Source organism: Pseudomonas lalucatii, from assembly GCF_018398425.1.
Lineage (GTDB): Bacteria > Pseudomonadota > Gammaproteobacteria > Pseudomonadales > Pseudomonadaceae > Aquipseudomonas > Aquipseudomonas lalucatii.
The window spans coordinates 1000299-1056224 of sequence record NZ_JADPMV010000002.1 but is presented as its reverse complement, the minus strand read 5'-3'; the positions used below and the strand labels follow the sequence as shown (position 1 = coordinate 1056224).

General features: G+C 68.1%; 54 protein-coding genes (1 of these 54 cut by a window edge). 30 read left to right on the top strand and 24 right to left on the bottom strand.

Annotated elements, in window-relative coordinates; all coding sequences use genetic code 11:
- Nucleotides 1-210: 210 nt before the first annotated feature.
- The 7 genes from I0D00_RS18365 to I0D00_RS18335 all read left to right on the top strand — a co-directional run bounded on the left by I0D00_RS18365 (nt 211) and on the right by I0D00_RS18335 (nt 9477).
- Entirely contained in the window at nt 211-1374 is a 1164-nt protein-coding gene (locus I0D00_RS18365) for a type III PLP-dependent enzyme (protein ID WP_213641253.1), read from the top strand.
- Between the two features lie 180 nt (nt 1375-1554).
- On the top strand, nt 1555-3786 hold the full coding sequence (locus I0D00_RS18360; protein ID WP_213641252.1) for a TonB-dependent receptor: 2232 nt from the start codon (nt 1555-1557) through the stop codon (nt 3784-3786).
- Between the two features lie 65 nt (nt 3787-3851).
- Nucleotides 3852-4535 carry a Fe2+-dependent dioxygenase gene (locus I0D00_RS18355; protein ID WP_213641251.1) on the top strand — a complete coding sequence of 228 codons (684 nt, stop codon included), beginning with the start codon at nt 3852-3854 and terminating at the stop codon, nt 4533-4535.
- Between the two features lie 150 nt (nt 4536-4685).
- Complete coding sequence (locus tag I0D00_RS18350) at nt 4686-7058, top strand: PepSY domain-containing protein (RefSeq protein WP_213641250.1); 2373 nt, start codon at nt 4686-4688, stop codon at nt 7056-7058.
- Between the two features lie 81 nt (nt 7059-7139).
- Nucleotides 7140-7886, top strand: a complete 747-nt coding sequence (locus tag I0D00_RS18345; RefSeq protein ID WP_213641249.1) for a 5-oxoprolinase subunit PxpA — start codon at nt 7140-7142, stop codon at nt 7884-7886.
- Complete coding sequence (pxpB, locus tag I0D00_RS18340; RefSeq protein ID WP_213641248.1) at nt 7883-8560, top strand: 5-oxoprolinase subunit PxpB; 678 nt, start codon at nt 7883-7885, stop codon at nt 8558-8560. Before I0D00_RS18345 ends, pxpB begins: the two co-directional genes overlap by 4 nt.
- Entirely contained in the window at nt 8557-9477 is a 921-nt protein-coding gene (locus I0D00_RS18335) for a 5-oxoprolinase subunit C family protein (protein WP_213641247.1), read from the top strand. The genes pxpB and I0D00_RS18335 overlap by 4 nt, the downstream gene beginning before the upstream one ends.
- A gap of 39 nt (nt 9478-9516) precedes the next feature.
- On the opposite strand, the gene I0D00_RS18330 is transcribed toward I0D00_RS18335, so the two are convergent.
- From I0D00_RS18330 to I0D00_RS18300, 7 genes are all read right to left on the bottom strand, one after another.
- Entirely contained in the window at nt 9517-10506 is a 990-nt protein-coding gene (locus I0D00_RS18330) for a peptide ABC transporter ATP-binding protein (RefSeq protein ID WP_213641246.1), read from the bottom strand.
- Nucleotides 10506-11480, bottom strand: a complete 975-nt coding sequence (locus tag I0D00_RS18325; protein WP_213641245.1) for an ABC transporter ATP-binding protein — start codon at nt 11478-11480, stop codon at nt 10506-10508. Before I0D00_RS18325 ends, I0D00_RS18330 begins: the two co-directional genes overlap by 1 nt.
- A 10-nt stretch (nt 11481-11490) precedes the next feature.
- Nucleotides 11491-12402 (bottom strand): ABC transporter permease subunit, encoded by a 912-nt coding sequence (locus I0D00_RS18320; RefSeq protein WP_213641244.1) that lies wholly within the window; start codon nt 12400-12402, stop codon nt 11491-11493.
- A gap of 13 nt (nt 12403-12415) precedes the next feature.
- Nucleotides 12416-13426: an ABC transporter permease subunit gene (locus I0D00_RS18315; RefSeq protein ID WP_213641243.1), complete on the bottom strand. Its 1011-nt coding sequence runs from the start codon at nt 13424-13426 to the stop codon at nt 12416-12418.
- A 119-nt stretch (nt 13427-13545) separates the two neighbouring features.
- Entirely contained in the window at nt 13546-15153 is a 1608-nt protein-coding gene (locus tag I0D00_RS18310) for an ABC transporter substrate-binding protein (RefSeq protein ID WP_213641242.1), read from the bottom strand.
- 108 nt (nt 15154-15261) lie between these two features.
- Nucleotides 15262-16863: an ABC transporter substrate-binding protein gene (locus tag I0D00_RS18305; protein WP_213641241.1), complete on the bottom strand. Its 1602-nt coding sequence runs from the start codon at nt 16861-16863 to the stop codon at nt 15262-15264.
- 217 nt (nt 16864-17080) lie between these two features.
- The gene (locus I0D00_RS18300; protein WP_213641240.1) at nt 17081-17782 is read right to left on the bottom strand and encodes an SIMPL domain-containing protein; all 702 of its coding nucleotides are present in this window, start codon (nt 17780-17782) and stop codon (nt 17081-17083) included.
- A gap of 223 nt (nt 17783-18005) precedes the next feature.
- On the opposite strand from I0D00_RS18300, the gene I0D00_RS18295 reads away from it, so the two are divergent.
- From I0D00_RS18295 to I0D00_RS18285, 3 genes are all read left to right on the top strand, one after another.
- A complete protein-coding gene (locus I0D00_RS18295) occupies nt 18006-19259 on the top strand; it encodes an ATP-binding protein (RefSeq protein WP_213641239.1) in 1254 nt (417 codons plus the stop codon).
- Between the two features lie 23 nt (nt 19260-19282).
- Nucleotides 19283-19843 carry a response regulator transcription factor gene (locus I0D00_RS18290; protein ID WP_213641238.1) on the top strand — a complete coding sequence of 187 codons (561 nt, stop codon included), beginning with the start codon at nt 19283-19285 and terminating at the stop codon, nt 19841-19843.
- Nucleotides 19844-19951: 108 nt separating this feature from the next.
- Nucleotides 19952-20893: an AEC family transporter gene (locus I0D00_RS18285; protein ID WP_213641237.1), complete on the top strand. Its 942-nt coding sequence runs from the start codon at nt 19952-19954 to the stop codon at nt 20891-20893.
- Nucleotides 20894-20897: 4 nt separating this feature from the next.
- Here the strand turns inward: I0D00_RS18285 and I0D00_RS18280 are convergent, their stop codons facing one another.
- The 5 genes from I0D00_RS18280 to gatC all read right to left on the bottom strand — a co-directional run bounded on the left by I0D00_RS18280 (nt 20898) and on the right by gatC (nt 25766).
- Nucleotides 20898-21986, bottom strand: coding sequence for a calcium/sodium antiporter (locus I0D00_RS18280; protein ID WP_213641236.1), 1089 nt, complete (start codon nt 21984-21986; stop codon nt 20898-20900).
- 101 nt (nt 21987-22087) lie between these two features.
- Nucleotides 22088-22459, bottom strand: a complete 372-nt coding sequence (locus I0D00_RS18275; protein WP_213641235.1) for a septal ring lytic transglycosylase RlpA family protein — start codon at nt 22457-22459, stop codon at nt 22088-22090.
- Nucleotides 22460-22553: 94 nt separating this feature from the next.
- Nucleotides 22554-23999 carry an Asp-tRNA(Asn)/Glu-tRNA(Gln) amidotransferase subunit GatB gene (gene gatB, locus I0D00_RS18270; RefSeq protein WP_213641234.1) on the bottom strand — a complete coding sequence of 482 codons (1446 nt, stop codon included), beginning with the start codon at nt 23997-23999 and terminating at the stop codon, nt 22554-22556.
- An 11-nt stretch (nt 24000-24010) separates the two neighbouring features.
- The gene (gene gatA / locus I0D00_RS18265; RefSeq protein ID WP_213641233.1) at nt 24011-25462 is read right to left on the bottom strand and encodes an Asp-tRNA(Asn)/Glu-tRNA(Gln) amidotransferase subunit GatA; all 1452 of its coding nucleotides are present in this window, start codon (nt 25460-25462) and stop codon (nt 24011-24013) included.
- 16 nt (nt 25463-25478) lie between these two features.
- The gene (gene gatC / locus I0D00_RS18260) at nt 25479-25766 is read right to left on the bottom strand and encodes an Asp-tRNA(Asn)/Glu-tRNA(Gln) amidotransferase subunit GatC (RefSeq protein WP_213641232.1); all 288 of its coding nucleotides are present in this window, start codon (nt 25764-25766) and stop codon (nt 25479-25481) included.
- 227 nt (nt 25767-25993) lie between these two features.
- On the opposite strand from gatC, the gene mreB reads away from it, so the two are divergent.
- The 8 genes from mreB (at nt 25994) to tldD (ending at nt 36903) form a co-directional block, all read left to right on the top strand.
- Entirely contained in the window at nt 25994-27031 is a 1038-nt protein-coding gene (gene mreB, locus I0D00_RS18255) for a rod shape-determining protein (protein ID WP_213641231.1), read from the top strand.
- A gap of 135 nt (nt 27032-27166) precedes the next feature.
- Complete coding sequence (gene mreC / locus I0D00_RS18250; RefSeq protein ID WP_420850834.1) at nt 27167-28069, top strand: rod shape-determining protein MreC; 903 nt, start codon at nt 27167-27169, stop codon at nt 28067-28069.
- Entirely contained in the window at nt 28066-28554 is a 489-nt protein-coding gene (mreD, locus tag I0D00_RS18245; protein WP_213641230.1) for a rod shape-determining protein MreD, read from the top strand. Before mreC ends, mreD begins: the two co-directional genes overlap by 4 nt.
- Nucleotides 28555-28596: 42 nt before the next feature.
- On the top strand, nt 28597-29220 hold the full coding sequence (locus I0D00_RS18240) for a Maf family protein (RefSeq protein ID WP_213641229.1): 624 nt from the start codon (nt 28597-28599) through the stop codon (nt 29218-29220).
- On the top strand, nt 29217-30674 hold the full coding sequence (gene rng / locus I0D00_RS18235; RefSeq protein ID WP_213641228.1) for a ribonuclease G: 1458 nt from the start codon (nt 29217-29219) through the stop codon (nt 30672-30674). Before I0D00_RS18240 ends, rng begins: the two co-directional genes overlap by 4 nt.
- A gap of 31 nt (nt 30675-30705) precedes the next feature.
- Nucleotides 30706-34533 (top strand): YhdP family protein, encoded by a 3828-nt coding sequence (locus tag I0D00_RS18230; protein ID WP_213641227.1) that lies wholly within the window; start codon nt 30706-30708, stop codon nt 34531-34533.
- Nucleotides 34534-34609: 76 nt separating this feature from the next.
- Entirely contained in the window at nt 34610-35458 is an 849-nt protein-coding gene (locus tag I0D00_RS18225) for a carbon-nitrogen hydrolase family protein (protein ID WP_213641226.1), read from the top strand.
- A 2-nt stretch (nt 35459-35460) separates the two neighbouring features.
- Nucleotides 35461-36903 carry a metalloprotease TldD gene (tldD, locus tag I0D00_RS18220; protein ID WP_213641225.1) on the top strand — a complete coding sequence of 481 codons (1443 nt, stop codon included), beginning with the start codon at nt 35461-35463 and terminating at the stop codon, nt 36901-36903.
- 48 nt (nt 36904-36951) lie between these two features.
- On the opposite strand, the gene yjgA is transcribed toward tldD, so the two are convergent.
- Complete coding sequence (gene yjgA, locus I0D00_RS18215; RefSeq protein ID WP_213641224.1) at nt 36952-37470, bottom strand: ribosome biogenesis factor YjgA; 519 nt, start codon at nt 37468-37470, stop codon at nt 36952-36954.
- Nucleotides 37471-37575: 105 nt separating this feature from the next.
- Between yjgA and pmbA the strand changes: the two genes are divergently transcribed.
- Nucleotides 37576-38922 carry a metalloprotease PmbA gene (gene pmbA, locus I0D00_RS18210; RefSeq protein WP_213641223.1) on the top strand — a complete coding sequence of 449 codons (1347 nt, stop codon included), beginning with the start codon at nt 37576-37578 and terminating at the stop codon, nt 38920-38922.
- Nucleotides 38923-38992: 70 nt separating this feature from the next.
- Here the strand turns inward: pmbA and I0D00_RS18205 are convergent, their stop codons facing one another.
- The 10 genes from I0D00_RS18205 to I0D00_RS18160 form a co-directional block, all read right to left on the bottom strand.
- Nucleotides 38993-39265, bottom strand: coding sequence for an HPr family phosphocarrier protein (locus I0D00_RS18205; RefSeq protein WP_213641222.1), 273 nt, complete (start codon nt 39263-39265; stop codon nt 38993-38995).
- A 12-nt stretch (nt 39266-39277) separates the two neighbouring features.
- Complete coding sequence (rapZ, locus tag I0D00_RS18200; protein ID WP_213641221.1) at nt 39278-40135, bottom strand: RNase adapter RapZ; 858 nt, start codon at nt 40133-40135, stop codon at nt 39278-39280.
- A 9-nt stretch (nt 40136-40144) separates the two neighbouring features.
- Nucleotides 40145-40609 (bottom strand): PTS IIA-like nitrogen regulatory protein PtsN, encoded by a 465-nt coding sequence (gene ptsN / locus I0D00_RS18195; protein WP_213641220.1) that lies wholly within the window; start codon nt 40607-40609, stop codon nt 40145-40147.
- A gap of 15 nt (nt 40610-40624) precedes the next feature.
- Complete coding sequence (hpf, locus tag I0D00_RS18190; RefSeq protein ID WP_213641219.1) at nt 40625-40933, bottom strand: ribosome hibernation-promoting factor, HPF/YfiA family; 309 nt, start codon at nt 40931-40933, stop codon at nt 40625-40627.
- Nucleotides 40934-41123: 190 nt separating this feature from the next.
- Nucleotides 41124-42632, bottom strand: a complete 1509-nt coding sequence (locus I0D00_RS18185; RefSeq protein ID WP_213641218.1) for an RNA polymerase factor sigma-54 — start codon at nt 42630-42632, stop codon at nt 41124-41126.
- A gap of 133 nt (nt 42633-42765) precedes the next feature.
- Nucleotides 42766-43491, bottom strand: coding sequence for an LPS export ABC transporter ATP-binding protein (gene lptB / locus I0D00_RS18180; RefSeq protein ID WP_213641217.1), 726 nt, complete (start codon nt 43489-43491; stop codon nt 42766-42768).
- A 2-nt stretch (nt 43492-43493) separates the two neighbouring features.
- Nucleotides 43494-44036, bottom strand: coding sequence for a lipopolysaccharide transport periplasmic protein LptA (gene lptA, locus I0D00_RS18175; RefSeq protein ID WP_213641216.1), 543 nt, complete (start codon nt 44034-44036; stop codon nt 43494-43496).
- The gene (gene lptC / locus I0D00_RS18170) at nt 44023-44592 is read right to left on the bottom strand and encodes an LPS export ABC transporter periplasmic protein LptC (protein WP_213641215.1); all 570 of its coding nucleotides are present in this window, start codon (nt 44590-44592) and stop codon (nt 44023-44025) included. Before lptC ends, lptA begins: the two co-directional genes overlap by 14 nt.
- Before the next feature lie 8 nt (nt 44593-44600).
- Nucleotides 44601-45125 carry a KdsC family phosphatase gene (locus I0D00_RS18165; RefSeq protein ID WP_213641214.1) on the bottom strand — a complete coding sequence of 175 codons (525 nt, stop codon included), beginning with the start codon at nt 45123-45125 and terminating at the stop codon, nt 44601-44603.
- Entirely contained in the window at nt 45125-46099 is a 975-nt protein-coding gene (locus tag I0D00_RS18160) for a KpsF/GutQ family sugar-phosphate isomerase (RefSeq protein WP_213641213.1), read from the bottom strand. Before I0D00_RS18160 ends, I0D00_RS18165 begins: the two co-directional genes overlap by 1 nt.
- A 235-nt stretch (nt 46100-46334) precedes the next feature.
- On the opposite strand from I0D00_RS18160, the gene I0D00_RS18155 reads away from it, so the two are divergent.
- The 10 genes from I0D00_RS18155 (at nt 46335) to hisC (ending at nt 54286) form a co-directional block, all read left to right on the top strand.
- Nucleotides 46335-47144, top strand: coding sequence for an ATP-binding cassette domain-containing protein (locus I0D00_RS18155; protein WP_213641212.1), 810 nt, complete (start codon nt 46335-46337; stop codon nt 47142-47144).
- The gene (gene mlaE / locus I0D00_RS18150) at nt 47144-47941 is read left to right on the top strand and encodes a lipid asymmetry maintenance ABC transporter permease subunit MlaE (RefSeq protein WP_213641211.1); all 798 of its coding nucleotides are present in this window, start codon (nt 47144-47146) and stop codon (nt 47939-47941) included. The genes I0D00_RS18155 and mlaE overlap by 1 nt, the downstream gene beginning before the upstream one ends.
- Nucleotides 47941-48411 carry an outer membrane lipid asymmetry maintenance protein MlaD gene (gene mlaD, locus I0D00_RS18145; RefSeq protein ID WP_213641210.1) on the top strand — a complete coding sequence of 157 codons (471 nt, stop codon included), beginning with the start codon at nt 47941-47943 and terminating at the stop codon, nt 48409-48411. Before mlaE ends, mlaD begins: the two co-directional genes overlap by 1 nt.
- Nucleotides 48412-48425: 14 nt before the next feature.
- The gene (locus I0D00_RS18140; RefSeq protein WP_213641209.1) at nt 48426-49058 is read left to right on the top strand and encodes an MlaC/ttg2D family ABC transporter substrate-binding protein; all 633 of its coding nucleotides are present in this window, start codon (nt 48426-48428) and stop codon (nt 49056-49058) included.
- Nucleotides 49055-49363 carry an STAS domain-containing protein gene (locus I0D00_RS18135; RefSeq protein WP_213641208.1) on the top strand — a complete coding sequence of 103 codons (309 nt, stop codon included), beginning with the start codon at nt 49055-49057 and terminating at the stop codon, nt 49361-49363. The genes I0D00_RS18140 and I0D00_RS18135 overlap by 4 nt, the downstream gene beginning before the upstream one ends.
- Nucleotides 49364-49489: 126 nt before the next feature.
- Nucleotides 49490-49729, top strand: coding sequence for a BolA family protein (locus I0D00_RS18130; protein ID WP_213641207.1), 240 nt, complete (start codon nt 49490-49492; stop codon nt 49727-49729).
- Between the two features lie 15 nt (nt 49730-49744).
- Complete coding sequence (gene murA, locus I0D00_RS18125) at nt 49745-51010, top strand: UDP-N-acetylglucosamine 1-carboxyvinyltransferase (RefSeq protein WP_213641206.1); 1266 nt, start codon at nt 49745-49747, stop codon at nt 51008-51010.
- 78 nt (nt 51011-51088) lie between these two features.
- A complete protein-coding gene (gene hisG, locus I0D00_RS18120; RefSeq protein WP_213641205.1) occupies nt 51089-51724 on the top strand; it encodes an ATP phosphoribosyltransferase in 636 nt (211 codons plus the stop codon).
- A gap of 123 nt (nt 51725-51847) precedes the next feature.
- Nucleotides 51848-53158: a histidinol dehydrogenase gene (gene hisD / locus I0D00_RS18115; RefSeq protein WP_213641204.1), complete on the top strand. Its 1311-nt coding sequence runs from the start codon at nt 51848-51850 to the stop codon at nt 53156-53158.
- Between the two features lie 75 nt (nt 53159-53233).
- Nucleotides 53234-54286 carry a histidinol-phosphate transaminase gene (gene hisC / locus I0D00_RS18110; protein WP_213641203.1) on the top strand — a complete coding sequence of 351 codons (1053 nt, stop codon included), beginning with the start codon at nt 53234-53236 and terminating at the stop codon, nt 54284-54286.
- Between the two features lie 76 nt (nt 54287-54362).
- Here hisC and algW read toward each other — a convergent pair whose 3' ends face one another.
- A complete protein-coding gene (gene algW, locus I0D00_RS18105) occupies nt 54363-55505 on the bottom strand; it encodes a Do family serine endopeptidase AlgW (RefSeq protein WP_213641202.1) in 1143 nt (380 codons plus the stop codon).
- A 110-nt stretch (nt 55506-55615) separates the two neighbouring features.
- Here algW and I0D00_RS18100 point away from each other — a divergent pair, with 110 nt between their 5' ends.
- Nucleotides 55616-55926 carry the 5' end (the start) of a Nif3-like dinuclear metal center hexameric protein gene (locus tag I0D00_RS18100; RefSeq protein WP_213641201.1) on the top strand. Its footprint extends 448 nt past the window's final position, so 311 of the gene's 759 nt are visible here — the first part of the coding sequence; its start codon is at nt 55616-55618; its stop codon lies off the right edge, out of view.

Sequence of the window (55926 nt, the reverse complement as noted above, 5' to 3'; positions counted from 1 at the left end):
TGGTCCTACAGTTCGCGGCCGAACGTCCATGCTGGCAACGATCCATCCGGCTCAAGTACTGACGACGAGAGATCGTGCGCGATACTCGGCGACATGCCTTGGGAAGTAGGCGAACCAAAGTGGGGAAACTGATCAGGCGTTCGCGCTTTGCTATTACTTAGTGAGGCACCCCTTACCACCTTTGCTTGTTTTGCCATTTGGAGCCCCCGCATGCCGATTGAGGTTGAAGACTACTACCCGCGCGAAACCTTCCAGAAGATGAAGGCCTTCGCCGACAAGCAAGAAACCCCCTTCGTGGTGATCGACACGCAGATCATCAGCCAGGCCTACGACGACCTGCGCGCCGGTTTCGAGTTCGCCAAGATCTACTACGCGGTCAAGGCCAACCCGGCGGTGGAGATCATCGAGCTGCTCAAGGACAAGGGCTCGAACTTCGACATCGCCTCGATCTACGAGCTGGACAAGGTCATGGGCTGCGGCGTCGGTCCCGAGCGCATCAGCTACGGCAACACCATCAAGAAAGCCCGCGACGTGCGCTACTTCTACGAGAAGGGCGTGCGCATGTTCGCCACCGACTCCGAAGCGGACCTGCGCAACATCGCCAAGGCGGCGCCGGGCTCGAAGATCTACGTGCGCATCCTCACCGAGGGCTCGACCTCGGCCGACTGGCCGCTGTCGCGCAAGTTCGGCTGCCAGACCGACATGGCCCTGGACCTGCTGATCCTGGCCAAGCAGCTGGGCCTGGTGCCCTACGGCATTTCCTTCCACGTCGGCTCGCAGCAGCGCGACATCGACGTGTGGGACGCGGCCATCGCCAAGGTCAAGGTGATCTTCGAGCGGCTCAAGGAAGAAGACGGCATCGAGCTGAAGATGATCAACATGGGCGGCGGCTTCCCGGCCAACTACATCACCCGCACCAACAGCCTGGAAACCTACGCCGAGGAGATCATCCGCTTCCTCAAGGACGACTTCGGCGACGACCTGCCGGAAATCATCCTCGAGCCGGGCCGTTCGCTGATCTCCAACTCCGGCATCCTGGTCAGCGAAGTGGTGCTGGTGTCGCGCAAGTCGCGTACCGCCGTGGAGCGCTGGGTGTACACCGACGTGGGCAAGTTCAGCGGCCTGATCGAAACCATGGACGAGGCGATCAAGTTCCCGATCTGGACCGAGAAGAAGGGCGAGATGGAAGAGGTGGTGATCGCCGGTCCCACCTGCGACAGCGCCGACATCATGTACGAGCACTACAAGTACGGCCTGCCGCTGAACCTGGCCATCGGCGATCGCCTCTACTGGCTGTCCACCGGCGCCTACACCACCAGCTACAGCGCGGTGGAGTTCAACGGCTTCCCGCCGCTGAAGGCCTTCTACCTCTAGGCCGCCCCGCCCTGCAGCCGCACCAGGACCCGCCCTCAGGCGGGTCTTTGCGTTTGTGGGGCCTGGCTCGGGCTGCGGCCGGCGGCGGCTGAGGAAAAGTTCCGCACTTCGCGAAATAAATCTTGATTGATAATGCTTATCGAATAGAATCGCGTCTCTTTCTATTTGGGAGTGATTCGCATGCGCAAGTGTGGCAAGGGTAAGGGCAGTCTGCCGCAGCGTCGTCTACTGGCTTCGGCCATCGGTCTGGCCATGGCCTCCTGGGCCGGTGCCGGCATGGCCGCGCAGAGCGGCGAGGCGGTCGAGCTCGGCAGCGTGACGGTCAACGGCCAGCAGGAGGACGGTTACAAGGTCGACAAGGCCTCCTCGCCGAAGTACAGCGCGCCGCTGCTCGACACCCCGCAGACCATCACCGTGGTGCCGCGGGCGGTGATCGAGGAACAGAACGCCCTGAGCCTGCGCCAGGTGCTGTCCAACGTCTCCGGCATCACCTTCGCCGCCGGCGAGGGCGGCGGTGGCCTGGGCGACAGCATCAACATCCGCGGCTTCGGCGCCAACAACAGCATCCAGATCGACGGCCTGCGCGACAGCGCCCAGACCACCCGCAACGACAGCTTCAACCTGGAAGCGGTGGAAGTGATCAAGGGCCCCAGCTCGACCTACGGCGGCGCCGGCGCCACCGGCGGGGTGGTCAACCTGGTCAGCAAGACGCCCGAGGCGCGTGCCTTCAACCGCGCCAGCGTCGGCCTGGGCACCGACAACTACCAGCGCCTGACCGCGGACCTCAACCAGCCGCTCGACGAGCTCGAGGGCGCGGCGTTGCGCCTCAACCTGATGGGCCACCAGAACGAGGTGGCCGGGCGCGAGCATATCGACCTCGAGCGCTGGGGTGTCGCCCCTTCCCTGAGCTTCGGCATGGACGGCCCGACCCGCCTGACCCTGAGCTACTTCCGCCAGTCCGACAAGAACCTGCCGGACTACGGCCTGCCGGCGCGCAACGGCGAGGTGCTGGCCGGCGTGGATCGCGACAACTACTACGGCTTCCACAACATCGACACCGAAGAGACCGACGTCGATGCCTTCACGGTCGAGTTCGAGCACGATTTCAACGACCGGCTGAGCTTCAGCAACCTGGCCCGCTACATGGAGACCCAGCGCCTCACCGTGGTGTCGGCCTCGCACATCAACGTCTCCGGCCAGCCGGTCGGCCGCTACGTGCCGGCGGGCCCCCAGGGCCATGGCCGCGACTACGACACCAGCCTGGCGATCAACCAGAGCAACCTGACCTGGCGCTTCAACACCGGCCCCCTGGCCCACACCCTGGTGAGCGGCCTGGAAGTCTCCCGCGAGGACTACGCGCGCACCACCTTCACCCATGGCCTGGACTTCAGCGGGCGCAATTTCGATATCTTCAACCCGCCGGGCTACTACACCGGGCCGACCAACAAGCAGGACACCGCGCGGGTCGAGGCGCAACTCGACGGCGAGGCCGTCTACCTGTTCGACACCATCGCCCTCAACGAGCAGTGGGACCTCAGCGCCGGCCTGCGTTACGACCATGTCGAGGGCGAGGCGAAGAACGCCAGCATCGCCGCGGTGCCGGGCTACGGCAACCAGTACAGCTGGAGCGACGACCTGGAGTCCTCCGACGAGGTGGTCAGCAGCCGTCTCGGCCTGGTCTACAAGCCGGCCGACAATGGCCGCATCTACCTGGCCTGGGGCAACTCGTTCAATCCCTCGGCCGAAGACCTGGCCTCCCGCGGTGCCGGCCTGGCCGCCAACAATCAGGACCTCGATCCCGAGGAAAACGAGACCTGGGAGCTGGGCACCAAATGGGAGCTGCTCGACCAGCGTCTGGCCCTGAATGCCGCCATCTTCCGGGTGACCAAGACCAACGGGCGGGTCGCCAACAGCGACCCGCTGGGCGACCCGATCATCCTCGACGGCAAGCAGCGGGTCGATGGCCTCGAGCTGGGCGTCTCCGGCAAGCTGAGTGCGCGCTGGGACGTATTCGCCAACTACACCTACCTCGACAGCGAGATCATCAAGGCGGCCGCCGCCGACGTTGCCCAGGAGGGCCAGGCCTTGGCCAACACGCCGCCGCATTCGTTCAGCCTGTGGAGCACCTACCAGCTGGCGCCGGCCTGGGAGCTGGGCTACGGCGCGCAGTACGTCGGCAAGCGCAACGTGACCAACGTCGACACCGCCAAGGTCGCCGAATACTGGGTGCACAGCGCCATGCTGGGCTACCAGGTCAGCGATGCGCTGGAGCTGCAGCTGAACGTGCGCAACCTGTTCGACGAGGAGTACTACGACCGGATTCGCGGCAGCATCGGCACCGATGCCCGCTCCTCGGCCCTGGTGCCGGGCGAGGGGCGCACCGCGATCCTGGCGGCCAACTTCTCCTTCTAGCCCCTAGCCCTGCAGGCAGAGCCCCGTCAACAGACGGGGCTTTGCCGTTTGAGGAGTATTTCCCGATGATGGTGCATATCCCCCAGGTCCTGACGCCCGAGCAGGTCGCCGAGTGCCGCCGATTGCTGCAGCAGGCGCAGTGGATCGACGGCAAGGCCACCGCCGGCTTCCAGTCGGCCATGGCCAAGGACAACCTGCAGCTGCCCGAGGACTGTCCCGAGGCCCAGGCCATGGGCGCGCTGATCCTCGCCGCGCTCGAGCGCAACCCGCTGTTCGTCTCGGCCGCCTTGCCGAGCAAGGTGTTCCCGCCGCTGTTCAACTGCTACCAGGGCGGCCAGTCGTTCGGCCTGCATGTGGACAACGCGGTGCGCGAGGTGCGCGGCACGGGCCAGCGCATCCGCACCGACCTGTCGGCCACGCTGTTCTTCACCGGTCCCGAGGAGTACGACGGCGGCGAGCTGCTGGTCGAGGACACCTACGGCGCCCACAGCGTCAAGCTGCCGGCCGGCGACCTGATCCTCTACCCGTCCACCAGCCTGCACCGGGTCAAGCCGGTGACCCGCGGGGCGCGGGTCTGTTCCTTCTTCTGGCTGCAGAGCATGGTCCGCGACGATGGCCAGCGCAGCCTGCTGTTCGACCTGGACTCGAGCATCCAGCAACTCAACCGCGAGCTGGGCGCCGGCCATGCCAGCAGCGTGCAGCTGACCGGGGTGTACCACAACCTGTTGCGGCGCTGGGCGGAGCTGTAGCGGCAGGCCCCGTGGTCCTGGGCGTGGCGGCCGGTCGGCGGTGTAAATAAAGGCTAAAGCCCGGCCGTCCGGGTTTAATGAAATATGTTCTCAAATACAATCGCATCGCATTGACGGCCGTGGCGGTCGACATCCGAGTAGGTGCCTCCCGTGTTGAAGAAAACCCTGTTCCAGCTGCATTGGCTGTTCGGCATCAGTGCCGGCCTGGTGCTGGCCCTGATGGGCCTGACCGGCGCGCTCTATAGCTTCGAAGGCGAGATCATGCGCGCCCTCAATCCCCAGGTGCTGCGGGTCGAGGTGCGCGAGGCGGGGATGCTGGCCCCGGCCGAACTGGTGGCGAGGATCGAGGCGGCCGAGGGCAAGACGGTCTCCGGCCTGTGGGTCGATGGTCGCGACGGCAACGCGGCGCGGGTGTTCTTCACCCCGCCGGCGGGCGAGCGGCGCGGGCCGATGCGTTTCTTCGACCCCTACAGCGGCGAGCTGCTGGGCCAGCCCGATGGCCAGGCCTTCTTCGGCCTGATGCTGCAGCTGCACCGCTTCCTGGCCATGGGCGAGACGGGCAAGCAGATCACCGCCGCCAGCACCCTGGCGCTGCTGTTCTTCTGCCTGTCCGGCCTGTACCTGCGCTGGCCGCGCCGGGCCGCGAGCTGGCGCGCCTGGCTGACCCCCGACTGGGCGAAGCGGGGCCGTGCGTTCAACTGGGACCTGCACGCGGTGGCCGGCACCTGGTGCCTGCTGCTCTATCTGCTGGCCGGCCTGACCGGCCTGTACTGGTCCTACGACTGGTACCGCGAGGGCATGACCCGTCTGCTGGGCGATGCCCCGGCGGGCGAGCAGCGCGGCAAGCCGGGGGAGCGCCGTGGCGGGCGCGGCGAGGCGCCTGCCGGGCCGCCGCCGAGCGTCGACCATGGTGCGTTGTGGCGCAGCCTGCAGGACGCCGCCGGCCCCGGGCTGGCCGCCTGGAACCTGCGCCTGCCGGCGGCCGCGGGGCAGCCGGCGACGGTGTTCTACCTCCTCGAGGACGCGCCGCACCCGCGGGCGCTGAACCAGATCACCCTGGACCCGGCGAGCGGCGCGGTGTCCCGGCACGAACGCTACGCCGACAAGAGCCTCGGCGCGCAGCTGCTAACCAGCGTCTACGCCCTGCATACCGGCGAGTACTTCGGCCTGGCCGGGCGCATCCTGATGCTGCTGGCCAGCGCGGCCATGCCGTTGTTCGCCATCACCGGCTGGCTGCTGTACCTGGACCGGCGGCGCAAGAAGCGCGCGATCCGCCTCGCCCGGGGAGCCGTCGGCGCGGCCGGCGACGCCCAGGGCTGGCTGATCGGCTTCGCCAGCCAGCGCGGCCTGGCCGAACAGCTGGCCTGGCACACGGCCGGGCAGTTGCAGGCCGCCGGCATGCCGGTGCAGGTGCGCGCGCTGGCCGAGCTGAGCGAGCAGGCCCTGCGCCAGGCCAGTCGCGCCCTGTTCGTGGTCAGCACCTTCGGCGACGGCGAGGCGCCGGACAGCGCCCGGGGCTTCGAGCGCCGGCTGCTCGGCCGCGAGCTGGCGCTGGGCGAGCTGAGCTACGCGGTGCTGGCCCTGGGCGACCGCCAGTACCGGCAGTTCTGCGGCTTCGCCCGCCGCCTGCACGACTGGCTGGACCAGCAGGGGGCTCGCCGCCTGTTCGCGCCGGTGGAGGTGGATAACGGCGACCACGCCACGCTGGCCCTCTGGCAGCGCCGGCTCGGCGAGCTGACCGGGGTGACCCTGGGACCGCCGCTGGAAAAGCCCTTCGTCGAATGGCGCCTGCTCGCGCGCCACTGCCTGAACCCGGCCGGTACCGGGGCACCGACCTTCCTGCTGCGCCTGCAGCCGCCGGCCGACGCCGACTGGCGGGCCGGCGACATCCTCGAGGTGCTGCCGCGCAACCAGTGCGCGCAGCTGCCGCGGGACTACTCGATCGCCTCGCTGCCGGCCGACGGCGTGCTGGAGCTGATCGTGCGCCAGGAGCGCCACGGCGATGGCGCCCTCGGCCTGGGTTCGGGCTGGCTGACCGCCGAGGCGCAGCCCGGGCAGACGCTGCGGGCCCGGCTGCGCAGCAACGGCGCCTTCCATGCGCCGGCCGATGACCGGCCGCTGATCCTCATCGGCAACGGCACCGGCCTGGCCGGGTTGCGGGCGCTGCTCAAGGCGCGCATCGCCATGGGCCACAGGCGCAACTGGCTGCTGTTCGGCGAGCGCCAGGCGGCCCACGACTTCTACTGCCGCGAGGAGCTGCAGGCCTGGCGGGCCGCTGGCGAACTGGCCCGCCTGGACCTGGCCTTCTCCCGCGACCAGGCGCAGAAGGTCTATGTGCAGGATCGCCTGGGCGAGGCGGCGGACGAGCTGCGCGCCTGGGTCGAGCGCGGCGCGGCGATCTATGTCTGTGGCAGCCTGGAGGGCATGGCCGCCGGCGTCGAGCGGGTGCTGCGAGAAGCCCTCGGCGACGCCGGCCTGGAGCAGTTGCGCGAGGCCGGGCGCTATCGCCGCGACGTCTACTGAGGTGCGAGCGGGGGCCGCCGCCACTGCCCAAAGCGGGCGGCGGACTTTTCCCGGCGGCAGCGCGGCTCTAAGCTTGTGTCCATGAACAGACGAATACTGCTGAACTGCGACATGGGCGAGAGCTTCGGCGCCTGGACCATGGGCGACGATGCCCTGGCCATGCCCCTGGTCGACCAGGCCAACCTGGCCTGCGGTTTCCATGCCGCCGATCCGCTGTGCATGCAGCGCACCGTGGAGCTGGCGGTGCGGCACGGGGTGCGCATCGGCGCCCATCCGTCCTACCCGGACCTGGCCGGTTTCGGCCGTCGCCACCTGGCCTGCTCGCCCGAGGAGGTCACCGCGCTGGTGCTCTACCAGCTCGGCGCGCTGGAGGCCTTCTGCCGTGCCGCCGGCACCCAGCTGGCCTACGTCAAGCCCCATGGCGCGCTGTACAACGACCTGGTGCGCGACGATGCCCTGCTCGCCGCCGTGCTGGACGCCTGCGCCCTGTACCGCAAGGGCCTGCCGCTGATGGTGCTGGCCCTGGCCGACAACCGCCGCGAACTGGAGTTCGCCGATGCCGCCGACGTGCCGCTGATGTTCGAGGCCTTCGCCGACCGCGCCTACCTGGCCGACGGCCAGCTGGCGCCGCGGCGCCTGAGCGAGGCGGTGCACAAGGAGCCGCAGCGCATCCTCGACCAGGGCCTGGCCATCGCCCGCGGCGATCCCTTCGCCGATATCGACGGCAAGCCGCTGCAGCTCTGTGCCGACAGCCTCTGCGTGCACGGCGACAATGCCGAGTCGCTGGCGGTGCTGCGGCGCCTGCGGGCGTTGCTGGACGCGGCGTGATCCGTCTCGAGCCGGCCGGCGCCGAGGCCCTGTTGCTGGTGCTGGCCGAGGAGCCCGATGAGCGCCTGGCGCAGCGCCTGGCCCTGCTGGCCACGCGCATCCGCGCCGAGCTGGGCCCGCTGCTCCGCGATCTGGTGCCGGGCTGGACCAGCCTGCTGCTGCACTACGACCTGAGCCGCACCGATCACGAGCAGCTGACCGCGCGCCTGACCCCGCTGCTCGACCTGTGGCTCGCCGAGGCCCCGGGCCGCGCCGCCGGGCGCCTGCACGAGATCCCCATCTGGTATGCCGGCGCGGACCTGGCCGAGGTGGCGCACTCGTGCCGGCTGAGCGTCGCCCAGGTGATCGAGCTGCACAGCGCCGGCGAGTACCGGGTCGGCGCCATCGGCTTCGCCCCGGGCTTCGCCTACCTCGGCGAGCTGCACGAGCGCCTGGTGCTGCCGCGCCGGGCCACCCCGCGCCCCCGGGTGCCGGCCGGCAGCCTGGCCATCGCCGAACGCCAGACCGCGGTCTATCCCCAGGCCTCGCCCGGCGGCTGGCACCTGCTCGGCCTGTGTCCCTGGCGCCTGTTCGATGCGGCGCGTCAGCCGCCCTGTCCCCTGGCCCTGGGGGACAGGGTGCGCTTCGTGGCGATCGACGAACAGACCTTTCGCGCCGCGGGCGGACCGCTGTGAGCGGCCTGCGGGTGCTCAGGCCGGGGCCGTTGAGCCTGCTGCAGGACGGCGGCCGCCACGGCTGGCAGCACCTGGGCGTGTCGCCGGCAGGTCCCCTGGATCGCCAGGCCGCCGCCTGGGCCAATCGCCTGCTGGACAACCCCTGGGGCACGCCGTTGCTGGAAATCACCCTGGGTCACGTCGAGTTGGAGAGCGAGGTGGAGACCTGGCTGGCGCTGACCGGCGCGGATGTCGCCGCCAGCCTCGATGGCCGGCCGCTGCCGCCCTGGTCGCGCTTCGCCATCGGCGTGGGCCAGCGCCTCGAGCTGGGCTACGCGCGCAGCGGCCTGCGCGCCTACCTGGCGGTGGCCGGCGGCTTTCGCGCCACGGCGGTGCTCGGCAGTGTCAGCACCCAGGTGCGCGAAGGGCTGGGCGGCGTGCACGGCGGCGGCGAACCGCTGCGTGCCGGCGACCTGCTGGCGTGCCGGGCGGCCGGCTTGCCCCGAGGCCTCGGCGTCCCCTGGCGCTACCGGCCGGACTACCGGGCCACGCCCCTGCTGCGGGTGATCACCGGCGGCGATGCCGGCCGCTTCGACGAACGGCAGCTGCAGGCCTTCTTCGCCCGCACCTGGCAGCTCAGCCCGCAGTCCGACCGCATGGGCGCGCGCCTGCTCGGCGAGGCCCTGCAGCCGCCCCGGGGGCAGTGGTCGCAAGGGGTGGCCCGGGGGGCGATCCAGGTGCCGGCCGACGGCCTGCCGATCATCCTGCAGGCCGACCACCAGACCATGGGCGGCTATCCGGTGCTCGGCTGGCTGCACCCGCTCGACCTGGATCGCCTGGCCCAGTGCGCACCTCGTCACCTGCTGCGGTTCACCCCGGTCAGCCTCGCCGACGCCCAGGCCGAGCTGCGGGTGTTCTACCGGTTCTTCGGCCATTGAGCGGCGGGCGCCGCGCCTCGTCGGCGCGGCGCCGGGGCCCTAGGCGTTGATCCGTTCCGCGTGATGGCAGGCCACCTGGCGCGCCTCGAGCAGGCGCAGCGGCGGCAACTCCTGGCGGCAACGCGCGTCGGCATAGGGGCAGCGCTGGTGGAAGGCGCAGCCCGGCGGCGGGTCGAGGGGGTTGGGCAGCTCGCCGGCGATCTTGATCTTCGGCTTGAGCGGGTCGGGGTGGATGGTCGGGGTGGCCGAGAGCAGGGCCTGGGTGTAGGGGTGCAGCGGGCGGGTGTAGATGGCCTCGCTGGGGCCCATCTCCACCGGGCGGCCGAGGTACATCACCAGCACCTCGTCGGCCACGTGGCGCACCACCGAGAGGTTGTGGGAGATGAACACGTAAGCGGTGCCGAACTCCTCCTGCAGGTCCATGAACAGGTTGAGCACCTGGGCCTGAATCGACACGTCCAGGGCCGAGGTCGGCTCGTCGGCCACCAGCACCCTGGGCTGCAGCATCATCGCCCGGGCCAGGGCGATGCGCTGGCGCTGGCCGCCGGAGAACATGTGCGGGTAGCGCTGGTAGTGCTCGGGGCGCAGGCCGACCTGCTGCATCATCGCCTGGACCTTCTCGCGCCGTTCGCCGCGCGACAGCTGGGTATTGATCAGCAGCGGTTCGCCCAGCTGGTCGCCGACCTTCTGTCGCGGGTTGAGCGAGGCGTAGGGATTCTGGAACACCATCTGCACGTCGCGGCGCAGCTGCTGGCGCTGGGCCTTGCTGGCGCCGGCGACTTCCTGGCCGGCGATCCGCAGGCTGCCGGAGCTGGGCTCCTCGATCAGGGTCAGGGCGCGGGCCAGGGTCGACTTGCCGCAGCCGGATTCGCCGACCACCGCCAGGGTCTTGCCGGCCGCCAGGTCGAAGGACACGCCGTTGAGCGCCTGGACGCTGGCGGCCGGCTGGAACAGGCCGCGCGACACGCCATAGTGGCGGGTCAGGTCGCGGGCGCTGAGGATGCTTTCCGTGGGGGCAGGGGCGTTCATCAGGCCACCTCGTCAGTCAGGTTGAGGGGGAAGAAGCAGCGCACAGCGCCCCGTCCGTGGGCCTCCAGGGCCGGGCGCTGCTCGCGGCAGCGTGCCTGGGCATAGGGGCAGCGCGGAGCCAGCAGGCAGCCCCGGGGTCGGTCGTAGCGGCCCGGGACGATGCCGGGCAGGGTGGCCAGGCGCCGGGCGCCCAGGCTGTGCTCGGGAATCGCCTGGAGCAGCGCCTCGGTATAGGGGTGAGTGGGGGCGTCGAACAACTGCGGTACGGTGCCTACTTCCACCGCCTGGCCGGCGTACATCACGCAGACCCGCTGGGCGGTCTCGGCGACCACCGCCAGGTCGTGGGTGATCAACACCAGGGCCATGTCCTGCTCGCGCTGCAGGTTGAGCAGCAGCTCCATGATCTGTGCCTGGATGGTCACGTCCAGTGCCGTGGTCGGCTCGTCGGCGATCAGCAGCTTGGGTTCGGCGGCGATCGCCATGGCGATCGCCACGCGCTGGCTCATGCCGCCGGAGAGCTGGTGCGGGTAGGCGTCCAGACGGCTGGCGGCGGCGGGGATCTCGACCTTCTCCAGCAGTTCCAGGGCCCGTTGGCGGGCCGCCCTGCCCCTGAGGCCAAGGTGCTGGCGCAGCACTTCCTCGATCTGGAAGCCCACGGTGAAGCTGGGGTTGAGCGCGGTCATCGGGTCCTGGAAGACCATCGACAGGTCCTTGCCGACGATGTGCCGGCGCTGCTTGCCCTTCAGGCGCAGCATGTCGGTGCCGTCGAACTGCAGGCTGTCGGCCTGGACGATGCCCGGGGCCTCGATCAGGCCCATCAGCGCCATCATGGTCACCGATTTGCCCGAGCCGGACTCGCCGACTATGGCCAGCACCTCGCCGCGCTCGACGCTGATATCCAGACCGTCGACCACCGGCACGGCGTTGGCGTCGCCGAAGCGCACGCTGAGATTGTTGATCTGCAAAAGGCTCATGGGCGGCTCCTCAGGCGGCATTCTTCAGTTTCGGGTCCAGCGCGTCGCGCAGGCCGTCGCCCATCAGGTTGATCGCCAGCACGCTGAGCAGGATGGTCAGACCGGGCAGCGACACCACCCACCAGGCGCGCTCGATGTAGTCGCGGGCCGAGGCCAGCATGGTGCCCCACTCCGGGGTCGGCGGTTGCACGCCGAGGCCGAGGAAGCCCAGGGCGGCGGCGTCGAGAATGGCCGAGGAGAAGCTCAGGGTGGCCTGCACGATCAGCGGCGCCATGCAGTTGGGCAGCACGGTGATGAACATCAGCCGCCCCAGGCCGGCGCCGGCCAGGCGCGAGGCGGTGACGTAGTCGCGGTTCAGTTCGCCCATCACTGCGGCGCGGGTCAGGCGCACGTAGGAGGGCAGCGAGACGATGGCGATGGCGATCACCGTGTTGATCAGGCCCGGGCCGAGGATGGCGACGATGGCCACCGCCAGCAGCAGCGAGGGCAGGGCCAGCATCACGTCCATCAGGCGCATGATCGAGGGGCCCAGCAGGCGCGGGAAGAAGCCGGCGGTGAGGCCCAGGAGGATGCCCGGGATCAGCGACATCAGCACCGAGGACAGGCCGATCAGCAGCGACAGGCGCGCACCATGGATCAGCCGCGAGAGCAGGTCGCGGCCCAGCTCGTCGGTGCCGAGGAGGAACTGCGCCTGGCCGCCTTCCAGCCATAGCGGCGGGGTCAGCAGGAAGTCGCGGTACTGCTCGCTGGGGTCGTGCGGCGCCACCCAGGGGGCGAACAGCGCGCAGAACACGATCAGCAGCATGAACAGCAGGCCGGCGACGGCGCCCTTGTTGTGGGCGAAGGCCTGCCAGAACTCCTTGAGCGGCGAGGGGTAGAGCAGGCTCTGGTCGATGACCGGCATTTCAGTGGAAGCATTCATGGTCCGGGTCTCCTCAGCGCTGGTGGCGGATGCGCGGGTTGGCCAGGCCGTAGAGGATGTCCACGACGAAGTTGACCAGGATCACCAGGCAGGCGATCAGCAGGATGCCGTTCTGCACCACCGGGTAGTCGCGGGCGCCGATCGACTCGATCAGCCACTTGCCGATGCCCGGCCAGGAGAAGATGGTCTCGGTCAGCACCGCGCCGGCCAGCAGGGTGCCGACCTGCAGGCCGAACACCGTGAGCACCGGGATCAGCGCATTGCGCAGGCCATGGACGAACACCACCCGGGCCGGCGACAGGCCCTTGGCCCGCGCGGTGCGCACGTAGTCCTCGCGCAGCACCTCGAGCATCGCCGAGCGGGTCATGCGGGCGATCACCGCCAGGGGGATGGTGCCCAGCACTATGGCCGGCAGGATCAGGTGCTGCAGGGCGTCGACGAAGGCGCCTTCCTCGTCCGCCAGCAGGGTGTCGATCAGCATGAAGCCGGTGACCGGCTCGATGTCGTAGAGCAGGTCGATGCGCCCGGACACCGGGGTCCAGCCCAGGCCCACGGAGAAGAACATGATCAGCAGCAGGCCCCACCAGAAGATCGGCATGGAGTAGCCGGCCAGGGAGATGCCCATCACCCCGTGGTCGAACAGCGAGCCGCGTTTCAGCGCGGCGATCACCCCGGCGATCAGGCCCAGGGTGCCGGCGAACAGCAGGGCGGCCAGCGACAGTTCCAGGGTGGCGGGGAACAGGGTGAGGAACTCGCGCCACACGCTCTCGCGGGTGCGCAGCGATTCGCCCAGGTCGCCCTGGGCCAGGTCGCCGATGTAGTCCAGGTACTGGGCGTACAGCGGCTTGTTCAGGCCCAGGCGCTCCATGGCCTCGGCGTGCATCTGCGGGTCGACCCGGCGTTCGCCCATCATCACCTCCACCGGGTCGCCGGGGATCATGCGGATCAGCGCGAAGGTCAGCAGGGTGACGCCGAAGAAGGTGGGGATCAGCAGCCCCAGGCGCCGCGCGATAAAGGACAGCATGGCTATCGGTACTCCACATCGGGTTCATCAGTGCGGCGGCTGCACGGGCCAGCGCTTGGTTTTTTCCGTTGTAGGAGCGGGCCATGCCCGCGAACAGCTATCGCGGGCATGGCCCGCTCCTACGGATCGAACTTCACCTTGGAAAAATTGTTCGAGCCCATGGGGCTGAGGACGAAGCCCCGCACGCCCTTGCGCAGGGCGGCGAACTGCCTGGGGTGGGCCAGGGGAATCCACGGCGCCTGCTCGTGGAAGATCGCCAGGGCCTGGCGATACAGCGCGGCGCGCCGACTCTGGTCGGACTCCCGGCGCGCCTGGCCGATCAGCGCATCGAACTCGGCGTGGCACCAGCCGGCCTGGTTCTCGCCGGACTCGGCGGCGGCGCAGGACAGGTTGGGGGTGAGGAAGTTGTCCGGGTCGCCGTTGTCGCCGGCCCAGCCCATGAACACCAGGTCGTGCTCGCCGTTCTTGGCCCGCTTGATCAGCTCGCCCCACTCGAACACGCGGATGTCGGCGTCGATGCCGATGGCGGCCAGGTCGGCCTGGAACATCTGCGCGCCGATGCCCGGGTTGGGGTTGGTCGGCCCGCCGCCGGGACGGGTCCAGATCGACAGCTTGAAGCCCTCGGCGTGGCCGGCCTCGGCCAGCAGCTGGCGGGCCCGCTGGACATCATGGGGCCAGCCCTGCAGTCGCGGGTCGTGGCCCCACAGGGTCGGCGGATAGGGCGCCACCGCCGGGCTGGCGTTGTCCGCGCCGTACTGGGCGCGGATATAGGCGTCCTTGTCGAACGCCAGGTTCAGCGCCTGGCGCACGCGCGGGTCATCCAGCGGCGGGCGGCGGGTGTTGATGCCGATATAGGCGGTCAGCAGCGAGTCGAGTTCGAGGACCTGCAGGTCGGCGTCGGCCTTCAGCGCCGGAATGTCCACCGGCCGCGGATAGAGGGCGATCTGGCAGTCGTCGGCCCTGAGCTTCTGCTGGCGCACGTTGGGCTCGGGGGTGATGGCGAAAATCAGCTTGCCGATCTTCGGCGCGCCGTCCCAGTACGCGGGGTTGGCCCGGTAGCGGATCTGCGCATCCTTGGCATAGCGCTCGAAGACGAAGGGGCCGGTGCCGACCGGCAGGCGATTGAGTTGTTCCGTCTTGCCGGCCGCCAGCAGCTGGGCGGCGTACTCGGCGGAATAGATGGAGGCGAAGCCCATGGCCAGGTTGGCCAGGAAGGGCGCCTCGGGTCGCCGGAGGACGAAGCGCAGGCTATGGGTGTCGAGCTTGTCGATGCGCTCGATCGATTGCGCCATCGCCATGGCTTCGGCGTAGGGGAAGCCGCGCACGGACAGCGCGTGCCAGGGATGCTCGGGGTCGAGCTGGCGCTGGAAGCTCCACAGCACGTCGTCGGCATCGAGCTCGCGGCTCGGGCTGAACCAGGCGGTGCTGTGGAATTGCACGCCCCGGCGCAGGTGGAAGGTGTAGCTCAGGCCATCGGCCGCGATCTCCCAGCGCTCGGCCAGGGCAGGCACCAGCTCGGTGCTGCCGGGGGCGAAGCGCACCAGGCGCTCGAAGAGGGTTTCCGCCGTGGCGTCGGCGGTGGTGGCGGCGGTGTACTGGACGATATCGAAGCCTTCGGGACTGGCTTCGCTGCACACCACCAGGCTGGCGCCGGCGGCATGGACCTGGCTGGCTGCGGCGAGGGCGGCGGCCAGCAGCAGGTGGAGCAGGGGTGAAGGCTTGGGCATTGCAGCGTCCCCGTGGAGTCGGTGGTGCAGATCAGGGGGCGGCCGGGTAGGCCGCTCTGGCACGGAACCCGAGCCGGTGGGTAACCGGCCCGGGTATTCACGGTGGGGCTACTTGGCGACGCTTACGCCATAGAAGGACACCAGGCCGAAGGGGCTGATCTTGAAGTCCTGCACCTTGTCGCTCATCGGCTGGTACACGGTGGAGTGGGCGATCGGGGTGATCGGCACCTGGGTCTTGAGGATCTGCTGGGCCTGCTTGTACAGCGCGCTGCGCTGCTCCTTGTCGTTGAGGGTCTTGGCCTTCTTGATCAGCGCGTCGTACTGGGCATCGCACCAGCGGCCGTAGTTGTTGCCACCGATGGCGTCGCAGCCGTAGAGCACGCCCAGCCAGTTGTCCGGGTCACCGTTGTCGCCGGTCCAGCCGATCAGCAGCGCGTCATGCTCGCCGGCCTTGGCCCGCTGGTTGTACTCGCCCCACTCGTAGCTGACGATCTTCGCCTTGATCCCGACCTTGGCCCAGTCGGCCTGGAGCATCTCGGCCATCAGCTTGGCGTTGGGGTTGTACGGGCGCTGCACCGGCATGGCCCACAGGGTGAGCTCGGTGCCCTCGGCGACCCCGGCATCCCTGAGCATCTGCCTGGCCTTCTCCGGGTCGTAGCCGGCATCCTCGATGGTCTCGTCATAGGACCACTGGGTCGGCGGCATGCCGTTGACCGCCAGCTGACCGGCGCCCTGGTAGACCGCCTTGATGATGGCCTGCTTGTTCACCGCCATGTCCATGGCCTGGCGCACCTCGAGCTGGTCGAACGGCTTGTGCTCGGTGTTGTAGGCCAGGTAGCCGACGTTGAAGCCCGCCTGCTCCGGCACCTTCAGGTTCGCCTGCTGCTTGAGCGAGTCGAGGTCCGCGGGGTTGGGGTAGACGGTGATCTGGCACTCGCCGGCCTTGAGCTTCTGCATGCGCACCGAGGCGTCGGTGTTGATGGCGAAGATCAGGTTGTCGATCCTCACGTCATCGGGCTGCCAGTAGTCCTTGTTGCCGGTGAAACGGATCTGCGCATCCTTCTGGTAGCGCTTGAACACGAAGGGGCCGGTGCCGATCGGCTTCTGGTTGATGTCGGCGGCCTTGCCGGCCTTGAGCAGCTGCTCGGCGTACTCGGCCGACTGGATCGAGGCGAAACTCATCGCCAGGTTCTGCACGAACGCGGCGTCCACCTCGTTGAGGGTGAAGCGCACGGTGCGCTCATCGACCTTCTCCAGCTTGGCGATGTTGGCGTCCATGCCCATGTCGGTGAAGTACGGGAACTCGGTCGGGTAGGCCTTGCGGAACGGATGCTCCTTGTCGAGCATGCGGCCGAAGGTGAACAGCACGTCGTCGGCGTTGAACTCGCGGCTCGGCTTGAAGTATTCGGTGCTGTGGAACTTGACGTCGGGGCGCAGGTGGAAGGTGTAGGTGAGGCCGTCCTCGGACACCTCCCACTTCTCGGCCAGCCCCGGGGTGACGGCGGTGCCGCCGCGTTCGAACTGGGTCAGGCGATTGAATACGGTTTCCGCCGAGGCATCGAAATCGGTGCCGGTGGTGTACAGGCCCGGGTCGAAACCGGCGGGGCTGCCCTCGGAGCAGTACACCAGGTTGCTGGCGGCGTGGGCGACGGACGTGCTGGCGATCAGCCCAGCGACGAGCATGGCCTGGATGACGGCGTTCTTACGCATAGTGACCTCATGTCTTATTTTGATTGTCATCGTGAGGGGCCCCTTGTGGGGGCCTCGGCAGAAACTATGCACGGCGTATACCGGAGGCAAGCGACATCTTCTGCGCAAAGCCTGAACTGTAGGTCAACTATAAATACTTGTCGCATTTCGGAAAGTTTGCGGGAAAGACCTGGCAATACGCCGTTATCTGTCGATAACCGCGCGCCAGGTCGCAGGCTCAGGGCATCTGCACTTCGATGACGCCGTCGGCGTTGACCGTCACCTGGCTGGTGCCGGCCTCGATCTCCGGTGTCGGCGCCGCCTCCATCATCGCCATGCCCTTGGCCATGCGCATCGGCATCGGCGGCTGGAAGCCGCCGCTGCTCAGGTTGAGGCTGACCAGCTTGTAGCCGTTGCCGCCGAGGGCCTCGGTGGCCAGTTGGGCGCGGGCCTTGAAGGCGGCCACCGCCTCCTTGAGCAGGGCGTCCTCCTGGCTCTTGCGCGTCGGCGCGGCGATGCTGAAGTCCATGCCGGCCATCTTCAGGCTCTCGAGCATCTGGCCGGTGAGCTTCGACAGGGCGGCGAAGTCGGCGCTTTCCAGGCGCAGTTCGGCGCGCTCACGCCAGGCGGAGATCCGCTGGCGCTTGTCGTCGTACACCGGGTAGCTGTGGCGGCTGCCGAGGGCGACGCTGACCCCCTTGGCGGCGCGGGCCTGCTTGAGCGCGTCGTTCAGGGTGCGGGTGATCTGTGCGGCGAGCCTGGCCGGGTCGCTGTCCTGGGCCTCGCTGTAGAGGGTGACGTGCATCAGGTCGTGGGCGATTTCCTGGCTGACCTCGGCGCGCAGGGCGACCTGGTTGTAGCGGGCCTCGTCGGCCAGGGCGGGGAGGCTGAACAGGGTGGCGACGCCGAGGGCGGTGGCGAGACGGGATAGTGGCTGCATGACGGCTCCTTGTGAGCATTGCGCGCACGGCCGTGCGCATTCCTGGGGGTAGACGAAGTTATCCGACTTTCCGGGTTGGCCGCAGTTCCGGTTTTCGCGAAAGAGTGCGAGTCCTTCTCAGGCGGTGGCGAAACCCGCCCACTGCGGCCAGTTGCCGCAGTGGGCGCGGCAAAGCCTTGGTTATACTCGCTCGGCTCGCAAGTCGCGGCTATCTGGAGAGCCCATGCTCGCACCCGTGCAGTTGTTGTCGGCCAGTCGACAGAACCTCTGGCGCCTGACCCTGATCCGTATCCTGGTGCTGGCCGCCCAGGCCGGTTCGGTGGGCCTGGCCTACCACTCGGGCCTGCTGCCCCTGCCCTGGCTGGAACTCAGCGTCACCCTGGGCATTTCCTTCGTCCTCTGCCTGCTCACCGCGGTGCGCCTGCGTGGCCCCTGGCCGGTCACCGAGCAGGAATATGCGGTGCAGCTGGGCTGCGACCTGATCATCCACAGCGTGCTGCTGTACTACACGGGGGGCTCGACCAACCCCTTCGTCTCCTACTACCTGGTGCCGCTGACCATCGCCGCGGCGACCCTGCCCTGGCTGTTCACCATCGTCCTGTCGGGCCTGGCCCTGGCCGGCTATACCCTGCTGCTGGTGTGGTCGCACCCGCTGGAGCTGCCCCCCGGGCCACGGGAGAGCCTGCTGATCTACGGCATGTGGCTGAGCTTCGCCCTGGCGGCGGCGCTGATCACCTTCTTCGTCGCCAAGATGGCCGAGGAACTGCGCCATCAGGAGGAGCTGCGCGCCGAGCGTCGCGAGGAGGGGCTGCGCGATCAGCAGCTGCTCGCCGTGGCCACCCAGGCCGCCGGCGCCGCCCACGAGCTGGGCACGCCGCTGGCGACCATGAGCGTGCTGATCAAGGAGCTGCGCCGCGAACACCAGGAGCCGCTGCTGCAGGAGGACCTGGCGGTGCTGCAGCAGCAGGTCATGCTGTGCAAGGACACCCTGCAGCAGCTGGTACGTGCCGCCGAGGCCGACCGCCGTCAGGCGGTGGTCGAGCAGTCCTGCGTCGAGTGGCTGGAAACCGCACTGAACCGCTGGCACCTGATGCGCCCCGAGGCCAGCTATCGCTACCAGTGCCTGGGACGCGGCACGGCGCCGCGGTTGATGCCGCCGGCGGACCTGACCCAGGCCCTGCTCAACCTGCTGAACAATGCCGCCGATGCCTGCCCGGACCAGCTCGAGGTGCGTCTGGACTGGGACCACCAGTGGCTGCGCCTGAGCATTCGCGACCATGGCGCCGGCGTGCCCCTGGCCATCGCCGAGCAGCTCGGCCGGCCGTTCTTCACCACCAAGGGCAAGGGCTTCGGCCTGGGGCTGTTTCTCAGCCAGGCCAGCGTCACCCGTGCCGGCGGCACGGTAAAGTTGTATAACCACGAAGAGGGCGGCACCCTCACCGAGCTGAAGTTGCCGCGAGCCTACGGCCGAACCTGAGTCCGGCCCGAAAGGAGTGAGAAATGAGTGACGAGCCGCTGTTCGATGGCGAAGAGCAACCCCACCTGTTGCTGGTCGACGACGACCCGACCTTCACCCGGGTCATGGCGCGGGCCATGAGCAGCCGCGGCCTGCGGGTGTCCACCGCCGGCTCGGCCGAGGAGGGATTGCTGCTGGCCCAGCAGGACCTGCCCGACTACGCCGTGGTCGACCTGAAGATGGAGGGCGACTCCGGCCTGGTGCTGCTGCCCAAGCTGCTGGAGCTGGACGCCGAGATGCGCGTGGTGATCCTCACCGGCTATTCGAGCATCGCCACCGCGGTGGAGGCGATCAAGCGCGGCGCCTGCAACTACCTGTGCAAGCCGGCCGATGCCGACGACGTGCTGGCCGCGCTGCTGACCCAGCATGCCGACCTGGACAGCCTGGTGCCGGACAACCCGATGTCGGTCGACCGCCTGCAGTGGGAACACATCCAGCGCGTGCTGGCCGAGCACGAGGGCAATATCTCCGCCACCGCACGGGCCCTGGGCATGCACCGGCGGACCCTGCAGCGCAAGTTGCAGAAGCGCCCGGTGCGGCGCTGAAGCGGCGGGCGGCGCGCCCGTCCGCCGTCCTGGAGGGGCGGAAAATTCCGGCAATTTTTTCGGCGACGGGGCTATCATTAGCCGGCTAATTAATAGTCCGGAATGTCCATGCTCGCCGTCGTCCAGCAAACCCTCGCCATCACCGCGCCGGTCTTCTCCATGTTGTTTCTCGGCGTGGCGCTCAAGCGCCTGGGCTGGATCGACACGGCCTTCATCAACACCGCCTCGTCCCTGGTGTTTCGCGGCACCATGCCGACCCTGCTGTTCCTCGGCATCGTCAGGGCCGACCTGGATGCCGCCCTGCAGCCGGCGCTGCTCGGCTACTTCGTGCTGGCGACCCTGGCGACCTTCCTGCTGGCCTGGGGCTGGGCCGTCTGGCGTTGCCCCGAAGCCGATCGCGGCATCTATACCCAGGGCGCCTTTCGCGGCAACAACGGCATCGTCGGCCTGGCCCTGGCCACCAGCCTGTATGGCGACTACGGCCTGGCGGTGGGCAGCGTCCTGGCCGGGGTGGTGATCCTCTGCTACAACGTGCTCGCGGCCATCGTCCTGGCGATCTACAGCCCCAATGCCAAGGCCGACCCCGGGGCCATAGTGCGGAGCATCCTCAGCAATCCGCTGATCATCGGCGTGCTCCTGGCCATCCCGGTGGCCTACTGGCGGCTGGCGTTGCCCGACTGGCTGCTGACCTCCGCTGGCTACTTCGCGCAGATGACCCTGCCCCTGGCGCTGATCTGCATCGGCGGCACCCTGTCGCTGGCCTCGCTGCGCGAGAGCAGCGCCATCGCCCTGAGTTCCAGCGCGATGAAGATGGTCTGGCTGCCGCTGCTGGCGACCCTGGGCGCCTGGCTGTGGGGCTTTCGCGGCGCCGACCTGGGCATCCTGTTCTTCTATTTCGCCAGCCCCACCGCCGCGGCCAGCTTCGTCATGGCCCGGGCCATGGGCGGCAATCACCAGCTCGCCGCGGCGATCATCGTGATCACCACCCTGGCGGGGGTGGTGACCATCAACCTCGGCTTGCTGCTGCTGCAGTGGGGCGGCTGGGCCTAGGGGTTCAGGCGGCGCGCTGGCGGTGCCAGGCGCGGGCGCCGATCACCAGCAGGGTCACCGCGGTCAACGGCAGGGCGTAGCCGAGCATGGCGGCGGCGAAGGTCTCGGCGAACGGTCGGGCGTTGGCCGTGAGCACCAGGTAGAGGGTGTAGGCCGCGTAGTAGGCGAGGAACAGCAGGCCCTCCCAGCGGTTGATGCGGTAGCCGGAGAAGAAGATCGGCAGGCAGGCGACCGCCACCGCGATCATCACCGGGAAGTCGAAGGCCAGGGCGTTGGCCGCCACGGCGATCGGCAGCGGCGACACCAGCGAGGCCAGGCCCAGCACGCAGAGCAGGTTGAAGATGTTGCTGCCGACTATGTTGCCCACGGCGATGTCCCGCTCGCCCTTGAGCACCGCCATCACCGAGGTCGCCAGCTCCGGCAGCGAGGTGCCGACGGCCACCACCGTCAGGCCGATCACCAGCTCCGACAGGCCCAGGGCGCGGGCCAGTTCGACCGCGCCTGCGACCAGCAGGTTGGAACCGCCGACCAGCAGCCCCAGGCCGCCGATCAGCAGGCCCAGGTTGAGCAGGCCGGCATGGGGCTTGGGCGCTTCGTGCAGGCCGAACTCCTTGGCGAATTCGTCGTCGGCGCCGCTCGATTCCTTGCGGCTGCTGTAGATCAGGAAGCCGGTGTAGGCCAGCACGCCGGCGAACAGCAGGGCGCCGTCGAGGCGGCTCAGCTGGCCGTCCCAGGCCAGTGCGTAGACCACCAGGCTGGCGCCGATCATGATCGGCACGTCCAGGCGGATCAGCTGGCGCGACACCACCAGCGGGGCGATCAGCGCGGTCGTGCCGAGGATCAGCAGCACGTTGGCGATATTGCTGCCCAGCACGTTGCCGATGGCCAGGTCGCCGCTGCCGTTCACCGCGGCCTGCACGCTCACCGCGGTTTCCGGGGCGCTGGTGCCGAAGGCCACCACGGTCAGGCCGATGATCAGCGGCGGGATGCCGAACTGCGCCGCCAGTTTGGCGGCGCCGCGCACCAGCACCTCGGCGCCGGCCACCAGCAGCAGCAGGCCGGCGATCAGGTAAACGAAGGTCATCAGGCTCATGGCGAGGGGCTCCAGAAAGGTGCGGCCAGTGTAGCCATCCGCACGCGCCGGGCCAGAGGGGCGGGGCGGCTATTGGTAACCGCGTGTAAAGGCCGGGTGCGTCAGTCGGCCAGCTGTTGCACGCGCACCGGCACCACGCCGGCGCGGAGCATGTCGAGCCGCGCGGCGGCCGCCTTCGACAGGTCGATGATGCGCCCGCGGGCGTAGGGGCCGCGGTCGTTGATGCGCACCACCACGGTCTTGTCGTTGCGCAGGTTGGTGACCCGCACCCGGCTGCCGAACGGCAGGCTGCGATGGGCGGCGGTCAGCGCGTGCTGGTCGAAGCGCTCGCCGCTGGCGGTCTTCTTGCCGTGGTGGCGGGCGCCGTAATAGGAGGCGCGGCCCTCGGCGCTGTAGCCGTCGTCGGCGACGCGCTGGCTGGCGCAGCCGGAAAGCAGGGCGAACAACGCCAGCAGCAGAGCGAAACGATGCATAGGTAGTCTCTCCGGATGGATAAACGCCGGGGCAGGCCCCGGCGTCGCATGTTGCTGACATCCCTGTTGTGCTGCTTGGGCCGTGCGGCCCGGCTTACCCTTCGAGCTTCTTCTTCAGCAGTTGGTTCACCTGGCCGGGGTTGGCCTTGCCCTTGGAGGCCTTCATGGCCTGGCCGACGAAGAAGCCGAACATCTTGCCGCGCTTGGCTTCATCCGCGGCGCGGTACTGCTCGAGCTGCTCGGCATTGGCCGCCAGCACCTCGTCGAGCATGGCCTCGATGGCGCCGCTGTCGGTGACCTGCTTGAGGCCCTTGGCCGCGATGATCGCATCGGCGTCGCCTTCGCCGGCGGCCATGGCCTCGAACACCATCTTGGCGATCTTGCCGCTGATGGTGTCGTCCTTGATGCGCAGGATCATGCCGCCCAACTGCGCGGCGGACACCGGCGACTGGTCGATCTCCAGGCCCTCCTTGTTGAGCAGGCTGGACAGCTCGCCCATCACCCAGTTGGCTGCCAGCTTGGCGTCGCCGCAGGCCTGCTGGACCTGCTCGAAGTAGTCGGCCAGCTCGCGGCTGGCGGCCAGCACGCTGGCGTCGTAGGCCGACAGGCCGAATTCGCGCTCGAAGCGCTCGCGCTTCTGCACCGGCAGCTCCGGCAGGCCGGCGCGGATCTCCTCGAGCAAGCTCGGCTCGATCACCACCGGCAGCAGGTCGGGGCAGGGGAAGTAACGGTAGTCGTTGGCTTCCTCCTTGCTGCGCATGGAGCGCGTCTCGTCCTTGTTCGGGTCGTACAGGCGGGTCTCCTGGACCACCGTGCCGCCGTCCTCGATCAGCTCGATCTGCCGCTGCACCTCGTGGTTGATCGCCTTCTCGATGAAGCGGAAGGAGTTGACGTTCTTGATCTCGGCGCGGGTGCCGAACGCGGCCTGGCCCTTGGGCCGCACCGAGACGTTGCAGTCGCAGCGCAGCGAGCCCTCGGCCATGTTGCCGTCGCAGATGCCCAGGTAGCGCACCAGGGCATGGATCGCCTTGACGTAGGCCACCGCTTCCTTGGCGCTGCGGATGTCCGGCTCGGAGACGATCTCCAGCAGCGGCGTGCCGGCGCGGTTGAGGTCGATGCCGCTCATGCCGTGGAAGTCTTCGTGCAGGCTCTTGCCGGCGTCCTCTTCCAGGTGGGCGCGGGTGATGCCGATGCGCTTGACCGTGCCGTCTTCCAGGGTGATGTCCAGATGGCCCTTGCCGACGATGGGGTCATCCATCTGGCTGGTCTGGTAGCCCTTGGGCAGGTCCGGGTAGAAGTAGTTCTTGCGGGCGAAGACGTTCTTCGGCGCGATCTCGGCGTCGATCGCCAGGCCGAACTTGCAGGCCATGCGCACGGCCTGCTCGTTGAGCACCGGCAGGGTACCGGGCATGCCGAGGTCGACCAGGCTGGCCTGGGTGTTGGGCTCGGCGCCGAAGCCGGTGGCGCTGGCGGAGAAAATCTTCGATTGGGTGCTGAGCTGGGCGTGGATTTCCAGCCCGATCACGGTTTCCCATTGCATGTCGGTCGTCCTCAGAATCCGCTCGGGGCTTGTTGGTGCCAGTCAGTGACCTGCTGGTACTGATGGGCGACGTTGAGCAGGCGGCCTTCCTGGAAGTAGGGCGCGAGCAGCTGCACGCCCACCGGCAGACCCTCGACGAAGCCGGCGGGCATCGACAGGCCGGGGATGCCGGCCAGGTTGGCGGTGATGGTGTAGATGTCTTCCAGGTAGGCGGCGACCGGGTCGTTGCTCTTCTCGCCGAGTTTCCAGGCCGGGTTCGGCGTGGTCGGGCCGAGGATCAGGTCGACCTCGTCGAAGGCGGCGACGAAATCGTTCTTGATCAGCCGGCGGATCTTCTGCGCCTTGAGGTAGTAGGCGTCGTAGTAGCCGGCCGACAGGGCGTAGGTGCCGACCATGATGCGCCGCTTCACTTCCGCACCGAAGCCCTCGCCGCGCGAGCGCTTGTACAGGTCCTCGAGGTTGACCGGGTTCTCGCAGCGGTAGCCGAAGCGCACGCCGTCGAAACGCGACAGGTTGGAACTGGCTTCCGCCGGGGCGATCACGTAGTAGGCGGGAATGGCGTGCTGCATGTTCGGCAGGCTGATCTCCTTGACGCTGGCGCCGAGCTTCTTCAGCTCCTCGACCACCGCCATGACCTTCTCGCCGATGCGCGCGTCGAGGCCGGCGCCGAAGTACTCCTTGGGCAGGCCGATGCGCAGGCCGGCCAGCGGCTGGTTGAGCGCCGCCAGGTAGTCGTCCACCGGCTGGTCGACGCAGGTGCTGTCCTTCGGGTCGAAGCCGGCCATGGCCTGCAGCATCAGCGCGCAGTCCTCGGCGGTGCGCGCCAGCGGGCCGCCCTGGTCGAGGCTGGAGGCGTAGGCGATCATGCCCCAGCGCGACACGCGGCCGTAGGTCGGCTTGAGACCGGTGAGGTTGGTCAGCGCCGCCGGCTGGCGGATCGAGCCGCCGGTGTCGGTGCCGGTGGCGGCCGGCAGCAGGCGCGCGGCCACGGCCGCGGCCGAGCCGCCGGAGGAACCGCCGGGCACGCGCTCGAGGTTCCAGGGGTTCTTCACCGGGCCGTAGTGGCTGGACTCGTTGGCCGAGCCCATGGCGAACTCGTCCATGTTCAGCTTGCCCAGGGTCACGGCGCCGGCGCTGGCGAGCTTTTCGACCACGGTGGCGTCATAGGGCGCCTTGAAGCCTTGCAGGATTTTCGAGCCGCAGCTGGTCAGCACGCCCTGGGTGCAGAACAGGTCCTTGTGGCCGATCGGTGCGCCGAGCAGGGCGCCGTTCTCGCCGCTGGCGCGGCGGGCGTCGGCGGCCTTGGCCTGGGCCAGGGCCTGCTCCTCGGTGACGCTGATGAAGCTGTTGAGCAGGGGGTCGAGGCGCTGGATGCGCGCCAGCAACTCGCGGGTCAGCTCCTCGGCGGAAAATTGCTTGGCGGCCAGGGCGCGGGCGATCTCGGCCAGGGTCAGTTGGTGCATGGCTTGGCTCATTCCCTTACTCGATGACTTTCGGAACCAGGTACAGGCCGTTTTCCACGGCCGGGGCGATGGCCTGGTAGGCCTCGCGCTGGTTTGCTTCGCGCACCGCATCGGCACGCAGGCGCTGGGTGGCCTCCAGCGGGTGGGCCAGGGGCTCGATGCCGGTGGTGTCCACCGCCTGCATCTGGTCGACCAGGCCGAGGATGCTGTTGAGGGTCTCGGTGGTGCGTGGAATATCGTCTTCACTCAGGCCCAGGCGGGCCAGGTGGGCGATTTTTTCCACGTCGGAGCGTTCAAGCGCCATTGGGATTCTCCAATAGAGGGCAGCCAGTGGAAATGTGAACGGGTCGCCGTGCATGCAAAACGATGCAGGGAACGGATGCCGTGAGCTGGCGGTCAAAGGCCGCGATGATGGGCTCTGGAGCCCGGAAAAACAGGCAATCTAACATATTGGCGCCTTGCTCAAAATCCCCACCGTTGTTAGAGTTTGCCGCACTTTTTTACCCACGCGTTGCCTAGGGTCCCTATCCCATGTTCAAGAAACTGCGTGGCATGTTTTCCAGCGATCTGTCGATCGACCTGGGCACTGCCAATACCCTTATTTATGTCCGCGAACGTGGCATCGTGCTGAACGAGCCGTCCGTGGTCGCGATCCGCACCCATGGCAACCAGAAGAGCGTCGTCGCCGTCGGTACCGAAGCCAAGCGCATGCTCGGCCGTACCCCGGGCAATATTTCCGCCATCCGGCCGATGAAGGACGGGGTGATCGCCGACTTCAGCGTCTGCGAGAAGATGCTGCAATATTTCATCAACAAGGTGCATGAGAACAGCTTCCTGCAGCCCAGCCCGCGCGTGCTGATCTGCGTGCCGTGCAAGTCGACCCAGGTCGAGCGCCGCGCCATTCGTGAATCCGCCCTCGGTGCCGGCGCCCGCGAGGTGTTCCTGATCGAAGAACCGATGGCCGCGGCCATCGGCGCCGGCCTGCCGGTGGAGGAGGCCCGCGGCTCCATGGTCGTCGACATCGGCGGCGGCACCACGGAGATCGCGCTGATCTCCCTCAATGGCGTGGTCTATGCCGAGTCCGTGCGGGTCGGCGGCGACCGTTTCGACGAAGCCATCATCACCTACGTGCGCCGTAACTACGGCAGCCTGATCGGCGAATCCACCGCCGAACGCATCAAGCAGGAAATCGGCACCGCCTACGCCGGCGGCGAGCTGCGCGAAGTCGACGTGCGCGGGCGCAACCTGGCCGAGGGCGTGCCACGCAGCTTCACCCTGAATTCCAACGAGGTGCTCGAGGCGCTGCAGGAATCCCTGGCGACCATCGTCCAGGCGGTCAAGAGCGCCCTGGAGCAGTCGCCACCGGAACTGGCCTCGGACATCGCCGAGCGCGGCCTGGTGCTGACCGGCGGCGGCGCGCTGCTGCGCGACCTGGACAAGCTGCTGGCCCAGGAAACCGGCCTGCCGGTGATCGTCGCCGAGGACCCGCTGACCTGCGTGGCCCGCGGCGGCGGCAAGGCCCTGGAGATGATGGACCGTCACACCATGGACCTGCTGTCCACGGAGTAAGGCGCCAGTCCCACGTCTCGAGCTGCAAGCCGGGTCCCTATCCGCTTGCAGCTTTTTATTGCCGCCTGACGTCTCGAGGATTCGCCCATCAAACCGCTATTTGCCAAAGGACCTTCGCTCGGTGTGCGCCTGCTGGTGCTGGCCGTGCTGTCGGTCGCGCTGATGGTGGTGGATGCGCGCTTCGCCATGCTGCAGCCGCTGCGCAGCCAGCTTGGGGTGATAGTCGAGCCGGTCTACTGGCTGGGGCGCCTGCCCCTGAACCTCTGGGAGGGGGCGACCGAGGAGCTGAGTTCGCGCAGCGAGCTGGCGGCGGAGAACGAGAAGCTCAAGGCCGAGCAGCTGATGATGCAGCGCCGCCTGCAGAAGCTCGCCACCCTCACCGAGCAGAACGTGCGCCTGCGCGAGCTGCTCAACTCGGCGGCCCTGGTCGACGACGAGGTGCTCGCCACCGAGCTGATCGGCATCGACCCCAACCCCTTCACCCATCGCATCCTCATCGACAAGGGCGAGAAGGACGGCGTGCTGCTCGGCCAGCCGGTGCTCGACGCCCGCGGGCTGATGGGCCAGGTGGTCGAGGTGATGCCCTATACCTCGCGGGTGCTGCTGCTCACCGACACCGCCCACAGCATCCCGGTGCAGGTCAACCGCAACGGCCTGCGCGCCATCGCCAGCGGCACCGGCAACCCGGAGCGCCTGGAGCTGCGTCATGTCGCCGACACCGCGGACATCAAGGAGGGCGACCTGCTGGTCAGTTCCGGCCTGGGCCAGCGCTTCCCGGCCGGCTATCCGGTGGCCACGGTGAGCGAGGTGATCCACGACTCCGGCCAGCCCTTCGCCATCGTCCGCGCCGTGCCCACCGCCAAGCTCAACCGCAGCCGCTACATGCTGCTGGTCTTCACCGATCCGCGCAGCCCCGAGCAGCGGGCGACCGAGTCGGCCGAGGCCCAGGAGGCCGCCGACCGCCGGCGCCAGGAGCAGGAGTCGGCGGCGCCTGCCGCCGGCGCGGCAGCATCCACCGAGCAGGAGGCCGCGCAATGATCGCCGCTCGCGCACGCAACGTCTGGGTGATCTGGCTCAGCCTGGCTCTGGGCCTGGTGCTCAGCGTGGCGTCCCTGCCGAGCTTCATGGAGCAGGGCCGGCCGCTGTGGCCGGCCCTGCTCCTGACCTACTGGGTGCTGGTCCTGCCGCACCGGGTCGGCATGGCCACGGCCTGGTTCATCGGCCTGCTCGCCGACGTGCTCAACGGCACGCTGCTGGGGCTCAATGCCCTGGTGCTGACCCTGATCACCTTCCTCGTGCTGAGCCTGCACCAGCGCCTGCGCATGTTCCCCCTGTGGCAGCAGAGCATGGTCCTGCTGGTGGTGTTCGGTCTGGCCCAGTTGCTGCACTTGTGGCTCAATGCCTTGACCGGCAGCCGCCCGCCGACCCTGGCGTTCGTCCTTCCGGCCCTGGTCAGCGCACTGCTGTGGCCCTGGGTCCATGCCCTGCTGCGCGGCGTGCATCGGCGCCTGGGTGTCAATTAAGCGGGGCGAGGCTCCGTCACCACCCCACAGGGAGAGGTCTTGATGGCCACGCTATACCTGGCTTCGGGGTCGCCGCGCCGGCGCGAGTTGTTGGCGCAGATCGGCGTGCCCTTCCATTCCCTTGTCGTTCCCGTCGATGAGCGTAGCCGGCCGGACGAGTCGGCCGAGGCCTATGTCGAGCGCCTGGCGCGGGAGAAGGCGCAGGCCGCGCTAGCGTCCCTGCAGCCGGCGAGCGACGCCGTGGTCCTGGGCGCCGATACCGCGGTGGTGCTCGACGGTCGCATCCTCGGCAAGCCGGCGGACCGGGCCGAGGCCCTGGCGACCCTGGCCGCGCTGTCCGGGCGCGAGCATCAGGTGCTGACCGCCGTGGCCCTGGCTTCGCGGGCCAGGCTGGCGAGCCGGGTGGTGTCCAGCCGGGTCGCCTTCCGTGCGCTCGACGCCGCGGAGATCGAGGCCTACTGGGCCAGCGGCGAGCCCCGGGACAAGGCCGGCAGCTATGGTATCCAGGGGCTGGCGGCGGTGTTCGTGCGCCAGTTGCAGGGCAGCTATTCGGCCGTGGTCGGACTGCCCCTGTGCGAAACCGCCGAGCTGCTCACCGAGTTCGCCATTCCCTGCTGGCAGGCGCCGGCGACCTCCCGCCCTAACGCAGAAGAGATGGACCGATGAGTGAAGAGATTCTGATCAATATCACGCCAATGGAATCGCGTGTGGCGGTGGTGGAGAACGGCGTGCTGCAGGAGGTGCATGTCGAGCGCACCCAGCGCCGCGGCATAGTCGGCAATATCTACAAGGGCAAGGTGGTACGGGTGCTGCCGGGCATGCAGGCGGCCTTCGTCGACATCGGCCTGGAGCGCGCGGCCTTCATCCACGCCTCGGAAATCTCCAGCCGCGAAGGCTCGGCGGTGGAAACCATCAGCGCCCTGGTGCACGAGGGCCAGAGCCTGGTGGTGCAGGTGACCAAGGACCCGATCGGCAGCAAGGGCGCGCGCCTGACCACCCACCTGTCGATCCCCTCGCGCTACCTGGTGTACATGCCGCGCACCAGCCATGTCGGCATCTCGCTGAAGATCGAGGACGAAGGCGAGCGCGAGCGCCTCAAGCAGGTGGTCGCCGACTGCATCGGCGGCGAGGGCATCGAGGAGGCCGGTGGCTTCATCCTGCGCACCGCCGCCGAGGGCGCGGGGGCCGACGAGATCCTCATCGACATCCGCTACCTGCGCCGCCTGTGGGACCAGATCGCCGCGCAGATGCAGAGCGCGCCGGCGCCCTCGGTGATCTACGAGGACCTCAGCCTGGCCCTGCGCACCCTGCGCGACCTGGTCAGCCTGCGCACCGAGAAGCTGCGCATCGACTCGCGGGAGACCTTCCAGAAGATCGCCCAGTTCGTCGCCGAGCTGATGCCGGAGATCGCCGACCGCCTGGAACACTACCCCGGCGAGCGGCCGATCTTCGACCTGTACGGGGTCGAGGACGAGATCCAGCGCGCCCTGGAGCGCAAGGTGCCGCTCAAGTCCGGCGGCTACCTGATCATCGACCCGGCCGAGGCGATGACCACCATCGACGTCAACACCGGGGCCTTCGTCGGCCATCGCACCCTCGAAGAGACCATCTTCAAGACCAACCTCGAGGCCGCCACCGCCATCGCCCGCCAGCTGCGCCTGCGCAACCTCGGCGGGATCATCATCATCGACTTCATCGACATGGAAGACGAGGAACATCAACGCCAGGTGTTGCGCACCCTGGAGAAACAGCTGGAGCGCGACCACGCCAAGACCAATATCATCGGCATCACCGAACTGGGCCTGGTGCAGATGACCCGCAAGCGCACCCGCGAGAGCCTCGAGCAGGTGCTCTGCGAGCCCTGTACCAGCTGCCAGGGACGCGGCAAGCTGAAGACCCCGGAGACCATCTGCTACGAGATCTTCCGCGAGATCCTCCGCGAGGCGCGCGCCTACCAGCCCGAGGGCTACCGGGTGCTGGCCAACCAGAAGGTGGTCGATCGCCTGCTCGACGAGGAGTCGGGCAATGTCGCCGACCTGGAGAGCTTTATCGGCCGTACCATCAAGTTCCAGGTCGAGACCATGTATTCCCAGGAGCAATACGATGTGGTGCTGCTCTGACCGAGTGCCCGCAGTTCAGGGATCGTACTGAATGGAGCGGCTGATCCGCTGGTTCGCCGCCGCCCTGCGCTGGGCGCTGGGCTGTTGCGCCTTGCTGCTGGTGCTGGCGGCGCTGTTCGTCAGTCTCGGCCGCGAGCTGGTGCCCTGGGTCGCCGAGTACCGCCTGGAGGCCGAGGACCGTGGCCGCGCGCTGCTCGGCGTGCCGCTCGAGATCGGCAGCCTGGAGGGCCGCTGGCAGGGCTTCGCGCCGTTGCTGATCGGCCGTGACGTGCGCCTGGGCGAGGGGCCCGGGGCGCTGCATCTGGATCAGCTGAGGCTGCGCCCGGACGTGCTGGCCAGCCTGCTGGCGCGCCAGCTGCGGGTGGCGTCGCTGGAGCTGGAGGGCCTGCAGCTCGGCGTGCACCAGGACGAGCAGGGCGCCTGGTCGCTCAAGGGGCTGGCGCCGGGCGGTGAGGGTGCCGGCGTCGAGGTCGCCGAGCTGCTCGGCCGCCTGCAGCGGGTCGAGCGCCTGTCGCTGCTCAACAGCCAGGTGACGGTGCAGGCCTGGGGGCGCCCGGTGCAGGCCCTGACCTACGTCAACCTGAGCCTGCGCAACGGCGCCAGGCGCCAGCGCCTGGACGGCCGCCTACTGCTGCCCGACGGCCAGCCGCTGACCCTGCAGTTGCGTTCGCGGCTGCAGGCCGAGCGCTGGCGCGAGGCCGAGTTGCAGCTGTACCTGAGCCTGCCGCAGAGCGACTGGGCGCGCTGGCTGCCAGCCGGCACGACGGCGCCGTGGCGGCTCGCCGAGCTGCAGGCCGGCGGCGAGTTCTGGCTGACCTGGGCCGGCGGCGCCGTGCAGCGCGCTGTGGCGCGCCTGCACGCGCCACAGCTGCAGGCCGGCTATGCCGGGCGCGAGGCGCTGCGCCTGCAGGACCTGGCCCTGAACGCCTACTACCGCCGCACGGCGCAGGGCTTCGAGCTGGTGCTGGACGACCTGGCGCTGAGCCAGGGCGAGAACCGCTGGGGCGAGGTGCGCCTGGGCCTGAGCCAGGTGCGCGACAGCAGCGAGAGCGAGGAACAGTGGCAGCTGGCGGCCGACCGTCTCGACCTGGCGCCCTTGTCGCCGCTGGTGGCTGCCCTCGCGCCGCTGCCGGATGCGGCCATGCAGTTGCTCGAGCAACTGCAGCCCCGGGGCGCCCTGCGCAATGTCCAGCTGGACTATCGACCGCGCCGCGAGGGCGACAAGCGCCTGCAGTTCGCCGCCAACCTGGAGCGCATCGGCTTCGCCGCCCACGAGGCCTCCCCCGCGGCGGAGAACATCAGCGGCAGCATCAGTGGCGACCTGGGCCAGGGCGAATTGCGCCTGGATGCGCAGGACTTCGTCCTGCACCTCGATACCCTGTTCCCCAAGCCCTGGCACTACAGCCGGGCCAATGCGCGCCTGACCTGGAGCCTCGACGAGCAGGCCTTCACCCTGCGCAGCCCCTACCTGCAGGTGGTCGGCGAGGAGGGCGAGATCGCCGGCGACTTCCTCATCCGCCTGCTGCGGGCCCCCCAGGGCGAAGACTACATGGACCTGCGGGTCGGCCTGCGCCGGGGCGATGCGCGCTACACCGAGAAGTACCTGCCGACCCGTGCCCCGGGGTTCGACCCGCAGCTGGCGCGCTGGCTGAAGACGGCGATTCGTGGCGGCGCGGTGGACGAGGGCTACTTCCAGTACCAGGGCTCGCTGAACAAGGGGGCGGCCGATGCGGCGCGCAGCCTCAGCCTGTTCTTCGCCGTGCACGACGCCGAACTGGCGTTCCAGCCCGGCTGGCCGGCCCTGCGCGAGGGCCGCGGCGAGGTGCTGATCGAGGACAGCGGCGTGCGCGTGCGCCTGGCCGACGGCCGCCTGCTCGACAGCCGGGTGGGCCGGGCGCAGGCCGAGATTCCCCACGCCGGCCCGGGCCGGGTGCCGCGTCTGCAGCTCGACGCCGAGCTGCAGAGCAGCCTGGGCGATGCCCTGCAGCTGCTCCAGGAGGCGCCCATGGGCACCGCCGAGACCTTCGCCGGCTGGCGCGGCGAGGGGCCTCTCAGCGGCCGTCTCCAGCTCGATCTGCCGTTGCAGCCAGGCGAGCCGGCGGCCGTGGTGGTCGACTTCGCCACAGAGGGCGCGCGCCTCGAACTGGCCAACCCTCGGCTCGAGTTCAGCCAGCTGCGCGGGGCCTTCCGCTACGACACTGCCACGGGGCTGAGCGCTCCGGATATTCGCGCCCGGGCGCTCGGCCACGCGTTGCGCGGCAAGGCCGTCGCCGAAGGTCGCGGCGGCCAGGCGCGGACGCGTTTCGAGGCGCACGGCCAGGTGCCGCTGGCGGAGTTGGGCGCCTGGCTGGGCGTCACGGCGCCGCTGCCGCTCAGCGGCAGCCTGCCCTATCGCCTGCGTCTGAACCTGGACGGCGCCGACAGCCAGTTGCGTGTGGATTCCAACCTGGAGGGGCTGGCCATCGATCTGCCGGCCCCGTTCGGCAAGGTTGCCGCGGAGCAGCGTTACGCCGACTGGCGCATGACCCTGGGCGGCGCCGAGCGTCGCTACTGGCTGGACTATGCCGAGCTGGCCAGCCTGTCGTTCGCCGCACCGCCGGGCGAGCCGGGGGCGGGCCGCGGCGAGTTGCGCCTGGCCGATGGCCCGGCGCTGTTACCGGTGGCCAAGGGCCTGCGGGTGCGCGGGCGGCTGTCCGAGCTGGACTGGGATGCCTGGCAGGTCGCCCTGCAGCCTTACCGGGACCTGGCGCAGGACGACGCCCAGCGGCTGTTCAGGGATGCGCAGGTGCGGATCGCCCGCTTCCGCGGTTTCGGCGGCGAGCTGGACGATCTCGCCGTGCGCCTCGAGCGCGCCGGCGCAACCTGGGCCCTGGGCCTGGACAGCCAGACGCTCAAGGGGCAGGTGCGGCTGCCGGATGCGCCGGCACGGCCGATCGCGGTCGCGCTGGACTACCTGCGGCTGCCGCCGGCCGAGGCCAAGGGCGCGGTGGTCGTGGACAAGCCCGACCCGCTGGAGCGCGTCGACCCGCGCCAGATTCCTGCCCTGGACGTGCAGATCGACCGGGTATTGCAGGGCCAGGAGCTGCTCGGTGCCTGGTCGCTGAAGGTGCGGCCGGCCGCGGGCGGGGTGCGCTTCGACGACCTGCGCCTGGAGCTCAAGGGCCTGCAGGTGCGGGGCGACGCCGGCTGGCAGGGGGCGCCGGGGGCCAGCAGCAGCTGGTACAAGGGCCGCCTGCAGGGTCAGGACCTGGCGGCCGTGCTGCTGGCCTGGGGCTACGCGCCGACGGCCAGCAGCGAGCGCTTCCGCCTGGACGTCGACGGCCGCTGGCCGGGCTCGCCGGCCTGGCTCAGCCTCAAGCGCTTCTCCGGCAGCATGGATGCCGCCCTGCGCAGCGGACAGTTCTCCGAGGTGCAGGGCTCGGCGTCGGCGCTGCGGGTGTTCGGCCTGCTCAACTTCAATTCCATCGGCCGCCGCCTGCGCCTGGACTTTTCCGACCTGCTCGGCAAGGGCCTGAGCTACGACCGGGTCAACGGCCTGCTGGACGCCCGCGACGGGGTGTTCGTCACCCGTACGCCGATCACCCTGACCGGCCCGTCGAGCAACCTGGAGCTGAACGGTACCCTGAACATGGTCAATCAGCAGATCGACGCCAAGTTGCTGGTCACCCTGCCGGTGACCAACAACCTGCCGCTGGCGGCGCTGATAGTCGGTGCCCCGGCCATCGGCGGGGCGCTGTTCGTGGTCGACAAGCTGCTCGGCGATCGGGTGGCGCGTTTCGCCAGCGTGCAATACGACGTCGAGGGCGACCTGGCGGACCCGAAGATCACCTTCGACAAACCGTTCGAGAAGCCGCAATGATCCCAGCTTACAAGTCATGCAGCCGGTGCTCATGACTTGTAAGCTGGGACTGGCCCGAGTCCCCGAGGTGGAAACCATGAGTCTTGCCGTGATTCAGCTGGTCAGTCAGGACGATGTGCTCGCCAACCTGGCCCGCGCCCGCGTCCAGCTGGAACGGGCTGCGCAGGCCGGTGCCCGTCTCGCGGTGCTGCCGGAGAACTTCGCCGCCATGGGCCATCGCGACCTGGCGGCCCTGGGGCGCAGCGAGGCGCTGGGCGAGGGGCCGATCCTGCCGTGGTTGAAACAGACCGCCCGCGACCTCAGGTTATGGATAGTCGCCGGCACCATCCCCCTGCCGCCGGACGGCCGGCCCGAGGCCAAGGCCCATGCCTGTTCGCTGCTGGTCGACGAACAGGGCGAGCGGGTGGCGCGTTACGACAAGCTGCACCTGTTCGACGTGGATGTCGGCGACAGCCGCGGCCGCTATCGCGAGTCCGACGACTACGCCTGCGGGGCCCGGCTGGTGGTGGCCGATACGCCCGTTGGGCGGTTGGGATTGACGGTCTGTTACGACCTGCGTTTCCCTGAACTGTATGGCGCCCTGCGCGAGGCGGGGGCCGAACTGATCAGCGCGCCCTCGGCCTTCACCGCGGTCACCGGCGAGGCCCACTGGCAGGTGCTGATCCGCGCCCGGGCCATCGAGACCCAGTGCTATGTGCTGGCGGCCGGCCAGGGCGGCCACCACCCGGGCGGCCGCGAGACCCACGGGCACTCGGCCATCGTCGACCCCTGGGGGCGTATCCTCGCCGAGCAGGCGCGCGGCGAGGCCGTGCTGCTGGCGCCGCGCGACGCGGCCGAGCAGGCGGCGATCCGCCGGCGCATGCCGGTGGCCCGGCACAAACGATTTTTCGCAGCGGCCGACCCGCGGCTGCCCGGTTTGGAGTAGTTATGAACGAGATGTTGTTGTCCGTCAGCGAGCACCTGTTGAGTCCGGGGGGGCTGACCCTCGACCATCTGCCCGGGGTACTCGGCGAGCTGGCCGGCCCCGGGATAGACGCCGCCGACCTGTATTTCCAGAGTCAGGTCTCCGAGACCTGGGTGCTGGAGGACGGCATCGTCAAGGAGGGCAGCTTCAACCTCGACCAGGGCGTCGGCGTGCGCGCCCAGTCCGGCGAGAAGACCGGCTTCGCCTACAGCAACGCGATCACCGCCGAGGCCCTGAGCCAGGCCGCGGGCGCGGCCCGCTCGATCGCCCGGGCCGGCCAGCACGGCCGCGTGCAGGCCCTCGGCAGCCCGCTGATCGGCGCCCTGTATGCCCCGGACAATCCGCTGGACGTGATCGACCGGGCGCAGAAGGTCGAGCTGCTCAAGCGCATCGACCAGGCCACCCGCGCCCTCGATCCGCGCATCAAGCAGGTCACGGTGAGCCTGGCCGGGGTCTGGGACCGGGTGCTGGTGGCGGCCAGCGACGGCAGCCTGGGCAGCGACGTGCGGCCGCTGGTGCGCTTCAACGTCAGCGTCATAGTCGAGCAGAACGGCCGTCGCGAGCGCGGCGGCCATGGCGGCGGTGGGCGCACCGACTACCGCTATTTCCTCAACGAGGACCGCGCCATGGGCTATGCCCGTGAGGCGCTGCGCCAGGCCCTGGTCAACCTCGAGGCGATCGCCGCGCCGGCCGGCAGCATGCCGGTGGTGATGGGCGCCGGCTGGTCCGGGGTGCTGCTGCACGAGGCGGTCGGCCACGGCCTGGAGGGCGATTTCAACCGCAAGGGCAGCTCCGCCTACAGCGGCCGCATGGGCGAGAAGGTCGCCTCCAGCCTGTGCACCATCGTCGACGACGGCACCCTGGCCGAACGCCGCGGCTCGCTGAGCATGGACGACGAGGGCACGCCGAGCGAATGCACCACGCTGATCGAGAACGGCGTGCTCAGGGGCTATATGCAGGACAAGCTGAATGCCCGCCTGATGGGCGTGGCCTGCACCGGCAACGGCCGCCGCGAGTCCTATGCGCACCTGCCGATGCCGCGCATGACCAACACCTACATGCTGGCCGGCGAGAGCGATCCGGAGGAGATCATCCGTTCGGTGAAGCGCGGCATCTACTGCGCCAACCTCGGCGGCGGTCAGGTGGATATCACCAGTGGCAAGTTCGTCTTCTCCACCAGCGAGGCCTACCTGATCGAGGACGGCAAGATCACCGCGCCGGTCAAGGGCGCCACGCTGATCGGCAACGGCCCGGAGGCCATGAGCCGGGTGTCGATGGTCGGCAACGACCTGGCCCTGGACAGCGGCGTCGGCACCTGCGGCAAGGACGGCCAGTCGGTGCCGGTCGGCGTCGGCCAGCCGACCCTGAAGATCGATGCGATCACCGTCGGCGGCACCGGAGCCTGATGCGTTGCGGCCGGGCCAAGGTGCCTTGGCCCGGCCGATTCGGCGGGATTAGCGCAGTCCGCGCTGGGCTTCGTCCAGGTCGCGGATGTACTTGAAGATTTTCCGCGAGGCGGCCGGCGCCTTGTTCTGCGCCGCCTCGTGCTGGGCCTGGCGGATCAGCTGGCGCAGGTGCTGGCGGTCGGCCTCGGGGTAGTCGCCGACGAAGGCCTCCAGGGTCTCGTCGTTGCCGCCCAGCAGGCGGTCGCGCCAGCGCTCGAGGTTGTGGAAGCGCTCGTTGTACTGGCGGCTGGACGCATCCAGCTGGTCGAGCAGGGTGGTGATGGCGTCGAGGTCCTGTTCGCGCATCAGCTTGCCGATGAACTGGACGTGGCGCTTCTTCGCCGCGTTGGCGGTGTGCTTCGGCGCTTCGGCCAGGGCGCGGCGCAGGGCGTCGGTCAGGGGTAGCTTGTTCAGCAGATCGGGCTTTAAGGTGGTCAGACGCTGCCCCAGGTCTTGCAGGGCATGCAGCTCGCGTTTGACCTGGGATTTGCTCTTCTCGCCGGAGAAGTCGTCAAGGTATTCAGGCATGGGGGTGGTCCAGTGGAAAACGCCGTCATGATAGCAGCAAGTTTCCGGCTGCAAGCGTTCGGTCCGCGCAGGACCTAGCTTGCCGCCCATCGCTTAGGAGTGTGTATGAGTGCAGTAGAAACGGTCGGCCCCGCTGCCGTGCCGCAGTTGCAGGCCCAGGTCGAGCAGATCATCGCCGAGGCCAGGAAGCAGGGCGCCAGCGCCTGCGAGGTCGCCGTGTCGGTGGAGCAGGGCCTGTCCACCAGCGTGCGCCGCGGCGAGGTGGAGACGGTCGAGTTCAACCGCGACCAGGGTTTCGGCATCACCCTCTATGTCGGCCAGCGCAAGGGCTCGGCCAGTACCTCGGCCAGCGGCGAGGCGGCCATTCGCGAGACGGTGGCGGCGGCCCTGGCGATCGCCAAACATGCCTCCGAAGACGACTGCGCCGGGCTGGCCGATGCCGCGCTGATGGCCCGCGAGCTGCCGCAGCTGGACCTCTACCATGCCTGGGCGATCAGCCCGGAGCAGGCCATCGAGCAGGCGCTGCGCTGCGAGGCGGCCGCCTTCGCCGCCGATCCGCGGATCAAGAACGCCGACGGCACCACCCTCAACAGCCACCAGGGCTGCCGGGTGTACGGCAACAGCCATGGCTTCGTCGGCGGCTACGCCAGCACCCGCCACAGCCTGAGTTGCGTGATGATCGCCGAGGACGGCGGGCAGATGCAGCGCGACTACTGGTACGACGTCAACCGCCAGGGCGAGTTGCTGGCCGATGCCGCCGATATCGGTCGACGCGCCGCGCAGCGCACGGTCAGCCGCCTGGGCGCGCGGCCGGTGCCGACCTGCGAGGTGCCGGTGCTGTTTTCCGCCGAGTCGGCGACCGGCCTGTTCGGTCATTTCCTCGCGGCGATTTCCGGCGGCAACCTGTACCGCCAGTCGTCCTTCCTCGAGGGGGCCCTGGGGCAGCAGCTGTTCCCCGCGTGGCTCAAGCTCGACGAGCGACCGCACATCCCGCGCGCCCTGGGCAGCGCGGCGTTCGATGGCGACGGCCTGGCGACCTACGCGAAGTCCTTCGTCGAGGGCGGCGAACTGCTCTCCTATGTGCTGGGCACCTATTCCGGGCGCAAGCTGGGCATGCCCAGCACGGCCAATGCCGGTGGCGTGCACAATCTGTTCGTCAGCCATGGCGACGAGGACCAGCAGGCGCTGCTCAAGCGCATGGGCCGCGGTCTGCTGGTCACCGAGCTGATGGGGCATGGCCTGAACCTGGTCACCGGCGACTACTCGCGCGGTGCCGGCGGCTACTGGGTGGAGAATGGCGAGATCCAGTTTCCGGTGCAGGAGGTGACCATCGCCGGCAACCTGCGCGACATGTTCGGGCAGATAGTCGCGGTGGGCAACGACCTGGAACTGCGCAGCAACATCCACACCGGCTCGGTACTGATCGAGCGCATGACGGTGGCCGGCAGCTGACGGTCGGCCGGGCAACGCCAGAGGGGCTGCCCGCGGTAACGGGCAGCCCCTCTTCGTAGCGGGTGCTGGGCTACTCGCCTTCGTCGAAGTAGTTGTTGATCAGTTCGACCAGCGCCTCCAGGGCGTCATGGTCCTGCTCGCCTTCGGTGTGCAGGTGGATCGGCGTGCCCTTGCCGGCGGCCAGCATCATCACCGCCATGATGCTCTTGCCGTCCACCAGGCTCTCCGGGGCGCGGCCGACCTTGACCTTGCAGGGATAGCGTCCGGCCACGCCAACGAACTTGGCCGCGGCACGCGCGTGCAGGCCCAGCTTGTTGACAATGGTGATTTCGCGGGAGGGCATCGCGGCGTTTCCTTAGCTGAGGTCGCGGTGGCGGACCTGAACGTTCTTCAAGGTGGGTTTCAGGGTATCACCCAGGCGATTGGCCAGGTACACCGAGCGGTGGTGGCCGCCGGTGCAGCCGATGGCCACCGTGACATAGGCGCGGTTGCTGGCGGCGAAGCGCGGCAGCCATTTGTTCAGGTAGGCGAGGATGTCCTGGAACATCTCCTCGACATCGGCCTGGGCCGCCAGGTACTCGGCCACCGGCTGGTCGAGGCCGGAATAGTCGCGCAGCTCGGGCTTCCAGTAGGGATTGGGCAGGCAGCGCACGTCGAACACCAGGTCGGCATCCACCGGCATGCCGCGCTTGAAGCCGAAGGACTCGACCAGGAAGGCGGTGCCGGGCTCGGGCTGGTTGAGCAGGCGCAGCTTGAGCATGTCGCGCAACTGGTAGAGGTTCAGGTGGGTGGTGTCGATCTTCAGGTCGGCCAGGTCGATGATCGGCCCGAGCAGCTGGCTCTCGTCGGCGATGGCCTCGGCCAGGGAGCGCTCCTCGTTGGTCAGCGGGTGGCGCCGACGGGTCTCGGAGAAGCGCTTGAGCAGGGTCTCCTCGTCGGCATCCAGGTAGAGCACGTCGCACTGGATATGCCGGGCGCGCACCTCGTCGAGCAGTTCGGGGAAACGCTTGAGCTGGCTGGGCAGGTTGCGCGCGTCGATCGATACGGCCACCTGTGGGTGCAGCAATTCGGTGTGCAGCAGGGCGCCCTCGGCCAGTTCGGGGAGCAGGCCGGCGGGGAGGTTGTCGATGCAGTAGAAGCCGTTGTCCTCGAGGACATCGAGGGCGGTGCTTTTGCCGGAGCCGGAGCGACCGCTGACGATGATCAGGCGCATGGGGAGGTCCTAACGGCTGCTTTGTACGTCCACCACGACCTGGTACAGGGCCTCGCTGCTCGCGGCATGGCGCAGGCGCTCGCGCACATCGCTGCGATCGAGCATGCTGGCGATCTGGCGCAGCAGTTCCAGGTGCTCGTCGGTGGCCGCCTCGGGTACCAGCAGGACGAACAGCAGGTCGACCGGGGCGCCGTCGATGGCGTCGAAGTCGACCGGCGCATCCAGGCGCAGCAAGGCGCTGATCGGTGCGACGCAGCCGGGCAGGCGGCAGTGGGGAATGGCGATGCCGTTGCCGAAACCGGTGGAGCCGAGCTTTTCCCGGGCGATCAGGCTCTCGAAGATGTCCTGGCCGTCCAGGTCGGGCAGCTCGCGCGCCACCAGATTGGCAATTTGTTCGAGTACGCGTTTCTTGCTGCCGCCCGGCACGTTCACCAGGGAACGGCCGGGGGTCAGGATGTTTTCGAGTCGGATCATAGGAGGTGAGCGAGGTCAGCGGGCCATGGCGCCCTGCTGGCGTTCGAGCTGCTTTTCCTTGTGCTTGATGAGTTGTCGGTCGAGTTTGTCGGTGAGCAGGTCGATGGCGGCATACATGTCGTCGTGCTCGGCGTTGGCGACGACTTCACCGCCGGCGATGTGCAGGGTCGCTTCGATCTTCTGCTTGAGCTTCTCGACCTCCATGGTGACCTGCACGTTGGTGATCTTGTCGAAGTGGCGCTCCAGTCGATTGAGTTTTTCGGCGATGTAGTCGCGCAGGGCGTCGGTCACATCCAGCTGATGTCCACTGATGTTGACTTGCATACCGCTTTCTCCTTGTTGCCGTGTGTAAGAGGCAGGCTATCGGCGGCCTGCCGCGGGAACACCTTGGCATGGAAGACCTGGTACACCGCACTTGGCGTGGTCGCCCCCTGACGCGCCAGTATGGCTTCTTTCGGGGGCGTCGCGAGTCGAGCTGTGTCGTGTGTTGACCGATCTTCCTTTGGGTGCCGCCTTACATCAACCGCTTGCGCTCACTGGAGGGCGCGATACCGAGGGATTCACGGTATTTGGCGACCGTGCGGCGGGCCACTTGAATGCCCTGTGCCTCCAGTAAACCAGCGATCTTGCTGTCGCTCAATGGCTTTTTCGCATTTTCCGCGGCCACCAGTTTCTTGATGATCGCGCGGATGGCGGTGGAGGAGCACTCGCCGCCCTCGGCGGTGCTGACGTGGCTGGAGAAGAAGTATTTCAGCTCGTAGATGCCGCGCGGGGTGTGCATGAACTTCTGCGTGGTGACCCGCGAGATGGTCGACTCGTGCATGCCCACGGCTTCGGCGATGTCGTGCAGCACCAGGGGTTTCATCGCCTCGTCGCCGTAGTCGAGGAAGCCGCGCTGGTGCTCGACGATCTGGGTGGCGACCTTCATCAGCGTCTCGTTGCGGCTCTGCAGGCTCTTGATGAACCAGCGCGCCTCCTGCAGCTGGTTGCGCATGAAGGTGTTGTCGGCGCTGGAGTCGGCGCGCTTGACGAAGCCGGCGTACTGCGGGTTGACCCGCAGGCGGGGCATGGCCTCCTGGTTCAGCTCGACCAGCCAGCGCTCGTTGTGCTTGCGCACTATGACGTCGGGCACCACGTACTCCGGCTCGCCGGACTGGATCTGCGAGCCGGGGCGCGGGTTGAGGCTCTGGATCAGCTCGATGACCTGGCGCAGCTCGTCTTCCTTGAGCTTCATGCGACGCATCAGCTGGCTGTAGTCGCGGCTGCCGAGCAGGTCGAGGTAGTCGCCGGCCAGGCGCTGGGCCTCGCTCAGCCAGGGCGACTTGGGCGGCAGCTGGCGCAGTTGCAGCAGCAGGCATTCGCGCAGATCGCGGGCGGCCACGCCGGCCGGTTCGAATTGCTGGATGCGGTGCAGCACCGCCTCCACTTCGTCCTGCTCGATGTCCAGCTCCGGGTCGAAGGCCTCGACCACTTCCTCGAGGCTCTCTTCCAGATAGCCCTGTTCGTTGATGCAGTCGATCAGGGTGGTGGCGATCAGGCGGTCCTTGTCGGACATCGGCGCCAGGTTGAGTTGCCAGAGCAGGTGGCTCTGCAGGCTCTCGCCGCTGGAGGTGCGAGTGGTGAAGTCCCACTCGTCGTCGTCGTTGCTCGGCAGGCTGCTGGCGCTGGTCTGGTAGACGTCTTCCCAGGCGGTGTCGACCGGCAGCTCGTTGGGGATGCGCTCGTTCCACTCGCCTTCTTCCAGGTTGTCCACGCTCTGGGTGGTCTCCTGGTAGCTGGCGTCCTTGTAGGGATCTTCCTGCTTGTCGGCGCTCGTCGGGTTGTCGGCGCCGTCGGCCATGGGGTCGGAGTTGTCGAAGTCGTCGCCTTCTTCCTGGCGCTCGAGCATCGGGTTGGACTCCAAGGCCTCCTGGATCTCCTGCTGCAGATCCAGGGTGGACAGTTGAAGTAGGCGAATGGCCTGTTGCAGCTGCGGGGTCATCGTCAGCTGCTGGCCCATTTTCAGGACTAGCGATGGTTTCATTGCAGACCTTCTATACCGGCGTCTGTGCGCGATCCACTACAGGGCGCCGCGGCGCCACAAGGAAGCAAATTATATGCCTACTCCCGAGCGGTTTGCCTAGCGCGAGCTGCTGTTCGGTCGAGAAAAGCCGCTGTTACAGGCGGAACTCGTGGCCCAGGTAGACTTCTTTGACCATCTGGTTGGCCAGGATGGCGTCGGCGTCGCCCTCGGCGATCAGCTGGCCGTCGTTGACGATGTAGGCGGTCTCGCAGATATCCAGGGTCTCGCGGACGTTGTGGTCGGTGATCAGTACACCGATGCCCTTGGCCTTGAGGTGGTGGATGATCTGCTTGATGTCGCCGACCGAGATCGGGTCGACCCCGGCGAAGGGTTCGTCGAGCAGGATGAACTTGGGCGCGGTCGCCAGGGCGCGGGCGATCTCCACGCGGCGGCGCTCGCCGCCGGACAGGCTCATGCCGAGGTTGTCGCGGATATGGCTGATGTGGAACTCCTGCAGCAGGCTTTCCAGCTCCTCGCGTCGTGCGCCGCGATCCAGTTCCTTGCGCGTCTCGAGGATGGCCATGATGTTGTCGGCCACGCTGAGCTTGCGGAAGATCGAGGCCTCCTGCGGCAGGTAGCCGATGCCGGCGCGGGCGCGGCCGTGCATGGGCTGGTGGCTGACGTCGAGCTCGTCGATCAGCACGCGGCCCTGGTCGGCGCGGACCAGGCCGACGATCATGTAGAAGCAGGTGGTCTTGCCGGCGCCGTTGGGGCCGAGCAGGCCGACGATCTGCCCGCTGTCGATGCTCAGGCTGACATCGCGGACGACCTGGCGGCCCTTGTAGCTCTTGGCCAGGTGTTGGGCTTTCAATGTGGCCATTACTACTGTGCCTGCTGGTCGGCTGGTTTCTTCTTCGGCTGGATCACCATGTCGATGCGCGGCCGTGGCGTGGACACCTGGGCGCCGGTGGCGCGGCCGGCGTTGACGATCTGGCGCTGGGTGTCGTAGACGATCTTCTCGCCCTCGAAGGTGTTGCCTTCCTGGATCACCTTGGCTTGGTCGATCAGCACGATGCGCTCGCTGGCGGCGAAATACTGGATGGTCAGGCCGTAGGCCTTGACGATCTGCTTGTCGGCGGCCGGTTTCTGCTCGTAGTAGGCCGGTTTGCCCACGGAGGTGAAGATCTCGATATCGCCCTGGGCGTTCTGGGTGATGGTCACGGTGTCGCCGGTGATCTTCAGGGTGCCTTGGGTGATGATGACGTCGCCGCGGTAGACCGCCACGCCTTGCTTGTCGTCCAGTTCGGCGCTGTCGGCTTGCACGCGGATCGGCTGCTCGCGATCGGATGGCAGTGCCCAGGCGCAGGCGCTTCCGAGCGCGGCACTCAAACTGAGCAGAAGGGGGAGGGTTTTAACGAACCTCATGCTGGCCTCTTACGTTGGACAGCAGGAGCATCCTGCCGTCATTCAAGTACGCTTTCATTCCTTGTGCCGTGGTCACCCCATTGGCCGCGTCGATTCTAACGGCTTGCTGGGTCTGCGCATATTCCTTCTCCGGGAATACGGTCAGGCGGCTGGTGGTGAGAATGGTCGGGCGGCCCTTGGCATCGGTGCGCTCGACGCGCACCTGGTCGATCAGTTCGACCTCCTGGCCTGCGGGCGCCACTTCGCCGCGAACGCTGCGGACTTTCCAGGGGTGTTCGCTGCCGCGGTACAGATGCAGGTTCGGCTCGCTCAGCAGGGTGATGTCGGTCGCCTTGATGTGCTCCAGCTTGCTGGCGCTCATCTCGTAGTGCAGCTTGCCGTCGGCCTGGTACTGCAGGGTGTTGGCGCCGATCACGTAGAAGTCGATGGCGTTCTCCGTGCCGGCCCGGGCCGGCTTGTCGGAGAAGCTCTCGGGGCTGATGTTCCAGTAGCCGACCGCGGCTAGCAGGGCGGCGGCGAGGGCGAACAGGGCGGGCGTCAGCAGTTTGCGCAGCATAGTGGGCTCTACAGGTAGGCGGCCTGGGCGGCATCGAGGCTGCCCTGGGCGCGCATGATCAGCTCGCAGAATTCGCGGGCGGCGCCTTCGCCGCCGCGGGCCTGGGTCACGCCATGGGCGTGCTGGCGGACGAAGTCGTCGGCGCTGGCGACGGCCATGCCCAGGCCGACGCGGCGGATCACCGGCAGGTCGGGCAGGTCGTCGCCGAGATAGGCGACCTGTTCATAGCTTAGGCCGAGTTCGCCGAGAAGCTCGTCGAGCACCGCCAGTTTGTCCTCGCGGCCCTGGTACAGGTGCTGGATGCCGAGGTTCTGCGCGCGGCGCTCCACCACCGGGGTCTTGCGCCCGCTGATGATGGCGGTGCGCACGCCCGAGGCGATGAGCATCTTGATGCCGTGGCCGTCGAGGGTGTTGAAGGTCTTGAATTCGCTGCCGTCGACCAGGAAGTACAGCTTGCCGTCGGTGAGCACGCCGTCGACGTCGAAGATCGCCAGTTTGATCGCCTGGGCGCGCTGCTGCAGTTCGGGATTCATCACATCACTCCGGCGCGCAGCAGGTCGTGCATGTTCAGGGCGCCGATCGGCCGGTCGTCGCCATCGACCACCACGAGGGCGTTGATCTTGTGGTCTTCCATGATCTTCAGCGCCTCGGCGGCGAGCATCTCGGCGCGGGCGGACTTGCCGTGGACGGTCATCACCTCGTCGATCCGCGCCTCGCGCACGTCGAGGCCGCGGTCCAGGGTGCGGCGCAGGTCGCCGTCGGTGAAGATGCCGGCGAGGCGGCCGTCCGCCTCCACTACCACGGTCATGCCCAGGCCCTTCTGGGTCATCTCCAGCAGGGCGTCGCGCAGCGAGGTGCCGCGTTGCACCTGGGGCAGGTTCTTGCCTGCGTGCATCACGTTCTCCACCTTGAGCAGCAGGCGCCGGCCGAGGGCGCCGCCGGGGTGGGAGAAGGCGAAGTCCTCGGCGGTGAAGCCGCGGGCCTCCAGCAGGGCGATGGCCAGGGCGTCGCCGAGGACCAGGGAGGCGGTGGTGGAGGAGGTCGGCGCCAGGTTCAGCGGGCAGGCCTCCTTCGGCACGCGGGCGTCCAGGTTGACCTCGGCGGCCTTGGCCAGCGGCGAGTCGGGGTTGCCGGTCATGCTGATCAGACGGATGCCGAGGCGCTTGATCAGCGGCAGCAGGGTGACGATCTCGGCGGTCGAACCGGAGTTGGACAGCGCCAGCACCACGTCGTCGCGGGTGATCATGCCCATGTCGCCGTGGCTGGCCTCGGCCGGGTGCACGAAGAAGGCGGTGGTGCCGGTGCTGGCCAGGGTGGCGGCGATCTTGCTGCCGATATGCCCGGACTTGCCCATGCCGACCACCACCACCCGGCCCTTGCTGGCCAGGATAAGCTCGCAGGCGCGGACGAAGTCGCCGTCGATCCGCTGCAGCAGCTCTTCGACGGCCTCGAGCTCGAGGCGGATGGTCCGCTGGGCGGACTTGATCAGCTCATTGGGTTGATTCATAGCGTTGTCGAGGACGTGCCGAGGAAAAAGGCGGCGATTATACCGGGAAAGCGTTGCGTGCTCACCCTCGAATCCTGCGGCCGCCGTCTCAGTGTCGCGACGTTCGCGCTGCGCAGCTTGGGCGCGGCAATTGGCCGGTGATATAGTGCGCGGCTGTTTCGGCCCGTCCGGCTGGCGTGGTGTCCTCGGCGCGGGGGTGGGCGTCTACCAGGGAGGCTGTTCGCAAGGAGTCCAGATGAGCGCCGACAATCAGTACGCGGTCGAGCTGAAAGGCGTGAGCTTTCGGCGGGGCGACCGGGATATTTTCAAGAATGTGGACATCCGCATTCCGCGTGGCAAGGTTACCGCCATCATGGGGCCCTCCGGCTGCGGCAAGACCACCCTGTTGCGCCTGATCGCCGCCGAGCTCAGGCCGAGCCAGGGCGAGGTCTGGGTCAACGGGGTGAACCTGCCCACGCTCTCGCGCAGCGAGCTGTTCGATATGCGCAAGCAGATGGGCGTGCTGTTCCAGAGCGGTGCGCTGTTCACCGACCTCGATGTGTTCGAGAACGTCGCCTTCCCGCTGCGGGTGCACACCCAGCTGCCCGAGGAGATGATCCGCGACATCGTCCTGATGAAGCTGCAGGCGGTCGGTCTGCGCGGCGCCTTCGAGTTGATGCCGGACGAGCTGTCCGGCGGCATGAAGCGCCGCGTCGCGCTGGCCCGGGCCATCGCCCTCGACCCGCAGATCCTCATGTACGACGAGCCCTTCGTCGGCCAGGACCCCATCGCCATGGGCGTGCTGGTGCGGCTGATCCGCCTGCTCAACGATGCCCTGGGGATCACCAGCATCCTGGTGTCCCACGACCTGGCGGAGACCGCGAGCATCGCCGACTACCTCTATGTGGTCGGCGATACCCAGGTGCTCGGCCAGGGAACCCCGGCCGAGCTGATGGAGTCGGACAATCCGCGGGTGCGTCAGTTCATGCAGGGCACGCCGGACGGGCCGGTGCCCTTCCATTATCCGGCGGCGGACTACCGCGACGACTTACTGGGAGGGCGCTGATGCGCAAGGTATCTCCGCTCGAGCGCATTCGCCTGTTCGGCCGGGCCGGGCTCGACGTGCTGGCTTCGCTCGGCCGCTCGACCCTGTTCCTGCTGCGGGCGATCTTCGGTCGCGGCACCTCGGGCAATGCGCTGCAGTTGCTGGTCAAGCAGCTGTACTCGGTGGGCGTGATGTCCCTGGCGATCATCGTGGTGTCCGGTATCTTCATCGGCATGGTGCTGTCGCTGCAGGGCTTCAGCATCCTCGCCCGCTACGGCTCGGAGCAGGCGGTCGGGCAGATGGTGGCCCTGACCCTGCTGCGCGAGCTGGGGCCGGTGGTTACCGCCCTGCTGTTCGCCGGCCGGGCCGGCTCGGCGCTGACCGCGGAAATCGGCAACATGAAATCCACCGAGCAGCTGTCCAGTCTGGCCATGATCGGCGTCGATCCGCTCAAGTACATCATCGCGCCGCGGCTGTGGGCCGGCTTCATCTCGATGCCGCTGCTGGCGCTGATCTTCAGCGTGGTCGGCATCTGGGGCGGGGCGGTGGTCGCCGTCGACTGGCTCGGGGTCTACGAGGGCTCCTTCTGGTCGAACATGCAGAACAGCGTGGCCTTTCGCGAGGACGTGCTCAACGGGGTGATCAAGAGCCTGGTCTTCGCCTTCGTCGTCACCTGGATCGCCGTATTCCAGGGTTATGACTGCGAGCCGACGTCCGAGGGCATCAGTCGCGCCACGACCCGTACCGTGGTCTATGCCTCGCTGGCGGTGCTGGGCCTGGACTTTATTCTGACCGCCTTGATGTTTGGAGACTTCTGATGCAAAACCGCACACTGGAAATAGGTGTCGGCCTGTTCCTGCTGGCCGGGCTGCTGGCGCTGCTGTTGCTGGCGCTGCGGGTAAGCGGCCTGACCCTGGGCAGCGGCGACCATACCTACAAGGTCTATGCGCACTTCAACAATATCGCCGGGCTGACCGTGCGGGCCAAGGTGACCATGGCCGGGGTGACCATCGGCAAGGTGACGGCCATCGACCTGGACCGCGACAGCTACACCGGCCGGGTTACCATGTCCCTGGACAACGCGGTGGACAACCTGCCGGCGGACTCCACCGCGTCGATCCTCACCGCCGGGTTGCTCGGCGAGAAGTACGTCGGCATCAGCGTCGGCGGCGACGAGGAGCTGCTGGCCGATGGCAGCACCATCTACGACACCCAGTCGTCGCTGGTGCTGGAGGACCTGATCGGCAAGTTCCTGCTCAATTCGGTCAATAAAGACCAGTCCAACTAACGAGAGCTTTAGCGATGATCAAGATGCTGCGTAACAGTCTTTTCGCGCTGCTGGCGGCCCTTCCCCTGTTCGCCCTGGCCGCGCCCACCGCCCACGAGGTGGTGCAGCAGACCACCGATACCCTGCTGGCCGACCTCAAGGCCAACAAGGAGGAGTACCGTGCCAACCCGGATGCCTTCTACGCGGCGCTGAACGACATCCTCGGCCCGGTGGTGGACGTCGACGGCATCTCCCGCGGGGTCATGACCGTGCGCTATTCGCGGCAGGCGACGCCGGAGCAGATGGCCCGCTTCCAGGAGAGCTTCAAGCGCAGCCTGATGCAGTTCTACGGCAACGCCCTGCTCGAGTACAACAACCAGGACATCCGCGTGCTGCCGGCCAGCGGCCGGCAGAATCCGCAGCGCACCGCGGTGAACATGGAGATCAAGGACGGCAAGGGGGCGGTCTATCCGCTGTCCTACACCATGGTCAGCCAGGGCGATACCTGGATGATGCGCAACGTGATCATCAACGGCATCAACGTCGGCAAGCTGTTTCGCGACCAGTTCGCCCAGTCCATGCAGAACCATGGCAACGACCTGAACAAGGTGATCGACACCTGGGCCGAGACCGTGGCCAGGGCGCGCCAGGGCAAGGGCGAGTCGTGAGCCGGGCGAGCATCGTCGAGCAGGCCCCGGGCGAGCTGCATCTCAGTGGCGTGCTGGATTTTCGCAGCGGGCCGGCGCTGCGCGAGCGCGGCGGCCAGTTGATCGGTGCCAGTCGCGGCGGCGCCTGCGTGCTCGACTGCTCGGCGGTGGAGAAGTCCAGCAGCGTGGGCCTGGCCCTGCTGCTGGCGCTGCTGCGCGACGCCCGGGCCGCCGGCAAGAACCTGTCGTTGCGCGGTCTGCCCCAGGACATGCGGCAGATCGCCGAGGTTTCCGGGCTGCTGGAGATCCTGCCGCTGCGGGAGTGAGCCGCAGGGGTGGCCGGCTGGCCCGCCATCGGCGGGATTAGCGGGCGAGGGGCATTTTTTGTATGATGCTCGGCCCGCAGGCCTAGGCTCTGCTGTCGTTAATCAATATGCCGAGCGAGGTTGCGCATGCAGGCCTTAGAAGTGAAGAGCCTCCTGGAGGCCAAACTGCCGAATACCCAGGTGGAAGTTGAAGGCGAAGGCTGTAACTTCCAGCTGAACCTGATCAGTGACGAGTTGGCCGCGCTGAGCCCGGTCAAGCGTCAGCAGCAGATCTACGCCCACCTCAACCCCTGGATCGCCGATGGCAGCATCCACGCGGTGAGCATGAAATTCTTCAGCCGTGCCGATTGGGCCGCGCGCCCCTGAGGCATCGAGATAGCTATGGATAAATTGATCATTACCGGCGGCGTGCGCCTCGACGGCGAAATCCGCATCTCCGGGGCGAAGAACTCCGCCCTGCCCATTCTCGCCGCGACCCTGCTGGGCGACGCGCCGGTGACCATCTGCAACCTGCCGCACCTGCACGACATCACCACCATGATCGAGCTGTTCGGGCGCATGGGCATCGAGCCGATCATCGACGAGAAGCTCAGCGTGGAAGTCGACGCGCGGGCGATCAAGACCCTGGTCGCCCCCTACGAGCTGGTCAAGACCATGCGCGCCTCGATCCTGGTGCTGGGGCCGATGGTCGCGCGCTTCGGCGAGGCCGAGGTGGCGCTGCCCGGCGGCTGCGCCATCGGTTCGCGCCCGGTCGACCTGCACATCCGCGGCCTCGAGGCCATGGGCGCGCAGATCGACGTGGAAGGCGGCTACATCAAGGCCAAGGCGCCGGAAGGTGGCCTGCGTGGCGCGCGCTTCTTCTTCGACACGGTCAGCGTCACCGGCACCGAGAACATCATGATGGCCGCGACCCTGGCCAAGGGCCGCAGCGTGCTGGAAAACGCCGCACGCGAGCCTGAGGTGGTCGACCTGGCCAACTGCCTGATCGCCATGGGCGCGAAGATCGAAGGCGCCGGTACCGACACCATCACCATCGACGGCGTCGAGCGCCTGCATGGTGCGCGTTTCAGCGTGATGCCCGATCGCATCGAGACCGGCACCTACCTGGTGGCCGCCGCCATCACCGGCGGCCGGGTCAAGGTCAAGGACGTCGACCCGACTACCCTGGAGGCGGTGCTGTCCAAGCTGCAGGAGGCCGGTGCGCAGATCACCAGCGGTGCCGACTGGATCGAGCTGGACATGCAGGGCAAACGGCCGAAGGCCGTGACCCTGCGTACCGCGCCCTATCCGGCGTTTCCCACCGACATGCAGGCGCAGTTCATCGCCCTCAACGCGATCGCCGAAGGCACCGGCACCGTCATCGAGACGGTGTTCGAGAACCGCTTCATGCATGTGCATGAAATGCTGCGCATGGGCGCGCAGATCCTGGTCGAGGGCAACACCGCCATCGTCACCGGCAGCGAGAAGCTCAAGGGCGCGCCGGTGATGGCCACCGACCTGCGCGCCTCGGCCAGCCTGGTGCTCGCCGCGCTGGTCGCCGAGGGCGATACGCTGATCGACCGCATCTACCACATCGACCGTGGCTACGAGTGCATCGAGGAGAAGCTGCAGCTGCTGGGCGCCAAGATCCGCCGCGTCCCGGGCTAAGCCGGCGCTGCGCACGGCTCAGCCCAACGTCCGGCCCGCGAGGGCCGGCCTGGTCCAGTTCCAGAGGAAACCCGCTTCATGCTCACCATTGCACTGTCCAAGGGCCGTATTCTCGACGACACCCTGCCGTTGCTCGCCGAGGCCGGCATCGTGCCGACCGAGAACCCGGATAAGAGCCGCAAGCTGATCATCCCCACCACCCAGGACGATGTGCGCCTGCTGATCGTGCGCGCCACCGACGTGCCGACCTATGTCGAGCACGGCGCCGCCGACCTCGGCGTGGCCGGCAAGGACGTGCTGATGGAGTACGGCGGCCAGGGCCTGTACGAGCCCCTGGACCTGCGCATCGCCCAGTGCAAGCTGATGACCGCCGGCGCGGTCGGCGCGCCCGAGCCCAAGGGGCGCCTGCGGGTGGCCACCAAGTTCGTCAACGTGGCCAAGCGTTACTACGCCGAGCAGGGTCGCCAGGTCGAGGTGATCAAGCTGTACGGCTCCATGGAGCTGGCGCCGCTGGTCGGCCTGGCCGACAAGATCATCGACGTGGTCGACACCGGCAATACCCTGCGCGCCAACGGCCTGGAGGCCCAGGAGCTGATCGCCACCATCAGCTCGCGGCTGATCGTCAACAAGGCCTCGATGAAGATGCAGCACGCGCGCATCCAGGCACTGATCGACGCCCTGCGTGAGGCGGTCGAGTCGCGACACCCCAGCTGATACCTTCCGTGCGGCTTCCGGCCGCACCCGCCTATCCGTGTCATAGCCAATTTTCTCGGGCGTCCATGCGGTGGGCTTGGTAGCCTAGCGACGCCCGAGCATTTGCCAATCATGAGGCCCGCTATGACTGCTCCCATCGCTATTCGCCGACTCGACGCCGCTGACCAGGACTTCGCCCGTCATCTGGATCATCTGCTGAGCTGGGAAAGCGTATCGGACGACGGCGTCAACCAGCGCGTACTGGAGATCATCGATGCGGTGCGCAGTCGCGGCGATGCCGCCCTGGTCGAATATACCCAGCGTTTCGATGGCCTCGAGGTCGCCGGCATGGCCGAGCTGATCCTGCCGCGCGAGCGCCTGGAGCTGGCCCTGACCCGCATCACCGCCGAGCAGCGCGCGGCGCTGGAGACGGCCGCCGAGCGCGTGCGCAGCTACCACGAGCGGCAGAAGCAGGACTCCTGGCACTACACCGAGGCCGACGGCACCGTGCTCGGCCAGCAGGTCACCCCGCTGGACCGCGCCGGCCTCTATGTGCCGGGCGGCAAGGCGTCCTACCCCTCCTCGGTGCTGATGAACGCCATCCCGGCCAAGGTCGCCGGCGTTCCGGAAGTGGTGATGGTGGTACCGACCCCGCGCGGCGAGATCAACGAGATCGTCCTGGCCGCCGCCGCCATCGCCGGGGTCGACCGGGTCTTCACCATCGGCGGCGCCCAGGCCGTGGCGGCCCTGGCCTACGGCACCGAGAGCGTGCCGCCGGTGGACAAGATCGTCGGCCCGGGCAATATCTACGTGGCCACCGCCAAGCGTCACGTGTTCGGCAAGGTCGGCATCGACATGATCGCCGGGCCCTCGGAGATCCTCGTGGTCTGCGACGGTGCCACCGACCCGGACTGGATCGCCATGGACCTGTTCTCCCAGGCCGAGCACGACGAGGACGCCCAGGCGATCCTGGTCAGTCCGGACGCCGCCTTCCTCGACCAGGTGGCGGCGAGTATCGCCAAGCTGCTGCCGACCCTGGAGCGCGAGGCGATCGCCCGCACCTCCATGGAGGGGCGCGGCGCGCTGATCCAGGTCGCCGACATGGCCCAGGCCATCGAGGTGGCCAACCGCATCGCCCCCGAGCATCTGGAGCTGTCGGTGGCCGATCCCGAGCAGTACCTGCCGCAGATCCGCCACGCCGGCGCCATCTTCATGGGCCGCTATACGGCCGAGGCGCTGGGCGACTACTGTGCCGGGCCCAACCATGTGCTGCCGACCTCCGGCACCGCACGTTTCTCCTCGCCGCTGGGGGTGTACGACTTCCAGAAGCGCTCGTCGATCATCCACTGCTCGGCCGAGGGGGCTTCCGAGCTGGGCAAGGTCGCCTCGGTGCTGGCCCGCGGCGAGTCGCTGACCGCCCACGCCCGCAGCGCCGAGTACCGCATCAAACCGTAGGATGGGTGGTACCGCCGAGGTTCGCCGCAGGCGTAACCCATCACAAATGCAACGAACTCGAGGAGAGAAGGGCGGATGAGCAAGTTCTGGAGCCCCTTCGTTAGGGACCTGGTGCCCTATGTGCCGGGTGAGCAGCCCAAGCTGAGCAGGCTGGTCAAGCTCAATACCAACGAGAACCCCTACGGCCCGTCGCCCAGGGCCCTCGCGGCGATGCAGGCCGAGCTGAACGACAGCCTGCGCCTGTATCCGGACCCCAATGGCGACCGGCTGAAGCAGGCGGTGGCCGACTACTACGGGATTCAGACCGATCAGGTGTTCGTCGGCAACGGCTCCGACGAGGTGCTGGCCCACGCCTTCCATGGCCTGTTCCAGCACGGCGAGCCGCTGCTGTTCCCGGACGTCACCTACAGCTTCTACCCGGTCTACTGCGGCCTGTACGGCATTCCCTTCGAGACCGTCGAGCTGGACGAGCGCTTCCAGATCCGCGTCGAGGACTACGCCCGGCCCAATGGCGGCATCATCTTCCCCAACCCCAATGCTCCAACCGGCTGCCTCCTGGCCCTGGAGGCCATCGAGCGACTGCTGCAGGCCAACCCGGACAGCGTGGTGCTGGTGGACGAGGCCTACATCGACTTCGGTGGGCAGAGCGCGATTGCCCTAGTCGACCGCTACCCGAACCTGCTGGTGACCCAGACCCTGTCCAAGTCGCGTTCCCTGGCCGGCCTGCGGGTCGGCCTGGCGGTCGGCCACCCCGAGCTGATCGAGGCGCTGGAGCGGATCAAGAACAGCTTCAACTCCTACCCCCTGGATCGCCTGGCGCTCGCCGGTGCGGCCGCGGCCTTCGAGGATCGCGCGTACTTCGACAAGACCTGCGCCGCGGTGATCGCCAGTCGCGAGGCGGTGGTGGTCGGTCTACAGGGCCTGGGCTTCGAGGTGCTGCCGTCGGCCGCCAACTTCGTCTTCGCCCGCCACCCGCAGCGCGATGCCGCCGAACTGGCAGCGCGGTTGCGCGAGCAGGGGGTGATAGTGCGCCACTTCAAGCAGGCGCGGATCGCCCAGTTCCTGCGCATCAGCATCGGTACGCCGGAGCAGAACCAGGCACTGCTGGATGCGCTGGGCGCACTCTAGGGTGCGGGCCTGCGGGTAAAACAAAGCCGGAGGCGCGCAAGCGGCTCCGGCTTTTTCGTTACGGCACGGCTGGTGCTCAGTTGCCGTTGGCCGGCGGGCGCATGCCGACCTCTGCGCTCAGGCGCAGCAACTCGGCGTTGCGGATGACCTCGATGCTGATGGTGTCGCCCGGCTTGGCGCGGGCCACCTGGTTCATCGAGCGGCGGCCGTCGCTGGCCGGCTCGCCGTCGATGCTCAGGATCAGGTCGCCGGGTTGCAGGCCAGCCTTCTGCGCCGGGCCATTGCGGTAGATGCCGGCGACGACGATGCCGGGCTGGCCGGCCAGGCCGAAGGACTCGGCCAGCTCCGGGGTCAGCGGCTGCACCTCGATGCCGAGCCAGCCGCGAATCACCTGGCCGTGCTCGATGATCGCCTGCATCACCTCCAGCGCCAGCTTCACCGGGATGGCGAAGCCGATGCCCTGGGAGCCGCCGGACTTGGAGAAGATCGCCGTGTTGATGCCCAGCAGGTTGCCGTGGGCATCGACCAGGGCGCCGCCGGAGTTGCCGGGGTTGATCGCCGCGTCGGTCTGGATGAAGTCCTCGTAGGTGTTCAGGCCCAGCTGGTTGCGCCCGGTGGCGCTGATGATGCCCATGGTCACGGTCTGGCCGACGCCGAAGGGGTTGCCGATGGCCAGGCTGACGTCGCCGATCTTGATGTCGTCCGAACGGCCGAGGGTGATGGCCGGCAGGTCCTTCAGGTCGATCTTCAGCACCGCCAGGTCGGTTTCCGGGTCGCTGCCGATGATCCGCGCCAGGGTCTCGCGGCCGTCCTTCAGGGCCACCACTATCTGGTCGGCGCCGCTGGTCACGTGGTTGTTGGTCAGCAGGTAGCCTTCCGGGCTCATGATCACCGCCGAACCCAGGCTGGATTCCATGCGCCGCTGCTTGGGCAGGTTGTCGCCGAAGAAACGGCGGAACTGCGGGTCCTCGAACAGCGGGTGAGTCGGTTTCTCGACGAACTTGGTGGTGTAGAGGTTGGCCACCGCCGGCGACGCCAGGTTCACCGCCTCGGCGTAGGACGCCGGGCCCTGCGCCAGACGACTGTAGATCGGCGCCTGGCGTAGCTGTACGTCCTGGCTGGGCAGGCCGACCCAGTGGGGGAACTGTTGAATGATCAGCAGTGCCGCCAGCACGCCGACCAGCAGTGGCCAGCCGAGAAATCGCAGGGCCTTGAACATCGATGAAAATCCTGAGGGTTGCGAGGGCCTTGGGGCCCCTTTAAGGTGCGCCATTATAGAGGGGCGCCCGCCAATAAATCAGCGCCCGGTAACAGTTGGAGAGAATCTGCATGGCCATTGCCCTGACGACCCTGGTGGAAGAGGCGCAGCGCTACCTGGATGCGGCGCGCATCGGCGACTACTGCCCGAACGGCCTGCAGGTCGAGGGCCGGCCGCAGGTGCGGCGCATCGTCAGCGGCGTCACCGCCAGCCAGGCGCTGGTCGATGCCGCGGTCGAGGCCGACGCCGATGTGCTGCTGGTGCACCACGGCTATTTCTGGAAGGGCGAGAACCCCTGCGTCGTCGGCATGAAGCAGCGCCGCCTGAAGGCCCTGCTGAGTCACGATATCAGCCTGCTGGCCTATCACCTGCCGCTGGACCT

Bases quoted from the DNA above. Each gene is read 5' to 3' on its own strand.
- I0D00_RS18365 (WP_213641253.1), top strand. From the start codon at position 211: ATGCCGATTGAGGTTGAAGACTACTACCCGCGCGAAACCTTCCAGAAG.
- I0D00_RS18360 (WP_213641252.1), top strand. From the start codon at position 1,555: ATGCGCAAGTGTGGCAAGGGTAAGGGCAGTCTGCCGCAGCGTCGTCTA.
- I0D00_RS18355 (WP_213641251.1), top strand. From the start codon at position 3,852: ATGATGGTGCATATCCCCCAGGTCCTGACGCCCGAGCAGGTCGCCGAG.
- I0D00_RS18345 (WP_213641249.1), top strand. From the start codon at position 7,140: ATGAACAGACGAATACTGCTGAACTGCGACATGGGCGAGAGCTTCGGC.
- I0D00_RS18330 (WP_213641246.1), bottom strand. From the start codon at position 10,506: ATGAACGCCCCTGCCCCCACGGAAAGCATCCTCAGCGCCCGCGACCTG.
- I0D00_RS18325 (WP_213641245.1), bottom strand. From the start codon at position 11,480: ATGAGCCTTTTGCAGATCAACAATCTCAGCGTGCGCTTCGGCGACGCC.
- I0D00_RS18320 (WP_213641244.1), bottom strand. From the start codon at position 12,402: ATGAATGCTTCCACTGAAATGCCGGTCATCGACCAGAGCCTGCTCTAC.
- I0D00_RS18315 (WP_213641243.1), bottom strand. From the start codon at position 13,426: ATGCTGTCCTTTATCGCGCGGCGCCTGGGGCTGCTGATCCCCACCTTC.
- I0D00_RS18310 (WP_213641242.1), bottom strand. From the start codon at position 15,153: ATGCCCAAGCCTTCACCCCTGCTCCACCTGCTGCTGGCCGCCGCCCTC.
- I0D00_RS18305 (WP_213641241.1), bottom strand. From the start codon at position 16,863: ATGCGTAAGAACGCCGTCATCCAGGCCATGCTCGTCGCTGGGCTGATC.
- I0D00_RS18300 (WP_213641240.1), bottom strand. From the start codon at position 17,782: ATGCAGCCACTATCCCGTCTCGCCACCGCCCTCGGCGTCGCCACCCTG.
- I0D00_RS18295 (WP_213641239.1), top strand. From the start codon at position 18,006: ATGCTCGCACCCGTGCAGTTGTTGTCGGCCAGTCGACAGAACCTCTGG.
- I0D00_RS18290 (WP_213641238.1), top strand. From the start codon at position 19,283: ATGAGTGACGAGCCGCTGTTCGATGGCGAAGAGCAACCCCACCTGTTG.
- I0D00_RS18285 (WP_213641237.1), top strand. From the start codon at position 19,952: ATGCTCGCCGTCGTCCAGCAAACCCTCGCCATCACCGCGCCGGTCTTC.
- I0D00_RS18280 (WP_213641236.1), bottom strand. From the start codon at position 21,986: ATGAGCCTGATGACCTTCGTTTACCTGATCGCCGGCCTGCTGCTGCTG.
- I0D00_RS18275 (WP_213641235.1), bottom strand. From the start codon at position 22,459: ATGCATCGTTTCGCTCTGCTGCTGGCGTTGTTCGCCCTGCTTTCCGGC.
- gatB (WP_213641234.1), bottom strand. From the start codon at position 23,999: ATGCAATGGGAAACCGTGATCGGGCTGGAAATCCACGCCCAGCTCAGC.
- gatA (WP_213641233.1), bottom strand. From the start codon at position 25,462: ATGCACCAACTGACCCTGGCCGAGATCGCCCGCGCCCTGGCCGCCAAG.
- gatC (WP_213641232.1), bottom strand. From the start codon at position 25,766: ATGGCGCTTGAACGCTCCGACGTGGAAAAAATCGCCCACCTGGCCCGC.
- mreB (WP_213641231.1), top strand. From the start codon at position 25,994: ATGTTCAAGAAACTGCGTGGCATGTTTTCCAGCGATCTGTCGATCGAC.
- mreD (WP_213641230.1), top strand. From the start codon at position 28,066: ATGATCGCCGCTCGCGCACGCAACGTCTGGGTGATCTGGCTCAGCCTG.
- I0D00_RS18240 (WP_213641229.1), top strand. From the start codon at position 28,597: ATGGCCACGCTATACCTGGCTTCGGGGTCGCCGCGCCGGCGCGAGTTG.
- rng (WP_213641228.1), top strand. From the start codon at position 29,217: ATGAGTGAAGAGATTCTGATCAATATCACGCCAATGGAATCGCGTGTG.
- I0D00_RS18230 (WP_213641227.1), top strand. From the start codon at position 30,706: ATGGAGCGGCTGATCCGCTGGTTCGCCGCCGCCCTGCGCTGGGCGCTG.
- I0D00_RS18225 (WP_213641226.1), top strand. From the start codon at position 34,610: ATGAGTCTTGCCGTGATTCAGCTGGTCAGTCAGGACGATGTGCTCGCC.
- tldD (WP_213641225.1), top strand. From the start codon at position 35,461: ATGAACGAGATGTTGTTGTCCGTCAGCGAGCACCTGTTGAGTCCGGGG.
- yjgA (WP_213641224.1), bottom strand. From the start codon at position 37,470: ATGCCTGAATACCTTGACGACTTCTCCGGCGAGAAGAGCAAATCCCAG.
- pmbA (WP_213641223.1), top strand. From the start codon at position 37,576: ATGAGTGCAGTAGAAACGGTCGGCCCCGCTGCCGTGCCGCAGTTGCAG.
- I0D00_RS18205 (WP_213641222.1), bottom strand. From the start codon at position 39,265: ATGCCCTCCCGCGAAATCACCATTGTCAACAAGCTGGGCCTGCACGCG.
- rapZ (WP_213641221.1), bottom strand. From the start codon at position 40,135: ATGCGCCTGATCATCGTCAGCGGTCGCTCCGGCTCCGGCAAAAGCACC.
- ptsN (WP_213641220.1), bottom strand. From the start codon at position 40,609: ATGATCCGACTCGAAAACATCCTGACCCCCGGCCGTTCCCTGGTGAAC.
- hpf (WP_213641219.1), bottom strand. From the start codon at position 40,933: ATGCAAGTCAACATCAGTGGACATCAGCTGGATGTGACCGACGCCCTG.
- I0D00_RS18185 (WP_213641218.1), bottom strand. From the start codon at position 42,632: ATGAAACCATCGCTAGTCCTGAAAATGGGCCAGCAGCTGACGATGACC.
- lptB (WP_213641217.1), bottom strand. From the start codon at position 43,491: ATGGCCACATTGAAAGCCCAACACCTGGCCAAGAGCTACAAGGGCCGC.
- lptA (WP_213641216.1), bottom strand. From the start codon at position 44,036: ATGAGGTTCGTTAAAACCCTCCCCCTTCTGCTCAGTTTGAGTGCCGCG.
- lptC (WP_213641215.1), bottom strand. From the start codon at position 44,592: ATGCTGCGCAAACTGCTGACGCCCGCCCTGTTCGCCCTCGCCGCCGCC.
- I0D00_RS18165 (WP_213641214.1), bottom strand. From the start codon at position 45,125: ATGAATCCCGAACTGCAGCAGCGCGCCCAGGCGATCAAACTGGCGATC.
- I0D00_RS18160 (WP_213641213.1), bottom strand. From the start codon at position 46,099: ATGAATCAACCCAATGAGCTGATCAAGTCCGCCCAGCGGACCATCCGC.
- I0D00_RS18155 (WP_213641212.1), top strand. From the start codon at position 46,335: ATGAGCGCCGACAATCAGTACGCGGTCGAGCTGAAAGGCGTGAGCTTT.
- mlaE (WP_213641211.1), top strand. From the start codon at position 47,144: ATGCGCAAGGTATCTCCGCTCGAGCGCATTCGCCTGTTCGGCCGGGCC.
- mlaD (WP_213641210.1), top strand. From the start codon at position 47,941: ATGCAAAACCGCACACTGGAAATAGGTGTCGGCCTGTTCCTGCTGGCC.
- I0D00_RS18140 (WP_213641209.1), top strand. From the start codon at position 48,426: ATGATCAAGATGCTGCGTAACAGTCTTTTCGCGCTGCTGGCGGCCCTT.
- I0D00_RS18130 (WP_213641207.1), top strand. From the start codon at position 49,490: ATGCAGGCCTTAGAAGTGAAGAGCCTCCTGGAGGCCAAACTGCCGAAT.
- murA (WP_213641206.1), top strand. From the start codon at position 49,745: ATGGATAAATTGATCATTACCGGCGGCGTGCGCCTCGACGGCGAAATC.
- hisG (WP_213641205.1), top strand. From the start codon at position 51,089: ATGCTCACCATTGCACTGTCCAAGGGCCGTATTCTCGACGACACCCTG.
- hisD (WP_213641204.1), top strand. From the start codon at position 51,848: ATGACTGCTCCCATCGCTATTCGCCGACTCGACGCCGCTGACCAGGAC.
- hisC (WP_213641203.1), top strand. From the start codon at position 53,234: ATGAGCAAGTTCTGGAGCCCCTTCGTTAGGGACCTGGTGCCCTATGTG.
- algW (WP_213641202.1), bottom strand. From the start codon at position 55,505: ATGTTCAAGGCCCTGCGATTTCTCGGCTGGCCACTGCTGGTCGGCGTG.